Source organism: Uliginosibacterium sp. TH139 (assembly GCF_002855595.1).
GTDB lineage: Bacteria > Pseudomonadota > Gammaproteobacteria > Burkholderiales > Rhodocyclaceae > Uliginosibacterium > Uliginosibacterium aquaticum.
Map to the genome: position 1 here is coordinate 1 of NZ_PKRR01000009.1, position 55,423 is coordinate 55,423.

The 55,423-nt window shown below is 61.1% G+C and carries 59 protein-coding genes and 3 tRNA genes (1 of these 62 cut by a window edge); 20 read left to right on the forward strand and 42 right to left on the reverse strand.

Annotated features, from left to right (window positions below):
- Positions 1-117: 117 nt before the first annotated feature.
- The 5 genes from C0V76_RS16865 to C0V76_RS16885 form a co-directional block, all read right to left on the reverse strand.
- On the reverse strand, positions 118-597 hold the full coding sequence (locus tag C0V76_RS16865) for a peptidylprolyl isomerase (RefSeq protein ID WP_101944045.1): 480 nt from the start codon (positions 595-597) through the stop codon (positions 118-120).
- Positions 563-1,111: a peroxiredoxin gene (locus tag C0V76_RS16870; RefSeq protein ID WP_101944047.1), complete on the reverse strand. Its 549-nt coding sequence runs from the start codon at positions 1,109-1,111 to the stop codon at positions 563-565. The genes C0V76_RS16865 and C0V76_RS16870 overlap by 35 nt, the downstream gene beginning before the upstream one ends.
- A gap of 101 nt (positions 1,112-1,212) precedes the next feature.
- Complete coding sequence (locus C0V76_RS16875; protein ID WP_101944049.1) at positions 1,213-1,566, reverse strand: YkgJ family cysteine cluster protein; 354 nt, start codon at positions 1,564-1,566, stop codon at positions 1,213-1,215.
- Complete coding sequence (locus C0V76_RS16880; protein ID WP_101944195.1) at positions 1,563-2,234, reverse strand: tRNA (guanosine(46)-N(7))-methyltransferase TrmB; 672 nt, start codon at positions 2,232-2,234, stop codon at positions 1,563-1,565. Before C0V76_RS16880 ends, C0V76_RS16875 begins: the two co-directional genes overlap by 4 nt.
- Positions 2,231-3,184, reverse strand: a complete 954-nt coding sequence (locus tag C0V76_RS16885) for a tRNA-dihydrouridine synthase (RefSeq protein ID WP_216821785.1) — start codon at positions 3,182-3,184, stop codon at positions 2,231-2,233. The genes C0V76_RS16880 and C0V76_RS16885 overlap by 4 nt, the downstream gene beginning before the upstream one ends.
- Positions 3,185-3,270: 86 nt before the next feature.
- Between C0V76_RS16885 and C0V76_RS16890 the strand changes: the two genes are divergently transcribed.
- The gene (locus tag C0V76_RS16890) at positions 3,271-3,687 is read left to right on the forward strand and encodes a DUF1178 family protein (RefSeq protein ID WP_101944197.1); all 417 of its coding nucleotides are present in this window, start codon (positions 3,271-3,273) and stop codon (positions 3,685-3,687) included.
- Between the two features lie 269 nt (positions 3,688-3,956).
- Here the strand turns inward: C0V76_RS16890 and C0V76_RS16895 are convergent.
- The 5 genes from C0V76_RS16895 to uvrC form a co-directional block, all read right to left on the reverse strand.
- Positions 3,957-4,032 (reverse strand) — tRNA-Gly (locus C0V76_RS16895).
- 14 nt (positions 4,033-4,046) lie between these two features.
- Positions 4,047-4,120: transfer RNA gene (locus C0V76_RS16900), tRNA-Cys, on the reverse strand.
- A gap of 99 nt (positions 4,121-4,219) precedes the next feature.
- Positions 4,220-4,295: transfer RNA gene (locus tag C0V76_RS16905), tRNA-Gly, on the reverse strand.
- Between the two features lie 51 nt (positions 4,296-4,346).
- Entirely contained in the window at positions 4,347-4,913 is a 567-nt protein-coding gene (gene pgsA, locus C0V76_RS16910) for a CDP-diacylglycerol--glycerol-3-phosphate 3-phosphatidyltransferase (RefSeq protein WP_101944051.1), read from the reverse strand.
- Between the two features lie 10 nt (positions 4,914-4,923).
- The gene (uvrC, locus tag C0V76_RS16915; protein ID WP_254048292.1) at positions 4,924-6,663 is read right to left on the reverse strand and encodes an excinuclease ABC subunit UvrC; all 1,740 of its coding nucleotides are present in this window, start codon (positions 6,661-6,663) and stop codon (positions 4,924-4,926) included.
- A 276-nt stretch (positions 6,664-6,939) separates the two neighbouring features.
- Here uvrC and C0V76_RS16920 point away from each other — a divergent pair, with 276 nt between their 5' ends.
- Positions 6,940-7,998, forward strand: a complete 1,059-nt coding sequence (locus C0V76_RS16920; RefSeq protein ID WP_101944055.1) for a CAP domain-containing protein — start codon at positions 6,940-6,942, stop codon at positions 7,996-7,998.
- Positions 7,999-8,000: 2 nt separating this feature from the next.
- Here the strand turns inward: C0V76_RS16920 and nagZ are convergent, their stop codons facing one another.
- The 14 genes from nagZ to rpoE form a co-directional block, all read right to left on the reverse strand.
- Positions 8,001-9,041: a beta-N-acetylhexosaminidase gene (gene nagZ, locus C0V76_RS16925; protein WP_101944056.1), complete on the reverse strand. Its 1,041-nt coding sequence runs from the start codon at positions 9,039-9,041 to the stop codon at positions 8,001-8,003.
- Positions 9,038-9,418: a holo-ACP synthase gene (acpS, locus tag C0V76_RS16930; protein ID WP_101944058.1), complete on the reverse strand. Its 381-nt coding sequence runs from the start codon at positions 9,416-9,418 to the stop codon at positions 9,038-9,040. Before acpS ends, nagZ begins: the two co-directional genes overlap by 4 nt.
- Before the next feature lie 7 nt (positions 9,419-9,425).
- Positions 9,426-10,178, reverse strand: coding sequence for a pyridoxine 5'-phosphate synthase (locus C0V76_RS16935; RefSeq protein ID WP_101944060.1), 753 nt, complete (start codon positions 10,176-10,178; stop codon positions 9,426-9,428).
- Between the two features lie 25 nt (positions 10,179-10,203).
- On the reverse strand, positions 10,204-10,923 hold the full coding sequence (gene recO / locus C0V76_RS16940) for a DNA repair protein RecO (RefSeq protein WP_101944062.1): 720 nt from the start codon (positions 10,921-10,923) through the stop codon (positions 10,204-10,206).
- A gap of 15 nt (positions 10,924-10,938) precedes the next feature.
- Positions 10,939-11,829 (reverse strand): GTPase Era, encoded by an 891-nt coding sequence (gene era / locus C0V76_RS16945; RefSeq protein WP_101944063.1) that lies wholly within the window; start codon positions 11,827-11,829, stop codon positions 10,939-10,941.
- Positions 11,826-12,509: a ribonuclease III gene (gene rnc, locus C0V76_RS16950; RefSeq protein WP_254048284.1), complete on the reverse strand. Its 684-nt coding sequence runs from the start codon at positions 12,507-12,509 to the stop codon at positions 11,826-11,828. The genes era and rnc overlap by 4 nt, the downstream gene beginning before the upstream one ends.
- Positions 12,506-12,856 (reverse strand): DUF4845 domain-containing protein, encoded by a 351-nt coding sequence (locus tag C0V76_RS16955; protein ID WP_101944065.1) that lies wholly within the window; start codon positions 12,854-12,856, stop codon positions 12,506-12,508. Before C0V76_RS16955 ends, rnc begins: the two co-directional genes overlap by 4 nt.
- A gap of 18 nt (positions 12,857-12,874) precedes the next feature.
- The gene (lepB, locus tag C0V76_RS16960; RefSeq protein WP_101944067.1) at positions 12,875-13,693 is read right to left on the reverse strand and encodes a signal peptidase I; all 819 of its coding nucleotides are present in this window, start codon (positions 13,691-13,693) and stop codon (positions 12,875-12,877) included.
- A gap of 20 nt (positions 13,694-13,713) precedes the next feature.
- A complete protein-coding gene (gene lepA, locus C0V76_RS16965; RefSeq protein ID WP_101944069.1) occupies positions 13,714-15,507 on the reverse strand; it encodes a translation elongation factor 4 in 1,794 nt (597 codons plus the stop codon).
- Positions 15,508-15,610: 103 nt separating this feature from the next.
- Positions 15,611-17,011, reverse strand: coding sequence for a Do family serine endopeptidase (locus tag C0V76_RS16970; protein ID WP_101944071.1), 1,401 nt, complete (start codon positions 17,009-17,011; stop codon positions 15,611-15,613).
- Positions 17,008-17,424 (reverse strand): SoxR reducing system RseC family protein, encoded by a 417-nt coding sequence (locus C0V76_RS16975; protein ID WP_101944072.1) that lies wholly within the window; start codon positions 17,422-17,424, stop codon positions 17,008-17,010. The genes C0V76_RS16970 and C0V76_RS16975 overlap by 4 nt, the downstream gene beginning before the upstream one ends.
- Positions 17,425-17,442: 18 nt before the next feature.
- Complete coding sequence (locus tag C0V76_RS16980) at positions 17,443-18,393, reverse strand: MucB/RseB C-terminal domain-containing protein (RefSeq protein ID WP_101944074.1); 951 nt, start codon at positions 18,391-18,393, stop codon at positions 17,443-17,445.
- Positions 18,390-18,902, reverse strand: coding sequence for a sigma-E factor negative regulatory protein (locus C0V76_RS16985; RefSeq protein WP_101944076.1), 513 nt, complete (start codon positions 18,900-18,902; stop codon positions 18,390-18,392). The genes C0V76_RS16980 and C0V76_RS16985 overlap by 4 nt, the downstream gene beginning before the upstream one ends.
- Before the next feature lie 2 nt (positions 18,903-18,904).
- On the reverse strand, positions 18,905-19,504 hold the full coding sequence (rpoE, locus tag C0V76_RS16990; protein WP_101944077.1) for an RNA polymerase sigma factor RpoE: 600 nt from the start codon (positions 19,502-19,504) through the stop codon (positions 18,905-18,907).
- A 184-nt stretch (positions 19,505-19,688) separates the two neighbouring features.
- Between rpoE and nadB the strand changes: the two genes are divergently transcribed.
- Positions 19,689-21,302 (forward strand): L-aspartate oxidase, encoded by a 1,614-nt coding sequence (nadB, locus tag C0V76_RS16995; protein ID WP_101944079.1) that lies wholly within the window; start codon positions 19,689-19,691, stop codon positions 21,300-21,302.
- Here nadB and C0V76_RS17000 read toward each other — a convergent pair.
- From C0V76_RS17000 to C0V76_RS17040, 9 genes are all read right to left on the reverse strand, one after another.
- Positions 21,290-21,715: a protein YgfX gene (locus C0V76_RS17000; protein ID WP_101944080.1), complete on the reverse strand. Its 426-nt coding sequence runs from the start codon at positions 21,713-21,715 to the stop codon at positions 21,290-21,292. The two genes, nadB and C0V76_RS17000, sit on opposite strands and share 13 nt — an antisense overlap.
- Before the next feature lie 38 nt (positions 21,716-21,753).
- The gene (gene fabF / locus C0V76_RS17005) at positions 21,754-22,992 is read right to left on the reverse strand and encodes a beta-ketoacyl-ACP synthase II (RefSeq protein ID WP_101944083.1); all 1,239 of its coding nucleotides are present in this window, start codon (positions 22,990-22,992) and stop codon (positions 21,754-21,756) included.
- A gap of 34 nt (positions 22,993-23,026) precedes the next feature.
- Positions 23,027-23,266, reverse strand: a complete 240-nt coding sequence (gene acpP, locus C0V76_RS17010) for an acyl carrier protein (RefSeq protein WP_101944085.1) — start codon at positions 23,264-23,266, stop codon at positions 23,027-23,029.
- Positions 23,267-23,373: 107 nt separating this feature from the next.
- The gene (fabG, locus tag C0V76_RS17015; RefSeq protein ID WP_101944086.1) at positions 23,374-24,120 is read right to left on the reverse strand and encodes a 3-oxoacyl-ACP reductase FabG; all 747 of its coding nucleotides are present in this window, start codon (positions 24,118-24,120) and stop codon (positions 23,374-23,376) included.
- An 18-nt stretch (positions 24,121-24,138) separates the two neighbouring features.
- Positions 24,139-25,083 carry an ACP S-malonyltransferase gene (gene fabD / locus C0V76_RS17020; RefSeq protein ID WP_101944088.1) on the reverse strand — a complete coding sequence of 315 codons (945 nt, stop codon included), beginning with the start codon at positions 25,081-25,083 and terminating at the stop codon, positions 24,139-24,141.
- A 22-nt stretch (positions 25,084-25,105) separates the two neighbouring features.
- Positions 25,106-26,071, reverse strand: a complete 966-nt coding sequence (locus tag C0V76_RS17025) for a beta-ketoacyl-ACP synthase III (protein ID WP_101944090.1) — start codon at positions 26,069-26,071, stop codon at positions 25,106-25,108.
- The gene (gene plsX / locus C0V76_RS17030; protein WP_101944092.1) at positions 26,068-27,111 is read right to left on the reverse strand and encodes a phosphate acyltransferase PlsX; all 1,044 of its coding nucleotides are present in this window, start codon (positions 27,109-27,111) and stop codon (positions 26,068-26,070) included. The genes C0V76_RS17025 and plsX overlap by 4 nt, the downstream gene beginning before the upstream one ends.
- 189 nt (positions 27,112-27,300) lie before the next feature.
- Positions 27,301-27,480 (reverse strand): 50S ribosomal protein L32, encoded by a 180-nt coding sequence (gene rpmF, locus C0V76_RS17035; protein ID WP_101944093.1) that lies wholly within the window; start codon positions 27,478-27,480, stop codon positions 27,301-27,303.
- A 24-nt stretch (positions 27,481-27,504) separates the two neighbouring features.
- On the reverse strand, positions 27,505-28,023 hold the full coding sequence (locus tag C0V76_RS17040; RefSeq protein ID WP_101944095.1) for a DUF177 domain-containing protein: 519 nt from the start codon (positions 28,021-28,023) through the stop codon (positions 27,505-27,507).
- 71 nt (positions 28,024-28,094) lie between these two features.
- On the opposite strand from C0V76_RS17040, the gene C0V76_RS17045 reads away from it, so the two are divergent.
- On the forward strand, positions 28,095-28,679 hold the full coding sequence (locus C0V76_RS17045; protein WP_101944096.1) for a nucleoside triphosphate pyrophosphatase: 585 nt from the start codon (positions 28,095-28,097) through the stop codon (positions 28,677-28,679).
- Positions 28,676-29,401: an SAM-dependent methyltransferase gene (locus C0V76_RS17050; protein ID WP_101944098.1), complete on the forward strand. Its 726-nt coding sequence runs from the start codon at positions 28,676-28,678 to the stop codon at positions 29,399-29,401. The genes C0V76_RS17045 and C0V76_RS17050 overlap by 4 nt, the downstream gene beginning before the upstream one ends.
- On the opposite strand, the gene C0V76_RS17055 is transcribed toward C0V76_RS17050, so the two are convergent.
- Genes C0V76_RS17055 through C0V76_RS17070 form a run of 4 tightly spaced genes read right to left on the reverse strand, consistent with a single transcriptional unit; the run spans position 29,402 to position 32,326 of the window.
- A complete protein-coding gene (locus tag C0V76_RS17055) occupies positions 29,402-30,346 on the reverse strand; it encodes a S49 family peptidase (protein WP_101944099.1) in 945 nt (314 codons plus the stop codon). It lies immediately after the preceding gene.
- Entirely contained in the window at positions 30,339-30,698 is a 360-nt protein-coding gene (locus C0V76_RS17060; RefSeq protein ID WP_101944101.1) for a Rieske 2Fe-2S domain-containing protein, read from the reverse strand. The genes C0V76_RS17055 and C0V76_RS17060 overlap by 8 nt, the downstream gene beginning before the upstream one ends.
- The gene (locus C0V76_RS17065) at positions 30,677-31,336 is read right to left on the reverse strand and encodes an HAD-IIIA family hydrolase (RefSeq protein ID WP_101944102.1); all 660 of its coding nucleotides are present in this window, start codon (positions 31,334-31,336) and stop codon (positions 30,677-30,679) included. The genes C0V76_RS17060 and C0V76_RS17065 overlap by 22 nt, the downstream gene beginning before the upstream one ends.
- 3 nt (positions 31,337-31,339) lie before the next feature.
- Positions 31,340-32,326 (reverse strand): RluA family pseudouridine synthase, encoded by a 987-nt coding sequence (locus C0V76_RS17070; protein WP_101944104.1) that lies wholly within the window; start codon positions 32,324-32,326, stop codon positions 31,340-31,342.
- A 502-nt stretch (positions 32,327-32,828) separates the two neighbouring features.
- Here C0V76_RS17070 and C0V76_RS17075 point away from each other — a divergent pair.
- The 14 genes from C0V76_RS17075 to C0V76_RS17140 all read left to right on the forward strand — a co-directional run bounded on the left by C0V76_RS17075 (position 32,829) and on the right by C0V76_RS17140 (position 50,052).
- Positions 32,829-35,588, forward strand: a complete 2,760-nt coding sequence (locus C0V76_RS17075) for an Rne/Rng family ribonuclease (RefSeq protein WP_101944106.1) — start codon at positions 32,829-32,831, stop codon at positions 35,586-35,588.
- A gap of 194 nt (positions 35,589-35,782) precedes the next feature.
- Complete coding sequence (locus C0V76_RS17080; protein ID WP_254048286.1) at positions 35,783-37,591, forward strand: pilus (MSHA type) biogenesis protein MshL; 1,809 nt, start codon at positions 35,783-35,785, stop codon at positions 37,589-37,591.
- On the forward strand, positions 37,588-38,721 hold the full coding sequence (locus tag C0V76_RS17085) for a lipopolysaccharide assembly protein LapB (protein WP_101944109.1): 1,134 nt from the start codon (positions 37,588-37,590) through the stop codon (positions 38,719-38,721). Before C0V76_RS17080 ends, C0V76_RS17085 begins: the two co-directional genes overlap by 4 nt.
- Positions 38,722-38,729: 8 nt before the next feature.
- Positions 38,730-40,442, forward strand: coding sequence for a GspE/PulE family protein (locus C0V76_RS17090; protein WP_101944111.1), 1,713 nt, complete (start codon positions 38,730-38,732; stop codon positions 40,440-40,442).
- 14 nt (positions 40,443-40,456) lie between these two features.
- Entirely contained in the window at positions 40,457-41,659 is a 1,203-nt protein-coding gene (locus tag C0V76_RS17095) for a type II secretion system F family protein (RefSeq protein ID WP_101944113.1), read from the forward strand.
- 2 nt (positions 41,660-41,661) lie between these two features.
- Positions 41,662-43,158, forward strand: coding sequence for a hypothetical protein (locus C0V76_RS17100; protein ID WP_101944115.1), 1,497 nt, complete (start codon positions 41,662-41,664; stop codon positions 43,156-43,158).
- The gene (locus C0V76_RS17105) at positions 43,155-43,763 is read left to right on the forward strand and encodes a hypothetical protein (protein ID WP_101944117.1); all 609 of its coding nucleotides are present in this window, start codon (positions 43,155-43,157) and stop codon (positions 43,761-43,763) included. The genes C0V76_RS17100 and C0V76_RS17105 overlap by 4 nt, the downstream gene beginning before the upstream one ends.
- Complete coding sequence (locus C0V76_RS17110) at positions 43,760-44,176, forward strand: hypothetical protein (RefSeq protein WP_101944118.1); 417 nt, start codon at positions 43,760-43,762, stop codon at positions 44,174-44,176. Before C0V76_RS17105 ends, C0V76_RS17110 begins: the two co-directional genes overlap by 4 nt.
- Positions 44,173-45,471 (forward strand): hypothetical protein, encoded by a 1,299-nt coding sequence (locus C0V76_RS17115; protein ID WP_101944120.1) that lies wholly within the window; start codon positions 44,173-44,175, stop codon positions 45,469-45,471. Before C0V76_RS17110 ends, C0V76_RS17115 begins: the two co-directional genes overlap by 4 nt.
- Positions 45,468-46,193, forward strand: a complete 726-nt coding sequence (locus C0V76_RS17120) for a prepilin-type cleavage/methylation domain-containing protein (protein ID WP_143707453.1) — start codon at positions 45,468-45,470, stop codon at positions 46,191-46,193. Before C0V76_RS17115 ends, C0V76_RS17120 begins: the two co-directional genes overlap by 4 nt.
- 41 nt (positions 46,194-46,234) lie before the next feature.
- On the forward strand, positions 46,235-47,563 hold the full coding sequence (locus C0V76_RS17125) for an adenylate/guanylate cyclase domain-containing protein (RefSeq protein ID WP_101944123.1): 1,329 nt from the start codon (positions 46,235-46,237) through the stop codon (positions 47,561-47,563).
- 74 nt (positions 47,564-47,637) lie between these two features.
- Positions 47,638-48,837, forward strand: coding sequence for a formate-dependent phosphoribosylglycinamide formyltransferase (purT, locus tag C0V76_RS17130; RefSeq protein WP_101944124.1), 1,200 nt, complete (start codon positions 47,638-47,640; stop codon positions 48,835-48,837).
- A gap of 3 nt (positions 48,838-48,840) precedes the next feature.
- A complete protein-coding gene (locus C0V76_RS17135; RefSeq protein ID WP_101944126.1) occupies positions 48,841-49,344 on the forward strand; it encodes a GNAT family N-acetyltransferase in 504 nt (167 codons plus the stop codon).
- A gap of 18 nt (positions 49,345-49,362) precedes the next feature.
- Positions 49,363-50,052: a DUF4197 domain-containing protein gene (locus C0V76_RS17140; protein ID WP_101944127.1), complete on the forward strand. Its 690-nt coding sequence runs from the start codon at positions 49,363-49,365 to the stop codon at positions 50,050-50,052.
- 1 nt (position 50,053) lies between these two features.
- Here the strand turns inward: C0V76_RS17140 and C0V76_RS17145 are convergent, their stop codons facing one another.
- The 5 genes from C0V76_RS17145 to C0V76_RS17165 form a co-directional block, all read right to left on the reverse strand.
- The gene (locus C0V76_RS17145) at positions 50,054-50,998 is read right to left on the reverse strand and encodes an AEC family transporter (protein ID WP_101944128.1); all 945 of its coding nucleotides are present in this window, start codon (positions 50,996-50,998) and stop codon (positions 50,054-50,056) included.
- 46 nt (positions 50,999-51,044) lie between these two features.
- Positions 51,045-51,395, reverse strand: coding sequence for a VanZ family protein (locus C0V76_RS17150; protein WP_216821786.1), 351 nt, complete (start codon positions 51,393-51,395; stop codon positions 51,045-51,047).
- Between the two features lie 4 nt (positions 51,396-51,399).
- Positions 51,400-52,524 (reverse strand): D-alanyl-D-alanine carboxypeptidase family protein, encoded by a 1,125-nt coding sequence (locus C0V76_RS17155; RefSeq protein ID WP_101944129.1) that lies wholly within the window; start codon positions 52,522-52,524, stop codon positions 51,400-51,402.
- Positions 52,525-52,675: 151 nt separating this feature from the next.
- The gene (gene dctP, locus C0V76_RS17160; RefSeq protein WP_101944130.1) at positions 52,676-53,647 is read right to left on the reverse strand and encodes a TRAP transporter substrate-binding protein DctP; all 972 of its coding nucleotides are present in this window, start codon (positions 53,645-53,647) and stop codon (positions 52,676-52,678) included.
- A gap of 257 nt (positions 53,648-53,904) precedes the next feature.
- A complete protein-coding gene (locus tag C0V76_RS17165) occupies positions 53,905-55,074 on the reverse strand; it encodes a M20 aminoacylase family protein (RefSeq protein ID WP_101944131.1) in 1,170 nt (389 codons plus the stop codon).
- Between the two features lie 91 nt (positions 55,075-55,165).
- Here C0V76_RS17165 and C0V76_RS17170 point away from each other — a divergent pair, with 91 nt between their 5' ends.
- Positions 55,166-55,423, forward strand: the 5' portion of a protein-coding gene (locus C0V76_RS17170) for an energy transducer TonB (RefSeq protein ID WP_101944132.1). 429 nt of this gene lie beyond the right edge of the window; the window shows 258 of its 687 coding nt (coding positions 1-258); it begins with the start codon at positions 55,166-55,168; the stop codon falls past the right edge of the window.

Below are 55,423 nucleotides of genomic sequence, written 5' to 3' on the forward strand. Positions count from 1 at the left end.
TTGTCGCATTTAAGCAAAGAAACTGCCTACCCCACCTGGCCCCACCGCCAAACCCCACAAACCCCTAAACAAAAGGCCGCTTACGCGGCCTTTTGTTACAGCACGCTCGATCTGTGCTCAGTGATGATGGCCTTGTGGGCCATGAACATGCCCATGATCCAGCTCTTCGGCGCTTGCCTGACGAACTTCGCGCACTGTGACATCGAAGATGAGCGCCATACCCGCGAGCGGATGGTTGCCATCAACAACAACCTTCTTGTCAGCGATGTCGGTAATGCGGAAGAGCATGTCGTCTTCGCCATCGTCGCCAACTCGCTCAAAAGCCATGCCGACTTCAATATCAGCCGGAAAGAGTTCGCGATCTTCGATCAGGACCAGGCTTTCGTCATACTCACCAAAAGCATCGTCTGGCTGCAGCTTGATGTTGAGCTTCTCGCCCGTCTTCATGCCGTGCAGCTTCTCTTCCAGTAGCGGAAAAATGGCATCGTAACCGCCATGCAGATAAACCAGCGGGTTGGCACCGTCGTCGACGACATTGCCGTCGGGATCACGCACAGAGTAATCAAGCGTGACGACGGTGTTCTTGAGGATTTCCATTACTGCTCCTAGAAAGGGTTTTCAGCTGTGCGAGAAGCTTTTCCGTGTGATCTCGCACATCAACATTGTAATCCGCGTGCAGCACCATACCATCGCCGCCGATGATAAAAGTGGAGCGATGCACCGCTGGACGGATTACGCCATCCAGCTCGCGCTCTTGCCAGACATGATAAAGACGACAAACATCTCCCTCCGGATCAGATAGCAGTTCCATCGCAATGCCATGCTCGTCCCGAAAATCCGCGTGCGTCAAACACTCATCCAAACTCACCCCCACCACCATGGCGCCACACCGAGCAAAGTCATGATCGCGCTCGGAAAAGGATATCGCCTGCTTGAGGCTGGATGGCATTACATCACGGGGATAGAAGTGCAACACCACAATTTGGTGATGCTGCAGCGCGGCAGACAGGTCGAAGATCTCCATATCAGCATCTGGCAAACAAAAAAAAGGCGCTTGCTTGCCCGACACCAGAAGTTCATCGCTTGATGCCCAAGTACCAAGTTGGCCCATGTGTCACTCCCCGTTGCACAGTCTCTGTCTTTTCTGGATAGACCTGTGTGCAGCGAACAACAAGGAGACGACGGAAAGCCCTTATCCAAATTCACAAAGGGTTACAAAAGCCCCTCAGGCGCGGCAAGTGGCGGCAGGCCATGGCGCCGCCTGACACGCGAACACTCTGCGTTACCGATACCGAACAGGCCATGCGCAGCAAACTCGCGGCAGGGGTCGGGCCTTTGTTCGTAGATCCCACAATGGACCCTCTCGCCAATACGGCCAACCAGCGCCACACAGCGAGGGTTGGTGCGATCAGTACCGCGCATCCGGCAAGTAGTGGCCGTCTCTTCGTCTGCCAAAGCGTCTGGCACGCAACCACCTTCGGACAGCAACTGGCTGCGGTGAAAGCTCACGCGCAAGGATGCGCAGCAAGCGCCACAGCGCACACAAGGATCCAGATCAATACTCATTCAGTACCCAGGTCGATCGATAAACGATAAAGCGCCTGACCCGAGTCGCGATACTTGCGCTCGAAAAGCGTTAGAGGCTCTTCGACGTCAATCTGGTCCAGCAATGCCTCGCGATTCGTTACGATGCGCAAGGCCTGCGCCAATTCCTCAAGATAGATTGACCAGTTACTACGACTCTCAAGCACCCCGCCAAGCTCAACGATCGTCGGGAATATGGCGTGACCATGCCAACGCCGCGCGAGATGGCCGATTTTGGGCCAAGGGTTCGGGTAGAGGATGTAATGACGCGCGAGACGTATTTCAGACTGACGCAGCAAAGCCCAGAAATCAACGAGGTCGGCACGCACGAAGCACAGGTTGTCAGGCCAATCACCCGCACCGGGTTTTCCGCGCGCCAGGCGATCTTCACTCTGGTCTATACCAAGCACGAAATGGTCGGGGTAGCGGCGCGCCAGTTGGAGGCTGCTCCAGCCCACCCCACAACCCGCATCAAGAAGCAAAGGCCGCCCCCCGCCCCACGCAGTCATAGCCTGTTCAAAAGCTTCACGATTCCACGGCGCCACGGGTTTTTGAAACTCGTGTAAACAATGGCGTCGCACCAGTTCAGCCAAGTGCTCGTGAGGGGCAATTTGAGCACTGCGAATGTCACGTGAGTTTGCGTACATCAGCGCACTCCTGCAGCCCAAAGACAATCACGAACCTCAGCAACCTGCCGCAAGGGACGCACAGCCTGGTAGAGCAATTCGGCCTGGGGGTAATTACGGCGCAGCAGATTCAGCCATTGCTTGATACGTCCCGGCGCGTGGCGCTCCTCGACACGAGTCAGTACGGCACGCCAATAGTGCGCAAGCAATGGCTGAAGACGCTGCCAATCACCCGCCCCGGGTTCGGCGGGCATACGCCCCCGGATCCGCTCCGCAAGAAAGGGGTCTGACACCGCACCGCGCCCCAGCATCACATCTCTCAAACCACCTTCACTCATGCAGCGCAGGTAGTCTGCAACATTCCATATTTCGCCATTTGCCACTACCGGCACAGCAACCGCATCAGCGATACGCGCAATCCATGGCCAGTGTGCAGGGGGGCGGTAGCCATCCTGCTTGGTGCGGGCATGCACCACGAGCATCTGCGCCCCGCCTTCAGCCAGCGCCTGCGCGGCCTCAATGGCAGGCACCGTATCCCGCACCCCCAAGCGCATCTTGGCCGTCAAAGGGGTTCGCCCGGCAATCCCCAGAGCAACGCAGCGAGCTATCCGCTCCAGCAAATCCGGCTCCTCCAGGAGCACCGAGCCGCCACGATGGCGATTGACCGTCGGTGCAGGGCAACCAAAGTTCAAATCAATTCCAGCAGGACTCAAGTCTGCCAAACGCGCAGCAGACGCCCCCATTAGATCAGGATCAGAGCCCAGCAACTGAACGCGCACAGGGGTCCCTGCATGCGTCTGTGAAGCAGCATTCAACTCAGGTGCAATGCGGGTAAAAAAACGAGCCGGCGGCAACCCAGTGGAGATTCGGGCGAATTCGGTGACGCACCAATCATAGGCACTTGCACGAGTCAGCACATCGCGCATTGGCGCGTCGACCAAGCCTTCCATTGGAGCCAGCAGGATGCGGGGCATTACAGACAACCAGTACTCAGAAGGCGCAATTCTACGCTGGCGCCATGCTATGGTGCGCGCTTTCGCTGTGTGAGCAAGGTGCTGCCGTGATCGTTCTGGATCTGAAATGCGAAGAGAATCACCGCTTCGAAGGCTGGTTCGCTTCACCCGAAATTTTCGAGCAACAACTCACCAGACACATGGTGCATTGTCCCGTATGCGGCGATGGAAAAATCAGCCGGCTACCCTCGGTACCAAACATCGTGCGCCGCAGTAACGAATCTTCGCCAGCCGCCAAGCCCCCCGCCCAACTCTTGAACAAACTGGCCGCCGCCTTGCTCAAAGCGGCCAGCGACGCAGAAGATGTTGGCGAACACTTCGCGGACGAAGCACGCAAAATTCACTATGGAGACGCCGAAGGGCGCAACATCCGCGGCACAACATCTGCCCAGGAAGCTCTTGGCCTCCTGGAAGAAGGAATCAGTGTGCTGCCTCTACCTGCTGGGAAAGAGGATCTGCACTAAACAAGTCCTCAGTGCTAACCAAAGCATCCGGCAGGTAGTAGAGCGGACTCAGTGGCTCGAAAGCACTCAATGGCCACGCCCTGAATGCGCGCAGCCAATTCCCCAGCGCTTGTTTGCGCGATGCACTTCCAGACTTCATCGTTATTACCTCGCCTGTTCTCATTGCAGGGCAAGATTACGACTTCAGGATGACATCGCAGTGACCACGAGATGACTTTGGCGTGACAAAACACAAAGGGGAAAGGCTTTCGCCTTTCCCCTTCGATGTTTGGAGCGGGAAAAGAGTCTCGAACTCTCGACCTCAACCTTGGCAAGGTTGCGCTCTACCAACTGAGCTATTCCCGCAAAACTTTTAAACCTGGAGGCGCGAGCCGGAGTCGAACCGACCTACACGGATTTGCAATCCGGTGCATAACCGCTTTGCTATCGCGCCGTTAATTCGACACCAATTCGGCTTGCGCCACGCTCCGTTTTTAACCGGAACTGTTATCCAACTAAAAGGAAAGCCAGCTTCAGCCTACCTAAGAAATCTTGGAGCGGGAAAAGAGTCTCGAACTCTCGACCTCAACCTTGGCAAGGTTGCGCTCTACCAACTGAGCTATTCCCGCGTCACGAGCCATGCATTATAGGGGCCAAAAAAAAGATGTCAACACTTACTCTCACTTTTCGTTGAGAACCTGCATCGCACGACGCATGTAATACACCATGGACCACAAAGTCAGTACGACCGCCACGACCATCAGCACCGAACCCATGCGGCGAATAGGCAACCCCAGCAGGTCGTCGTAATAGAGCAGCATTGGAATGGCGATCATCTGTGCGGCCGTTTTAAGCTTGCCGATGAAGGACACAGCAACGCTCTTGGTCTTGCCCAGCTGTGCCATCCATTCGCGCAGGGCAGAGATGGTCAATTCACGACCGACAATGATGAAAGCCAGCACAGCATTGCAACGATCCAGCCACACCAACAAAACAAGGGCGGCACACACCATCAGCTTGTCAGCCACTGGATCCAAAAAGGCGCCGAAGGCGGAAGTCAGCCCCAACTTGCGCGCCAGCCAGCCGTCGAACCAGTCGGTCACAGCAGCCACCACGAACAGGGCACAGGCAAGCATGTTCTGATGATGCTGTGACAGCACGTCCGGCGGCAGGTAATACACCGCCAATACCAGCGGGATCATGAGGATGCGCGCCCAGGTGAGCGCGTTAGGAATATTGAAGTTCATGCCGGGGCTGTCAATGCAGCGCGTTATAAATTTGCTCGGCCATTTTACGATTGATCCCCTCTACGCGGCATAAATCTTCCACCGTAGCTTCGCGCACCCCAGCCAACCCGCCAAAAGTCTCGATCAATTTCTTGCGCCGTGTAGGCCCAACACCAGGAATATCCTCAAGCTGAGAAGTGAGGCGAGTCTTGCTGCGCTTGGCTCGCATGCCTGTGATGGCAAAGCGGTGGGCTTCATCACGTACGATCTGGATCAGATGCAGCGCCGGATGCTCGCCGCCCAGTGCGAGGCCGGGGCGGCCGTCCGGATAAATGAGTTGCTCCAGACCTGCCTTGCGTTCCTCACCCTTGGCAACCCCGACCATGGCAATGCTGGTCAGACCCAGCTCGGTGAGCACCTCCCAAGCAACACCGACCTGCCCCTTGCCTCCATCGATCAGAATCAGGTCGGGACGTACGCCCTCCCCCGCCGCCACTTTCTCGTAGCGTCGGGTGAGCGCCTGGCGCATTGCGGCATAGTCATCGCCGGGCGTGATGCCACTGATGTTGAAGCGACGGTATTCGGACTTCTTCATGCCCGCACCTTCCCACACGACACAGGAGGCCTGGGTAGCCTCCCCTTGGGTATGCGAGATATCGAAACACTCGATGCGCTGCGGGCGCTCGGATAACTCGAGGGCCGCCTGCAAGGCATCAAGCTGAGCCTCGGCGCGACCGGTTTCACGCAAGCGCGTCTCGATGGCAAGCCTGGCATTGGTGAGCGCCATTTCGGCCCATGCCTTTTCGGCCTGGAAGCGTGCTGTCGCAACAATCGGCGGTCGCTCCAGCACGTCTTCAAGCAATGCGCGGATCGCCTCTACATCTGCACCTTCGATCACCAGCTTGGTCGGTGCCGGATGCAGGCGGTAGTGCTGCTCAACGTAGGCCAGCAAGGCATCCGCTACGCCCAGCCCTTCACTGGCACTAGGGAATTGGGCCCGATCTCCCAGATGGCGGCCGCCCCGCACCATCGCAAGGTTTACACAAACCTGCCCTCCTGCGGCCTCCGCGACGAGGATGTCGACATCCTCGTCCTTGCCTGAATCGACGAACTGTTTGTGCAACACAGTTTGCAATGCCCGGATCTGATCGCGGAAGACTGCCGCCTGCTCGAAGGCAAATGCGTCAGAAGCCGCCTGCATGCGCGCAGTCAGACTATCAATGACATCGGAGTGGCGACCTTCAAGAAAGAGGGTCGCTAGCTTCACGTCGCGCGCGTAACTCTCTGCATCGATCACGCCCACGCAGGGTGCCGAACAGCGTTTGATCTGGTGCAGCAAGCAAGGACGAGAGCGATTGTTGAAAACGCTGTTTTCGCAAGTCCGCAGCAAGAACAGGCGCTGCAGCAATTGGATGCTCTCGCGTGCCGCCCAGCTTGAGGGAAAAGGGCCGAAGTAGCGCACACCCTTCTCGAAGGCGCCACGGTAATAAGCTAGGCGCGGTGAGGCGTCGCCGGTGATCGCAATATAGGGGTAGCTTTTGTCGTCGCGAAAAAGAATGTTGTAGCGCGGCTTGAGCGATTTGATGAGGTTGTTTTCGAGGATCAGCGCCTCGGCCTCGGAACGCACGGCAGTGGTATCCACGCGCACGATCTGCGCCACCATCAGGGCAATGCGCGGGCTCGGATGGTTCTTCTGAAAGTAGTTCGAAACGCGGCGCTTGAGATTCTTGGCCTTGCCGACGTAGAGCACTTCCTCATCAACGCCGATCATGCGGTAGACGCCAGGCGCCTCGGTCAGCGAACGCAGGAAGGGTTTGTAATCGAAACTCACGGCGGTTTCTCGCAAGGGGCAGGTCAGGCCCGGATACTACCGCAGGGCAGGCGGGATGGCCTCTCAAGCCTCCTCCCCAAGACAGAGCGCGCTACGAGCCAAGCAATTTCCGGCCGGCGGCACGGCACCGACCTGCGGGGCGGGCAAGCTCTGCCAGGCCGGTTAGGCTTGTGCCTAATCCGCGCAGCCCGAGCTGCGCCATTATCCGGAGTTCCCATGCATCGCCCTACCCGCCCGCCTTATACCTTGCTCCCCTGTGTGCTTTTCGTCCTGTCACTAGGGGCTTGCGGCGGAGGGGGCGGGGGAGACAGCAGTACAACATCAGGCCAAACGGGTAGCGGCACAAGCAGCGCAGTAAGCGCCTCACAGACAAGCAGTGCCCGCTCGACCAGCAGCTCGGGCAATGCCAATAGCTCCAGTGCGGGTTCTAGCAGCTCAAGCAGCGGCCTTTACCAGAGTGCTCCGCTGGTTTCGAGCTGCATCGCCGGTCAGCTGCAGGCTAGCGAAAAGAATTCGGTGCTGATCCGGCTGAACGAGATTCGAGCCCGCCACGGCTTACCCGCCGTGAGCTATGACAGCAGCGGTGACGCCGCGGCAGCGGCTGCAGCGCTCTACATGGTAGCGAACGAGACCCTCACCCATACCCCTTCAAGCAGCGGCAAGTGCTACAGCGAAGACGCTTACCGTCTCGCGAACACCAGTAATCTCTATACCAGTTGGGGATACAGCACGGTCACCACCCCCAGCGCAGACGCCATGGTGAGCTATCTGATCGATAGCGGCGTGAGCAGCCTGGGCCATCGCCGATGGTTGCTCTACCCCTTCTTCGCAGCCACCAGCTTCGGCCGCGTAGATTCCGCCCCCGCCGGAGGGACAGGGCGCATGGCCTCGGCGCTGCGTACCATCGGCGGGGAAGCCAGCAGTGTCAGCATGAGCAATGACTTCGTGGCCTATCCTTATGGCAGCTATCCAGCGAGCGAGTTTTCGACCAGCTGGTTTCTGTCCTTCTCGGCGATCGCCAGCAAGACCAACCGCGCCAATAACGGCGGCAGCCAAGTGAGTTTTGCTGGCGCCACAATCACGGTTACGGACGGCAACGGCCAATCACTCGGCATTACCGAGCAATCCGCCAACTACGAAGGATATGGTCTGCCCAATCACCTGCAATGGAAGGTGGTGGGGCTCGCCAATGGCGGCAGTTACACGGTCAGGATTGCCGGCGTCAACGTAAACGGGACGAGCCGCGACTACCAGTACGCCTTCCAGTTGCGGTGATGTCAGACCAATGCTTGCACCGATGTCCAGGCATCGGTAAAGCGCTTGTCGATCGACAATACTTCGACGGCCGGGTAGTGAGCGGGTTGCAAAGCCGCAATGCGCTCGGCGGACTCGGCACGCAAGTTCGGCTGCCAGCGCACCAGCAGATCGGCGGTAAGCTCCGGGCGGTTGCACACCAGCACCATGTCGCAGCCAGCGGCATGCGCAGCGTCAGCCCGCGAGACAATATCGCCAGCAAGCGTCGCGCCCTCCATCGTGAGGTCGTCTGAAAACACCACGCCCTGAAAACCGACACGCTGCCGCAATACATCCCGCAACCAGAAGGGCGAAAAGCCCGCCGGCTGCGGATCGATTCGCTCATAGACGACATGTGCCGGCATCACACCCGAGAGCACCTGCCTGAGTTCGCTGCGATAAGGCACGATATCGTCGGCCCAGATCGCATCGAACTCCCGCTTGTCGACGGGCATTGCGACGTGCGAGTCGGCTTCGGCAAAACCATGGCCTGGGAAATGTTTGCCGACACACCCCATCCCCGCTTCACGCATGCCCACCGCCAGCGCGTGTGCCAGCATCGCCGTGATCTGCGGATCACGATGAAACGCTCGATCTCCCACCACCGCACTGTGTCCATAATCCAGATCCAGCACTGGCGCGAAGGAAAGATCGATGCCATAAGCGAGCAGTTCGGCTGCCAACACATAGCCCACATCCTGCGCAGAGAGTAAGGCATCGCGCGGCGAGCGCGCATACAACTCCCCCAGTTTGCGCATCGCCGGCAAGCGGGTAAAGCCTTGGCGGAAGCGCTGCACGCGTCCGCCCTCATGATCCACGGCAATGATCAGGGCCGGGCTGCGCAAGGCATGGATCTCTGCACACAAGGTGGCGAGCTGGTCAGGATTCTCGAAGTTGCGTGAGAACAGGATCACGCCGCCAACCAGGGGGTGGGACAGCACTACGCGCTCTGCGTCGCTGAGGGCCGAACCGGCCACATCACACATCACGGGACCGAGGGGCTGCTGCAGGGGCTTGAGACTCATGTTCGGATTTCCAGAAGCGCAAAGGCGACTACGGTATCGCGCTCGTCGCTGATCGAAAGATGGGCAGAGAGCTTCAGCGCCGCAAGATGCGCGGCCAGCGCCTCGCCGAAGAGATAATGCGGCTTGCCGAGTTCATCATGCCCCACACCGATGGCACTCAATGTCGCAGGCGGGCGCAACCCCGTCCCCAAAGCCTTGGCCAGCGCCTCCTTGGCAGCGAAGCGCTTGGCCAGGAAACGCTCAGGCTCGCGTGCCAGAGCAAAATCTTCCAGCTCGTCCGGGTGCAGCAAGCGCTGCGCAAACCGCTCGCCATGGCGAGCCAAGGATTCGCGCATGCGGGCGATGGTGACGATATCCGTACCGATGCCGTAAATCACGCGAGCCTCAGCGCCGGGTATCCGCTTCGCGCATCAGACGCTTCATCTCGGCAACCGCCTCACGCAAGCCGACAAACACTGCGCGACTGACGATGGCATGACCGATATGCAATTCGCGCACTTCCGGCAACGCTGCAACGGGCTGCACATTGAAGTAGTTCAGCGCATGGCCAGCATTGAAGCGCATTCCCAGATCAACGATAGCGCGACCCGCCGCACGAATTTTGTCGAGCTCGGCCAGCACTGCCGGACTCTGTGCATCACGGCCCTTGTGGTGAAAAGCAGCGGCGTAGGGGCCAGTGTGAATTTCGCAGACCCGCGCACCGATACGCGCGGCCGCTTCGACCTGTGCCAGATCGGGGTCAATGAACACACTGGTCATGATGCCAGCATCAGCAAGGCGGGCGATGGCATCTTTCAGCTCAGCTTCTTGTGCCACGATATCCAGCCCGCCTTCAGTCGTAACCTCCTGCCGCCCCTCGGGCACCAGCATGGCCATCTCGGGCTTGATCTGGCAGGCGATGCCGACCATCTCGTCAGTCGCGGCCATCTCCAGATTGAGCTTGATATGGGTCAGCTCGCGCAGGCGCCGCACATCGTGATCCTGAATATGCCGGCGGTCTTCACGAAGATGCACGGTGATGCCATCCGCGCCACCGAGATGCGCCTCGACAGCAGCCCAGACCGGGTCCGGCTCATAAGTGCGGCGAGCCTGGCGGATGGTGGCGACGTGGTCGATATTGACGCCGAGTTCGATCATCTTCAGTTTCCTCAGTGCTACGTGTTCAGAGCGCCTGCAGTTCCATCAGGATACGGCGCGATTCGAGTGCCTGTCCGCCCAGATGGTACTGGATCAAGCGGCGCATGAGTCCCTTGGCATGGCTCAAGGTTTCCGGTGAGGAGAAATCCCCCGTAGCCATCGCCAGCAAGGCTCGCCCAGGCAGCAAGGGCAGGTCTCCCAGTTTCGCATCAGCCTCAACCGGGCCACGCTCGGTCAAAAAGATATATTCGACATGTTCGCGCAGCGCCTCACCGCTTTCGACATCGTGATCCAGCGTCGGCGCGTAACCCACTTCGCGCAACAGATTCAGTTCGAAACTTCGCAAAAGGGGCTCATGCGCTTCACCGCCAGCTAGGCGCGCCAAGGCTTCGGCATAGGCGTCGAAAAGCTCTGGGTGGGGGTCCTCACGCGCCAGCAACCGAAGCATGAGTTCATTGAGGTAGTAGCCGCAAAGCAAGCCGATGCCGCCCAGCAAGGCTTGACCACCCTGCCAGCTGGCGCTGTGAAGGGTCTTCACCTCACCCTTGCCGGACCAGGTGACCTCGAGCGGCTGGAAGGACATCAGCGCCCCTCGCAACATGGAGCCGGGCCGCCGCGCGCCCTTGGCCACCATCGGCACGCGACCATGCTCACGCGAGAACATCTCGACAATCAGGCTGGTCTCGCGCCAGGGATAGCTATGCAGGAGAAACGCAGTCTCGTGATCAACCCGGGCGCGGCTCATCGCACTGCAATCGGCTTAGTCGTAACCCAGCGACTTGAGCGCGCGCTCATCATCCGCCCAGCCACTCTTCACCTTGACCCAGGTTTCGAGATAGACCTTGCTGTCGAAGAGCTTTTCGAGCTCGACGCGCGCCTCGGACGAAATGCGCTTAAGGCGCTCCCCGCCCTTGCCGATCACGATGCCCTTGTGCCCGGCCTTGTCCACGATGATCGCAGCGAAGATGCGGCGCAGATTGCCCTCGACTTCGTACTTCTCGATCTCGACGGTCATACCATAAGGCAACTCTTCGCCGAGCAGGCGGAACAGCTTCTCACGCAGGAACTCTGCGGCAAGGAAACGCTCGCTGCGGTCGGTAATGTCGTCCTCGCCATACAGCGCTTCACCCTCAGGCAGGTATTTGCCGACGGTCATCAACAGCTCGGGCACGTTGCTGCCACGCTCGGCACTGATCGGCACGATTTCGGCAAACGGAAACTCGGCTGACATCTGCTGCATGAAAGGCAGGAGCTTGCCTTTATCTTCCTCGAGATCAACTTTGTTAATCACCAGCACAACCTTGGCATCCTGCGGCAACAGCTTCATGACCTTGCGGTCATCCGGCCCAAAACGACCAGACTCGATCAGGAACATCACCACATCCACCTCATTCAGCACCTGGCTGACCGTGCGATTCATGGTGGCGTTCAGTGCATTCTGATGATGGGTCTGGAAGCCGGGCGTATCAACGAAGATGAACTGCTGCACGCCCTCGGTCAGCACGCCGGTGATACGGTGACGCGTAGTCTGCGCCTTACGCGACACGATACTGATCTTCTGACCAACCAAACGGTTCAGAAGCGTGGATTTGCCAACATTGGGACGCCCGACGATGGCGACAAGACCGGTATGGGTGACTGCTTGATTCATTGTTTTTCCAGTTCCTGCAAGGCTGCACGGGCCGCCTGCTGTTCGGCGATGCGCCGGCTGCTGCCGATACCCTGAGTCAGCAAGCCCAAAGGCTCCACCACGCAGGAAATTTCAAATTCACGGGCATGCGCAAGGCCGCGCTCGGCCACCAACTCGTAGCGTGGCAAGCCCAGGCGACGAGCCTGCAGAATTTCCTGTAACGCTGTCTTGGGGTCTTTCAAGGACTTGGCTGGATCCAGCGCTACCAGCTTGTTTGCGTACAGTCGCTCGATCACGCCTTTGACCGCCTCGAAGCCACCATCAAGATAGACTGCTCCAAAGACAGCTTCCAGCGCATCCGCAAGAATCGATGGGCGCTGACGACCACCACTTTTGTGCTCGCCCTCTCCCAACAAGAGGCTGTCGCCCAGATTCAGATCCAGTGCGATCTCATGCAAGGCATCCTGCTTGACGAACTGCGCGCGCAAGCGCGACAGCTCGCCTTCACGCAAGGCCGGAAAACGCTCAAAGAGCAGCATCGAGACCACCATGTCCACAATACTGTCGCCGAGAAATTCGAGGCGCTCGTTATTGTCCGCCGCGTAGCTCGAATGCGTCAGCGCCTGCCGCAACAGCGCCGGCTGGCGGAATGCATGCCCTAGCGCCTGAATCAGGGCCTCACGCAAACTGAAATCGCTCAATTCGAGGAAACATCAAAGTCCAGATAGAGGCCAACATTAGCCACCAGCGGAACTTCACGACGGTAAGAAACCTGCAAGCTGACCTTGCCGTTGTTTTTATCCACAACGACAGTTTGAGGATCGACAGAACGAATGGCGTCCACTTCTGTAAACCGAGCGAACGCTGTACGAAAGTTGCTCGGAGGAGCCGCCGGATCAACGGTTGCAACCACTTTGTTAAAGGCTTTCTGAACTGCAAAGTACTCACTGAAAACTGGCACCAACTTCAAGCCAACGACTAGGCAAGCTGCAATCAAAGTGCCGACGATAGCCAAGGAAATCAGGGTCATGCCTTGCTGTTTTTTCATTTCACACCCTCCCGCAGATCAGTGAAAACTGCCTACCCGGCCAAAATCCACGCCCGAAGGCGGCAGGATCTGGTCGGCATGGAACCAGATGAAGAAAGCGCGGCCAACAATATTGGCATCCGGTACAAAGCCCCACACGCGTGAATCGGCGCTCTGGTCACGATTATCGCCCATCACGAAATAATGACCCGCCGGCACCCTGCAACTCACGCCCTGACGAGAGTGGGTGCAGTTTGCGGAATATTCATGCGGCACGAGCAACTGCTCCGGCACAAAGGGTTGAGCATCCCGGTTATTGAGCAGCATATGCTTGTTGCCGAGCACATCCTCCTCGAACTTCTGGAATACATCGAAGCTGCGCGGAATCAGGTAATCGCCTTGCGGTAGCACCGGCAAGGCCTGACCATTAATGCTGAGACGTTTGTCGATATATTCGATGCGATCCCCCGGCAGCCCGATCACGCGCTTGATGTAGTCCTGGCGCATGTCATGCGGGTAGCGAAAGACCATGACGTCACCCCGCTGAGGCTCACCGACCGCGATGATTTTCTTGTTCAGCACGGGCAACCGCACACCATAGGCGTACTTATTGACCAGGATGAAATCGCCCACCTGCAAGGTCGGAATCATCGAACCTGAGGGAATGCGAAAAGGCTCGATCCAGAAGGAACGCAGCATGAAGATCGGCAGGATCACCGGAAAGAAGCTGGCTCCGTACTCGACCCACCAAGGATCGGGCGATCCCTTGGGGCGTTGCTTGCGGGCCCTGAACACGTCGTAGCACCACAGGATGCCGGAGACGATGCTCAGGACAAAAAGAATGAGGGCGAAATCCACAGATACCTCGTTTCGGTTGACTAGCCTTCGTCGGTCCGCAGCACGGCGAGAAACGCCTCCTGCGGAATCTCGACGTTCCCCACCATCTTCATGCGCTTTTTGCCTTCTTTCTGCTTTTCGAGCAGCTTTTTCTTGCGTGTGATGTCGCCACCGTAACACTTGGCAAGTACGTTCTTGCGCATGGCCTTGATGGTTTCACGGGCAAGAATGTTCGAGCCGATCGCAGCCTGCACCGGCACGTCGAACATCTGGCGCGGGATCAGGCCGCGCAGGCGGGTCACCAGATCACGGCCACGATAGGTAGCGTTGGCACGGTGCACGATTACCGACAGGGCGTCGACCTTCTCGCTGGACACCAGCACGTCGAGCTTCACCACATCGGCCGCACGATACTCCTTGAAGTCGTAATCGAGCGAGGCATAACCACGCGACACAGACTTGAGCTTGTCGAAGAAATCCATCACCACTTCAGCCATCGGCATGTCATACACCAGTTTCACCTGGCGGCCGTGGTAGTGCATGTCGACCTGGCTACCACGCTTCTGGTTGCACAGGGTCATTACAGGACCGAGATAGTCCTGCGGCACGAATATGGTGGCGGTAATGATCGGTTCGCGCACTTCCTGCATCTTGTTCGACTCGGGCAGCTTGGCCGGATTCTCGACCTTGATCACCGCGTTGTCGTTCATCAGCACCTCATACACAACGGTCGGTGCGGTGGTGATCAAATCCATGTCGAACTCGCGTTCCAGGCGCTCCTGCACGATCTCCATGTGCAACAGGCCCAAGAAACCGCAACGAAAACCAAAACCCAGTGCCTGCGAAACTTCCGGCTCGTACTGCAGCGAGGCGTCGTTGAGCTTGAGCTTCTCCAGCGAATCGCGCAGCTGATCATATTCACTGGACTCCACCGGATACAGCCCGGCGAACACCTGCGGCTTGATTTCCTTGAAGCCCTCCAGCGGCTCGGCCGCCGGGCGGTTCACGACCGTGATCGTATCGCCCACTTTGGCCGACTTGAGTTCTTTGATCCCTGCGATCACGAAGCCCACCTCCCCTGCGCGCAAGGCCTCCCGCGACAAGGACTTGGGGCTGAACACACCAACTTGCTCGCACAGATGCTGCGCGCCTGTGCTCATGAACAAGAGCTTGTCCTTGGGCCGCATCTCACCATCGACCACACGCACCAGCATCACCACGCCGACGTAGTTGTCGAACCATGAATCGATGATCAGCGCCTTCAGCGGGCCATCCGGATTGCCGCGCGGCGGCGGCACCTTGGCCACCACCATTTCGAGGATATCTTCCACGCCCATGCCAGTCTTGGCCGAACAAGGAATCGCCTCGGTCGCATCGATGCCGATCACATCCTCGACTTCCTGCCGCGCGCCATCCGGATTGGCCGAAGGCAGATCCATCTTGTTGAGCACTGGCAACACCTCTACGCCCAATTCGATGGCGGTGTAGCAGTTGGCCACCGTCTGCGCCTCCACCCCCTGGGTGGCATCCACCACTAGCAGCGCGCCTTCACAGGCGGACAGGGAGCGACTCACTTCATAGGAAAAGTCCACATGCCCCGGCGTGTCGATCAGGTTCAGGTTATAAACCTGCCCATCACGTGCCTTGTACTGAAGTGACGCGGTCTGCGCCTTGATCGTGATACCGCGCTCGCGCTCCAGATCCATCGAGTCCAGCACCTGTGCTTCCATCTCGCGATCGGAGAGACCGCCACAGGTTTGAATGAGGCGATCCGCCAGCGTTGATTTGCCGTGGTCGATGTGAGCGATGATCGAGAAATTGCGGATGTGCTGCATGCCGTTTCGAAACAGGTGTGGATGACGCAAAAGAGGGTGCCTCGGCACCCTCAGCAAAATATTGAAAAAGCAGGCGATTATAGCCGATGCGGGGTGCGCCTTCCTACCGTGCCGGCAGCTTCATGCCGACATAGCTGCGGCTCTCGCCGCGCAACACCAACAGGGTCAGGGCGGAACCCCGCGGCAGTCCTTGCAACAGGCGATTGAAATGATCTGCTGACTTGAGTGATTGCTGCTGACCGCCCGTCGTCACAGCCAGCACCACATCGCCTGGCCTCAGCTCGGCACGCGCCGCTGCACCATTTGCCTCCACGATGCTGGCGCCCTGCTCCAGCGCCAGCTCTCGCTTCTGGCTACGGCTCAAGTCCTGCAGCACGAGCCCCAAAGGATTGCTCCCACGAGGCGCAGGCTCAACAATACGCGGCGGGGTATCTTGCTTTTCTTCCGGAAACGCACCTACCACAAGCTGCACACGGCGCATGCGGTTATCGCGCCAGAACTCCAGCTCCACCGTTCTTCCTGGGCGGACCGCCCCCACGATGCGCGGCAATTCATGGGAGTTCTGCACCTCGCGGCCATCACAACGCAGGATCACGTCCCCGCTGCGCAAACCGGCCTGCGCTGCAGGCCCGTCCGGCTCAACCTGACTCACCAGAGCCCCGGTCGCCGTACGCAAACCAAAACTGCTGGCAATGTCCTGACTCAATTCCTGCACCAGCACGCCGATGCGCCCGCGCTGCACATGGCCACGCTCGCGCAACTGGGCCTGCACATCCATCGCCACATCAATCGGAATCGCGAAGGACACCCCCATAAACCCGCCGGTACGGCTGTAGATCTGAGAGTTGATACCTACCACTTCGCCTTTCAGATTGAACAGCGGGCCGCCAGAATTTCCCGGGTTGATCGCCACATCGGTCTGAATGAAGGGCACGATGCTGTCATCCGGCAGGCTGCGTCCTTTGGCGCTGACAATCCCCGCCGTCACCGAGCTGTCAAAACCGAAGGGCGAACCGATTGCCAGCACCCAGTCCCCCACACGCAGCCTGGAAGGGTCGCCCAAGCGAGCTTGTGGCAAGCGACTGGCATCCACCTTGAGCAGGGCGATATCTGTGCGCCGGTCAGTGCCCACCACGCGCGCCGGATACTCGCGCCGATCATTCATGCGGACCAGGATCTCACTAGCCTCTTCCACTACATGCGCATTGGTCAGAATATAGCCCGCGCTATCGATCACGAAACCGGAACCAACAGCCTGATCATCCTCTTCCGACTCTTCAGGCTCAGACGGCGGAGGCAGCCAGCGCCGCAACCACTCAGGCATCCGACCCGGAGTATCACTACGCAGAGCAGGCGCCTTAACCGACGCTGCCTGGCGGGTTGCACTGATATTCACCACCACCGGAGCCTGACGCTCGACCAGTCCGGCAAACTCCGGCAACTCCCGCGCCTGAATAGACAAGGAAAAACACAGGGCCAGTGCGACCGTGCAGCGCAAGATCAAGACAGCACTCCGGCAATCCTCGGACGTCGGGCATGACTCAGGCCCAGGCAGCGCGCCAAGCCGAACCCCAGTGCGAGCCCGACCAAGCCACCCAACGCACTGCCTACATCTCCCCCTAGCAACAGCATGCCCACAAATGCACCGCCAAGCACACCCGCAAGCGGCAAGCCGTAGCCCAGACCTGCGGCGCGCAGGGCCGACCCCTCTGGCACTTCGATCAACACACGCTGCCCGGGCTGCGCCCCAAGCGGATTGCCAACCCGGTATTCGCTGCAGCGCGCCGCTTCGGCGCCACCACAACCGCCCGGTTCATGGCAGCGCCCGCAGCCGCTGGAGCGCTGCACCTGCACCACGGCATCACGCTCTTCACACCGAACCACAACCCCTTCAGCCTGCACGGCCAACCCTTTCATTTCCACTCGCTCGAGCGTTCATTTACGGCGTTCAACGCCTTCGGCAATCAACTTCAGGGTTTGAGCCGGCACTTCGCCCAATACCGTGACCTGCTGATCGCCCAGCATCCGCCGATAGCTGCCAATCGGTCCCGCTGGCGGGGCCGGATTCTGCGCCCGCCCCTGGACTTGCGGCTCGATGAAAACCGAGACGTTGGCAAAGCCATCTGAAAAAGCCGCATGCACAGCCACCGCATCATCCTTGTGCAGCTTTCGATGCATCAGCGCCACCTGCTTGAAGCCAGCCGGCAACCTGCGAAACAACCAGGGAATATCCTCTGGCCGCACGTCCTCGCCAGCCGCGTTGATCACACGCCAGCCAGTCGTTTTGACGGACTGTGGCTTAAGCTTCTCATGCTCGATATGCGCATCCGGATTCATCTCGGTAAACGCGAACTGCTCAACCACACCAGCCGAGCCCGCGAGCATGCGCGACTTGAGCAGCAAGCCTGTCGCCATGTCGATCCACAACTGGTGGCCATAACGCAACTCATCACGCGGCTCCAGGTACAGAATCTGGGCCTCACGCCCCGCCACCCGACCAGGCTCACCCACCCGCAAGGTATAGACCTCCCCCAAGGCAGCCGGGCGCGACACCAGTCGGCCAGGCTGCCTGGCCTGGATGGCGCGGTCCAACACCAGTATCTTGTCGGCAGGCAGGAAGCACTGCACATTTTCATTGTGCCGCAAGACCTCACGCGGCGTGCCATCCAAGGTTTCAAGGCGCTCGTGCTCGCCGGAACCATCCACCAACCGCACAATACGTGAGGTCTCGGTGCGGCCCTGCGTCTGATATACAAAAACGCCAGTAAAACTCAGATTGCGCGAAGCCTGATTCATGCGCTGCAACCAGCCCAGCGCATCCTCAGCCAGGGCAGGCGTACTCGCGAGAAGGCCGACACACAGAACCAGAGCCAGACGTCGAGTCATCGTGCCGAACCTGCCTGCTCATCGCTCACGGTACGGATGTACTGCGCCACCCCGGCCATCGGCGCCCCGATAGCAGAAGCCTGGTGGGCCATGTAGTAAGCCCGATCGTCGGCCAGCGCCATCTGGGCAGCAGGCGTCTGCACCGGCTGCGGCGCCTGAGCCATCACCGGCGCCTGCACTGGCGACCACAGGCTCAAACCCATCCAGGCCGCCACGGCCAGCCCCGCAACTGCGGCAGCCATCGGCATCCAGCGCATCTCAGCCGTTTGCGGTGCCTTCACATGGCGACGTGGCGCCAGTACGACCGGCTCATTCTCCAGTGCATGCATCACCCTGTCAGTCAGTAGCGAACTAACTGCGGCCTGATCACGCAGCACATCTCCGATCAACCAGTACAACTCGCACTGCTCACGCGACGCACCCGGCCGGATCACCGCCTCCAGCGTCTGCACAGCCTCTCCCGGCGCGGCCTCACCGTCCACCCAAGCGGATAATTGCTCGTTCATCATGCTCACCACCTCTTGTCCGGCGCTACGTCCAGCATCGGTCTCAATCGTTCTGCAATCGCCTCGCGGGCCCTGAAAATGCGTGAGCGGACGGTACCGATCGGGCAATTCATCAAGGTCGCAATTTCCTCGTAACTCAACCCTTCGATCTCGCGCAGCACGATCGCCGTGCGCAAATCCTCAGGTAGCGCATCCATCGCAGCATTCACCGTCTCGCCGATCTGGCGAGTTTGCATCAAACGCTCCGGGGTATCGTTGTCGCGCAACAATTCTCCAGAGTCGTACTGCTCTGCCTCTTCCGCTTCAATATCGGTACTCGTGGGAGCTCGGCGCCCCTGCGAAACCAGATAGTTCTTGGCGGTATTCACGCCGATGCGATACAGCCAAGTGTAGAACGCGCTTTCGCCCCGGAAGTTTGGCAAGGCACGATAAGCCTTGATAAATGCTTCCTGCGCCACATCCTCAACCTCGGCGGGATCACGGATCATGCGTGAAAGCAAGCGGCCGAGCTTGCGCTGATACTTGGAGACAAGCAGGCCAAAAGCCTGCTTGTCTCCACGCTGCACGCGCTCAACCAGTTGCTGATCAATCTCTCTGTCGCTCATCTGCGTTCGGGCAGGGCCCGTTCATGCGGGAATTATCGCGCCCGAGTATAGCCGATGGATTGCGACCCATTGCCGCTGTGACCGGACACTGCACGCAAAGTTCAGTCACATCGCACTTGGCCGGATTGCGCCCTGCCGCTAGCATTACCAGCTTCGCATCGTGCACCCGCACCGGGAGCTCCTCTTGAAACGCTTCGACGTCCTCATTCTTGGCAGCGGTCTTGCTGGCCAATCCTTGGCACTGCGCCTCGCCGACCATCTGCAGGTCGCGCTGGTCAGCAAACGCCACATCGAGGACGGCGCCAGCGCCTGGGCTCAAGGTGGCATCGCAGCGGTCATCGACCCTTCGGATTCCACTGCGGCGCACTACGAAGACACCCAGATCGCCGGCGCCCAGCTTTGCGACCCTGCCGCCACGCACTTCGTCGTCGAGCACGGTGCCGCGGCCATCCAGTGGCTGCGCGAGCAGGGCGTGCCCTTCACGCCAGATTCGGATACCGCCTGGGGCATGCATCTAACCCGCGAAGGTGGTCACAGCCATCGCCGCATCGTGCACGTTGCCGACGCAACCGGTGCGGCAGTGCAGGAAACCCTGATCGACCGGGTCAAACGCCACCCGAACATCCAAATCATGGAAAACCACGTCGCCGTCGACCTGATCGTCGGCCACAAACTGAGGCAACCCGAAGCCGGCTGCCTGGGCGCCTACCTGCTGAATAACGACTCTGGTCACGTTGAAGCTTGCGCCGCCGGACATACCGTGCTGGCAACCGGTGGCGCCGGCAAGGTCTATCTCTACACGACCAACCCAGACACCTCAACTGGTGATGGCATTGCCATGGCCTGGCGTGCAGGCTGCCGCATCAGCAACATGGAGTTCATCCAGTTCCACCCAACCTGCCTGTACCACCCGCAGGCCAAGTCCTTCCTGATCTCTGAAGCCGTCCGCGGTGAAGGCGGTCTACTGCGCCTGCCGGACGGTACGCGCTTCATGCCGAAACATGATCCGCGTGGCGAACTTGCCCCACGTGATGTGGTTGCCCGCGCCATCGACTTCGAAATGAAGAAGCGCGGTATCGACAGCGTCTTTCTCGACATCTCGCACAAGAGTCCAGAATTTTTGCAGGAGCACTTCCCAACCATTTCGGCGCGCTGCCTAGAGCTGGGCATCGACATCAGCAAACAGCCCATCCCGGTCGTACCCGCCGCACACTACACCTGTGGCGGCGTGCAGATTGACCTGCGCGCCCGCACCGACCTGCCCGGCCTCTATGCGATTGGAGAAACCGCCTGCTCAGGTTTGCACGGCGCCAACCGCCTGGCCAGCAATTCATTGCTTGAATGCGTAGTCTTCGGCGAATCGGCTGCGCGAGATATTCTCGCCAACCGACGCAGCGCTCCCAACAGCCTGCCGGCCTGGGATGAAAGCCGCGTCTCGGACGCTGACGAAGAGGTCGTGATCTCCCACAACTGGGACGAGCTGCGCCGCTTCATGTGGGACTACGTCGGCATTGTGCGCACCAACAAGCGTCTCGAACGCGCCCAGCATCGCATCAAATTACTGATGCGGGAAATCGATGACTACTACAGCAACTTCCGCATCGGCAACGATCTGATCGAACTGCGCAATCTGGTCACAACCGCTGACCTGATCGTGCGCAGTGCCCTGCGCCGCAAGGAGTCCCGCGGTCTGCATTTCTCCAAGGACTATCCGCAACTGGCAGCGCAGGCACGACCAACCGTGCTCTCCAATCCACGCTGGCCCAGCGGCCTGAAACGCTGGAGTCAGGAAGGCTGAACGTCTTTCGGGCGCCAGCGCAGATAGCTGCGCAGCGCCCGCCAATCCTCCGCCGCGAGCCCGTCGCGGGTCAGCGCAGCACGCTCGCAACGCCCGCTCTCCAGCTCACGCCACACCAGCACAATCAGCCAGCCCAGATCGCGCGAATCCGCCAGCACGTCGACCTGCAAGCGCAAGTTGCCATCACTCCACCAGCAGGCATCGGCGCCCACCTCCAGAGTGCAAGATGCCAAACGACGCTGACTGCGCAGCTGCCACAGCGCGGACAGCGCCGCGCCCAGCGCCACGCCCAAGGCCAGCGTGCGCGGCACCTCAGGCGCCAGCACACACAACAAGGGCAACACATGGGACACGACTGTCGCCACACGCAACAGCAGCGCGCGGCGAAGTGGCAAGAAAAAAGGCGCTGACATCCGTCAAGCGCCTTCTTGCATACAGCAACGGCAGATCATCAAATCTTGCGGAATACCAGCGTGCTGTTGGTGCCGCCAAAACCAAAGGAGTTCGACATGGCGACATCGATCGGCATAGGACGCGCCACGTTCGGCACATAGTCCAGATCACAAGCGGGATCCGGATCATTCAGATTGATCGTTGGCGGCGCAACCTGATTCTGGATCGCCAGCACCGAGAACACCGCCTCAATCCCCGCTGCAGCACCAAGCAGGTGGCCCGTCATGGACTTGGTCGAACTCATCGCAATCTTGCTGACATGAGCACCAAAGCAGCGTTTGGCAGCCATGGTTTCAGCGATATCGCCCAAGGGCGTAGAAGTACCGTGAGCATTCACGTAGTTAACTTCGTCGGCAGCAATCTTGGCATTGCGCAGGGCGTTAGCCATGCTGCGCGCAGCACCTTCGCCACCTTCAGCAGGCGCCGTGATGTGGTAAGCATCCGAGCTCATGCCGTAACCCGCCAGCTCAGCATAAATCTTTGCGCCACGCGCCTTGGCGTGTTCGTACTCTTCGAGCACCAGCACGCCAGCGCCCTCACCCAGCACGAAACCATCGCGGCCGGAGTCCCACGGACGGCTCGCCGTCTGCGGATCATCATTGCGCGTCGACAAGGCCTTGGCCGAGCAGAACCCCCCCATCCCCAGCAGGGATACAGTGGACTCCGCACCACCCGCGATCATGATGTCGGCATCGCCATACTCGATCAGGCGAGCGGCTTCACCCAGTGAGTGGTTGCCGGTGGCACAGGCACTCACAGTGGCAAAGTTCGGCCCCTGAAAACCGTAGTTGATCGACAACACGCCAGAAACCATGTTGATGATCGAACCCGGCACGAAAAACGGAGAAATCTTGCGTGCACCGCCTGCGGCGATCGCGTGCATGGTGTCTTCAATCAGCGGCAGACCGCCAATCCCGGAACCGATACACACACCGATGCGCTCCGCATTGGCAGGCTTCTCAGTGATACCGGCATCCTTGATGGCATCCATGGCCGCCGCCAGACCGTAGTGGATGAAAGTATCGAAACGGCGCGCTTCTTTCGGAGAAAGATAGTTCGCCACATCAAAACCCTTCACCTCACCAGCGATCTGGGTGGTCAGGCTGCTGGCATCGAACCGCGTAACGCGGTCAATGCCGGAGCGACCATTGATGATGCTGTCCCAAGCGGAAGCAACGGTATTGCCGACCGGCGAAATGATGCCGAGCCCAGTTACTACAACTCTGCGACGCGTCAAAGGTCACTCCTTACTGCAAATGTACGAAAAGCGATCAGGCCTTCAGGTGGGCGCTGACGTAGTCAATCGCTTGCTGAACGTTGGTAATCTTCTCGGCTTCTTCATCGGGAATTTCGCACTCGAATTCCTCTTCCAGCGCCATGACCAGCTCGACGGTGTCGAGAGAGTCAGCACCCAGATCGTCGACGAACGAAGAGTCGTTCTTGATGTCGGCTTCGTTAGCGCCCAGTTGCTCTGCAACGATCTTGCGCACGCGCTGCTCGATGTTTTCCATGAATGGCTCCTTCTTTTTCAAGCGGATAAGTAAGAAAAAACCCGAGCATTCTAACAGAATCCGGCCACAACTTCAGCCAACTCCGCCCTTCGGGTTCGTATGGCCTGTCAGGCCATGTACATCCCGCCGTTGACGTGGATTGTGGCCCCCGTCACATAGCTCGCGGCCGGCGAGGCCAGAAAGCTGACTACGGCAGAAATCTCTTCGGGCCGCCCAAGGCGGCCCACAGCGATCTGGGACTGCAGCATATCGCGCTGCGCATCCGGAAGATCGCGGGTCATATCGGTATCGATGAAGCCGGGCGCCACACAGTTCACGGTGATGTTGCGGCTACCCAGCTCACGCGCCAGCGCACGCGTCATGCCAGCCACGCCGGCCTTGGCGGCCGCGTAGTTAGCCTGCCCGGCATTACCGGAAGCGCCCACCACAGAGGTGATGTTGATGATGCGTCCATTGCGTGCCTTCATCATGCCACGCATGACAAGGCGCGACATGCGGAACACCGCCTTGAGGTTGGTATCCATCACGGCATCCCACTCCTCGTCCTTCATGCGCATGGCAATGTTGTCGCGGGTGATGCCGGCGTTATTCACCAGCACAGCGATCGTGCCGAATTCTTTCTCAATTCCTGCCACTGCCGCCTCACAGGCAGCGGCATCCGTGACGTTCAGGGCAATCCCCTTACCCTTCACGCCAGCTTCCTGCAGCGCTGCATCGATCGCGGCTGCGCCATCAGCCGAGGTGGCCGTACCGATGACGGTTGCCCCAAGCTTACCCAGATCCAGCGCAATGGCACGACCAATGCCACGCGTAGCGCCGGTAACAAGTACAACCTGATCTGCGAGAGAGTTCATTCCTGAGTTCCCTTGATGTTATTGGTATTGCGGCAGCACGCGCACCAGCGCCTCTGCATCGGTCACAGCCTCAACCGCCAGTTCGCCGTTGATGCGCTTGACCAGCCCGGCCAGCACCTTGCCCGGGCCGAACTCCAGCACCGCCGAGATACCGCGCGGCGCCATGGCCTCCACGCTCTCAATCCAGCGCACCGGGCTATAGGCCTGACGCACCAGCGCGTCACGGATGGTTTCAGCCGAGGTTTCGACCTTCACATCCACGTTATTGAGCACTGCAATCTTCGGCTCGGACAGCGCCACACTCGCCAAACGTTCGGCCAGACGATCTGCAGCAGGCTTCATCAACGCGCTATGGAAAGGCGCGCTCACCGGCAAGGCCACAGCCCGCTTGGCGCCACGCGCCTTGCAGGCCTCCATGGCACGCTCCACCGCCCCGGCGTGGCCGGCAATCACGATCTGCACCGGCGAATTCAAATTCGCAGCCGACACCGATTCGCCCTGAGCGGCTTCTGCACAAGCTTCGGCAACCAGCTCAGGCGAAAGATTCAGGATGGCGGCCATGCCGCCCATGCCTGCAGGCACAGCGGCCTGCATCGCCTCAGCACGAAAGCGCACCAGCTTCACGGCATCGCGAAAATCCAGCACTTCGGCCGCCACCAGCGCGGCGTATTCGCCAAGACTGTGGCCAGCCACCAGCGCCGGGCGAGCGCCGCCGGCTTCCAGCCAGGCGCGCCACACGGCAATGCCAGCCGTCAGCATGACCGGCTGGGTATTCACGGTTTGCGACAGCACCTCTGCCGGGCCGTCCGCAACCATTTGCCAAAGATCCTGGCCCAGAGCCTCGGAGGCTTCGGCAAAGGTGTTGCGCACCACGGCCGACTCGGCAAAGGAGGCCATCATGCCCACCGACTGCGAGCCCTGCCCCGGAAAAACAACCGCCAGTTGATTCAGCGTCTTACTCATTCGACAACCTCGTGTTGAACAATCAGAAACGCAGCAGAACCGCGCCCCAGGTAAAGCCACCGCCAACGCCTTCGAGCAGCACCGTATGACCCGGCTGGATGCGGCCGTCACGCACGGCCACATCCAGCGCCAGCGGCACTGAAGCCGCTGAAGTATTGCCATGCTTATCCACCGTAACAACCACGCGCTCGGGCGGAATTCCAAGCTTCTTGGCCGTAGCTTGCATGATGCGGATATTGGCCTGATGCGGGATCAACCAGTCCAGCTTCTCCAGCGGCAGAGCAGCCTGCTCGGCCACCTCATGCGCGACCTCGGACAAGACCTTGACGGCATATTTGAAGACGGCCTGACCATCCATGCGAATGAAGGGGCTGCCCACAACCTGCCCACTCATCATCTGCGCATTCACAGACAGAATGCCGGTCTGCGAACCGTCAGCATGCATGGCCGAGGCAAGCAAGCCCGGTGTTTCATCAGCCACCAGCACCACCGCACCGGCGCCATCACCAAACAACACACACGTCGTACGGTCAGACCAATCCAGAATGCGCGAAAGCTTTTCAGCCCCCACCACCAGAACGCGACGATGCGAACCGGAGCGGATGAACTTGTCAGCCACGGTTAGCGCAAATACGAAACCACTGCACACCGCCTGCACATCAAAGGCAGCACAGCCAGAGGGAATGCCCAGTTCGTTCTGCAACAAGCAGGCTGTACTCGGAAAAACCATTTCCGGCGTGGTCGTAGCCACGATCACCAGATCAATGTCGGCCGGCTTGAGGCCCGCAGCATCCAGCGCTCGGCGGGCAGCCTCGGCAGCCATGCCATGCGTCGTCACCCCCTCGCCAGCCAGATGGCGTGCACGGATACCGGTGCGATCACTGACCCACTCATCCGAGGTGTCGATACCGCGTGCCACCAGGTCATCATTGGTGACCGGTGCGCCCGGAACAAAGCCGCCGGTGCCGGCAATACGAGAAAAAGTCATGCTGCAGAACCCTCCTGCGTGGACTCCAGAGAGGCGGCAGTGTAACCGCTCATCCGCGCGGAGATGCGTTCAACCAACTGATTGCGCGCCGCTTCGGCCGCACGGCGTAGCGCCCATACATAAGCTGTCTGGTTGGCAGAGCCGTGACTTTTCACCACCACACCGCGCAGCCCGAGCAAGGCTGCGCCATTGAAACGACCCGGATCAAAACGCTTCTTGAAGCGCTTGAGCACCGGCATCGCAATCAGGGCCAGCAGCTTGGTCAGAAGGTTGCGCTTGAATTCCTGACTCAGGAAGTTGGTGATCATCCGCGCCACACCTTCCGAGGACTTCAGCGCCACATTGCCGACAAAACCATCACACACCACGACATCCGTGGTGCCTTTGAAAATGTCATCCCCCTCCACGTTGCCGTAGAAGTTCAAATCGGAAGCGCGCAGCAACTCGGCAGCTTTCTTAACCACCTCATTACCCTTGATATCTTCCTCACCGATGTTGAGCAGACCAACAGTAGGACTAGGCTTGTGCTCCACCGCCTCCAGCAGCAACGATCCCATGATCGCAAACTGCAGCAGGTGATCGGCAGAACAGTCGACATTGGCCCCAAGATCCAGCATGTAGGTCTGGCCCTTCATCGACGGAATGATGGTGGCGATCGCCGGCCGGTCAATACCCGGCAAGGTTTTCAGCACAAACCGCGAAATCGCCATCAGCGCTCCGGTATTTCCTGCAGAAACCGCAGCAGCGGCCTCGCCGGATTTCACCAGATTGATCGCCACACGCATCGATGAGTCCTTCTTGACACGCATCGCAACCGCTGGAGCCTCGTCCATTTCGACGACTTCGGAGGCTTCCTGCACCACGACACGCTCGCCGAATTCGGCCACAGCCTTGCGGAAAGCGTCATCAAACACAGCAGGCAAGCCAACCAGAATGACGCGCGCCTGCGCGTCCTCCCGCAGGAACTGGAAGGCGGCGGGCAAGGTCACGGACGGGCCGTGATCGCCGCCCATGCAATCAATCGCAAGGGTGATGGGCATCACAAAACGGAATCAACAGGCGAAACAAGGCAGCCGCCATCCAAATCAAATCGGAAAGCGAAACTGCCTTGCTGCAGGAACGCGAACAACCTGGAGGGTCGAACGCCACGCGAATAGAGCACGCAAGTGCTGCGAGCCGCGCCGAGCATGCCGAGGCACGCGCGGCAGAAGACTCATGCGCAGAGCGAATTACTCGCCCTTAGCCTTGGCAACCTTCTTGCCGCGGTAGAAGCCGGACGGCGAGATGTGGTGACGCAGGTGAGCCTCACCGGTCGTCGGCTCCACGGCCAGGGCCGGGGCGGTCAGAAAATCGTGCGCACGATGCATGCCGCGCTTGGAAGGCGACTTCTTGTTCTGTTGAACGGCCATTTCTTGCTCCTTAAAGCTCTTAAATCAATCATCAGTTTTCGCGCCACCCGAAGCCCTGAAGCCCCTGAGCGCCGCAAACGGCGATGCGTCATCGCCATTTCCCTTTGCCACCGGCACACTGCAATCTTCATGCGTTGGCGCCAGCGGCAGGGCCAACAGCAACTCTTCCTCTACCGCAGCCAGCACATCGAAATCGCGCCAAGCATGCACCGGGTCGAAATCATCTTCTTCCAGCTCATCATCCGGCAGCGGCTCACCTCGCGGCACCAGCAAGAGACGGGTATCCACCTCTACCGTACAGCGCACGTCTCCAAGACAGCGCTGGCACTGCATGAGCAGCTCAGCACTGGCTTCAACTGCCATATAGGACTTGCCTTCAAGTCGATAACCTCGCAGCGCATAGCTGACAGGCTGAACTTCTTCCGTCTTTCTCAGCACATCCTGCACACGAGGCAGGTTGCGTGCATCCAACTCACCGCGAAGCGCGTCTTCGCGTCGAGCGAACTCGAATGGATCCGGAATGAGCTTTGGCTGGTGCGACATAAACCGTCAATGCTATTATTTTTGGCTGTTCCTGTCAAAGACTAATCCGGCCACGCAGACCGGCGCCACTCATGCATACCCCCCGCCTCATCCTGGCCTCCACCTCGGTCTACCGCCGCGAGCTGCTGGAGCGCCTCGGCCTTTCTTTTGAAACCACCCGCCCGGAAGTGGATGAAGCACCGCTCAATGGAGAAAGCCCGGTCGCCACCGCCGAGCGGCTTGCCGTAGAAAAGGCGCGCGCGGTCGCAGGGCGCTTTCCAGACGCACTGATCATAGGCTCAGACCAGGTCGCCCATCGCGGCAATGAGCGCTTCGACAAACCCGGCACAGCCGAGCGCGCCATCGCCCAATTGCGCAGCATGAGCGGCGACACCATCACCTTCCACACTGCCGTCTGTTTATTCAATAGCCGCACCGGCTATAGCCAGCTAGAGGGAGTGCCTGTCACAGCTCGCTTCCGCAAACTGACTGAAGCGGAAATTCGTCGCTACGTGGAGCGGGAGCAGCCACTGGACTGCGCCGGCAGCGCCAAGTCCGAAGGCCTGGGCATCAGCCTCCTCGACCACATGCGCGGCGATGACCCGACAGCCCTGATCGGCCTCCCACTGATTGCGCTTTCCCGCATGCTGCGCGCCGAAGGAATCCAGATCCCATGAGCCAGAGCAACACCCCCGGCCTGCTGCATCTGCTGCCAGTCGGACTGGGTCCAGGCAAATCCAGCAAGACCCACCCCCCTCACGTCCTCGCCACGCTGGATGTGCTCGATTATTTCATCGCCGAGCGCGCCAAGACTGCACGTTCCGAACTCAAGCGCCTGGGCTACAGCCGCGCCATCCAGAGCGCCGAGATCCATGAACTCCCCGAGCAGCTGGATACGCGCAGCATCGACACTTTGCTCGCGCCGATCCGCGCCGGACGCGACGGCGGCCTGATGTCAGAAGCCGGCTGCCCTGCCGTAGCCGACCCCGGGGCGCTGATCGTGCGCCGCGCCCACACGCTGGGTATTCGAGTGATCCCGCAAGTCGGCCCATCCTCGCTGCTGCTGGCACTGATGGCCTCCGGCCTCAATGGCCAGGGCTTCGCATTTCACGGCTATCTGCCACAAAAGCCGGACGAACGCCGCAACGCTATCCAGACACTGGAGCGCGAATCCGCAAAGCTCGCACGCACCCAGTTTTTCATCGAAACGCCCTACCGTAATCTCGCCATGTTCGCCAGCCTGCTCGAAACCTGCCGCGAAGACACCCTGATATGTGTAGCGCGCAGCCTGACCACTGCCAGCGAATGGGTCATGACGCGCCGAGTGGGTGACTGGAAGAAGAACGGGCCGCCTGATCTGGACCGGCAGCCCGTAGTTTTCCTGCTACTGGCGAGCTGATCAGCGCCAGCCGAAACGCTCCAGCGTACCCATAGCGCCGCCGGCGAGATCGGCACCGAAGCGTTTTGCGATGCGCTCGGCTACGTTTTCGCCGCGCGTGTAATCCTTGATCTTCTCGGCCTTGATTTCATCGCGCGCCACCGAATCGAGCGAGCCTAAGCCATCGGCCAGTCCAAGCTCGATACTTTTCGCGCCACTCCAGAACAAGCCCGAGAACATCTCCGGCGACTCTTTCAGACGCTTGCCACGCCCTGCGCGCACCACGTCGATGAACTGCTGATGCACCTCTGCCAGCATGCCCTTGGCAAACTCGACATGCTTCGGATTCTGCGGCGAAAAGGGATCAAGAAAAGCCTTGTTCTCACCCGCCGTAATGCTGCGCCGCTCGACCCCCAGCTTCTCCATCGTGCCGGTGAAACCGAAGCCATCCATGCGCACACCGATCGAACCAACGATGCTGGCCTTATCCACAAAGATCTTGTCCGCAGCCACAGCGATGTAATAACCGCCCGAGGCGCAGACATCCTCGACCACAGCATGCACCGGCTTATCCGGATGGAGCTTGCGCAGGCGATGAATCTCGTCATTGATAAGTCCAGCCTGCACCGGACTGCCGCCAGGGCTATTGATCAACAGCAGCACGCCCTTGGCCTGCTTGGCCTCAAAAGCCGCACGAAGAGCAGGCAAGACCGACTCAGCATCAACTTTCTCACCCGCAGCAATCGTACCCTCGATCCGCACCAGCGCCGTATGCTCGGCGCCATCCACCAAGCTTTCGCTGCTGTTACGCGCACCGATCAGCACCCAGATCAGGGTGCCGACATAAATGAACCCCAAAGCCCGGAAAAAGATGCTCCAGCGTCGCCGCCGACGGGCCTCACGCAGACTCTCGAACGCCAACTTCTCGATGACGTTACGCTCCCAACCCGGCTGCTGCTCACTCATCGCCCGCTCCATCCATAAGAAAGACCTGCCCATTCTCTTCGCGTACCCGCAGCGCCTGCAAGCTCCGGCCGACGCAGGGGCCGGCCACACACAAGCCACTATCCGGCGCATACAGGGCGCCATGGGTGGCGCAAATCAGGTATTCACCCGAATCGTCCAGCATACGCCCCGGATTCCAGTCCAATTCCACCGGAATGTGGGCACAACTGTTTACATAGGCAAAAGTTTGGCCGCGCCAGCGCTGCACAAACGCAGGGAGCCGCACGCCCTCCAGCTCCAACTCGAAACGCAGCGCATCACCCCCATCAGGCAAGTCCGCTGCCGCGCAGATCAACCGTGGCACGCCAGCCACTCACGCAGTTCGGCCATCGAATCCAGCAAGGCGCGCGGCGCCTCAGCCACAAGCTGATCGCGGGGATGAGCACCGTAGCTCATCGCCAGTGCGTGCGTGCCGGCATTCTTCGCCATCAGCAGATCGTGCGTGGTGTCACCAATCATCAGCACGCGATCCGCCTCCACCAGCAGCTCATCCATGAGCTCCAGCAACATACCCGGATGCGGTTTGGAAAAGCTCTCGTCAGCACAGCGCGTGGCATCAAAGAAGGCGCCCAGGCCACTACTCGCCAGCACCCGGCTGAGCCCACGACGCGCCTTGCCTGTTGCCACCGCCAGCTGATACCCCTCGCTACGCAGCCACTCGAGCAACTCGCGCGCACCGTCAAAAAGAACCAGATCATGATCACGCAACAGGAAGTGATGACGATAGCGCTCAGCTAGGCGCTGACACCCCTCGTCATCCAAGCCCGGCACCACCGCCTGCACGGCACCAAGCAGCGAGAGACCAATCACATGCGAAGCCTGCTCACGCGACGGGATAGGCAGCTCCAGATCGGCACACGCAGCCTGGATGGAATCGACAATGGTCGCAGTGGAGTCCATCAGCGTGCCATCCCAGTCAAACACGATCAGATCGAAATTGCGTTGCTTCATGCTTCAGCCGAAATCCTTATTCTGGGTTGCGTCAACATGACGCACAAACGCTGCCAGCTCGAGCGGCAGCGGGGCCTTCAATTCCAGCATCTCGCCGGACACCGGATGACGAAAACGCAGCAGTGCTGCATGCAGGAACATGCGCTCCAGCCCCTCGCATGCCAGCGCCTTGTTGAGCGGGAAGTCACCATATTTGTCATCGCCCAGCAGAGGAAAGCCGGCGTGTTGCAGATGCACCCGGATCTGGTGGGTGCGACCGGTCTTGAGCTCCACTTCGAGCAGACTGTATTTCTGCCAACGCTGCACGAGGCGCACGATGCTATGGGACGGCTTGCCGTCCTCACGCACCATCACGCGGCGCTCGCCATCAGCCGTCAAATATTTATACAAGGGGGCCTTGAGATGCTGCAGCGGATTCAGCCAGCGCCCGGACACCATCGTAAGGTAGCGCTTCTCCAGCTCACCGCTCCGCATACCATCCTGCACCGCATTGAGCGCCGTACGCTTCTTGCCCACGATCAGTAGGCCGGAGGTTTCACGATCCAGGCGGTGAGCCAGCTCAAGAAACTTTGCCTGAGGCCGCTGCTGGCGCAGAAGCTCGATCAGGCCGAAACTCAGGCCGCTGCCGCCATGCACGGCCAGCCCGGCCGGCTTGTCGATCACCAGCAGGGCATCGTCCTCAAACACCACTCGGAATTCATGTCGCGCCGCAGCAGCCAGTGGCGCCGGCGCTGCCCTTTCCGCTACCCGAATGGGCGGAATACGCACCTCATCGCCCACCTGCAGGCGATAGGTCTGACTGATTCGGCCGGCATTCACACGCACCTCGCCACTACGCAAAACCCGGTAGATATGGCTTCGGGGCACGCCCTTGCATTCGCGTAGAAGGAAATTGTCGATGCGCTGACCGGCATCCTCCTCGCCCACCGTCACCCTACGCACGGCCGGGTTACCGCTTGCTGCACCGCCGCTGTCTTTGCCTAAAGTCATGGGTTTCAGTTATATTGCTTTCGTTTTCGCGGGCTTTGCCCCGTGGGTCGTCCGTGTTGCACGGCTTGCCCGACCAGTCTGCTTCGCCCCTCCGGCTTGTTTGCAGCGCCCCAGGCTATAAATGCCTCGCGCGCTCCGGCCGATAGTGGTTGGCGCCGTTGAGTATTCCGGCGCGCAGATGCGGTCAGGTCGAGCTGAGCCGGCCACCCGCCCATCTGCGCGACAGGCGCCGCGAGGACATGATCGACCGAATAAAACGGTCGATGGTATCCCAAACCATTTGATTGATCGACCCATTTTGCGCGCGAACGCGAACCAGACTGGAACACTTTGAGCTCCGCACCAGCGACTCAGGGTGTCGTAAGGCAGACCCGATTCACTCCTTGCACAAGAACACATGAAGAGCAGTTTGTTGTTCCCTACAAGTTGAGTTAGCTGTTTCTTCCGCAAGGAAGAAACGATGGTTTGCCCTGCCCGCTTTAGCGCGCGGGAGAAGAAATAAATGAAGCGAATGCTTTTCAATGCAACGCAGGCCGAGGAACTCCGCGTTGCGATTGTTGATGGTCAGAAACTGATCGACCTCGACATCGAATCGGCCGCCAAGGAACAACGCAAGAGCAATATCTACAAGGGCGTGATCACCCGCATCGAGCCCAGTCTCGAAGCTGCCTTCGTCGATTATGGCGAAGAGCGTCACGGCTTTCTGCCGTTCAAGGAGGTGTCGCGCTCCTATTTCCGCGAAGGCGCGGACCGCAATGCCTCCATCAAGGAAGCTCTGCGCGAAGGCCAGGAAATCATCATCCAGGTCGAGAAGGAAGAGCGTGGCAACAAGGGCGCAGCCCTGACCACCTACGTCTCGCTGGCCGGCCGCTACTTGGTGCTGATGCCCAACAACCCGCGTGGTGGTGGCGTTTCGCGCCGCGTCGAAGGTGACGAGCGCGCCGAGCTGCGCGAAGTCATGGACGCACTCGAAGTGCCTGGCGGCATGAGCCTGATCGCCCGTACCGCCGCCATCGGTCGCAACGCCGAAGAGCTGCAGTGGGATCTGAATTACCTGCTGCAACTATGGAGCGCCATCGACGGCGCCGTGAAGGACATGGACGGAGCCGGCCTGATCTATCAGGAAGGCAGCCTCGTGATCCGCGCGATCCGCGATTACTTCCAACCGGACATCGGCGAGATCCTGATCGATACCGACGAGATTTATGAGCAGGCCCGCGCCTTCATGGGCACGGTCATGCCGTCCAACGTCAATCGCGTCAAGCGTTATCACGACGACGTGCCGCTGTTCTCGCGCTTCCAGATCGAACACCAGATCGAATCGGCCTACGGTCGCCAGGTGAACCTGCCCTCGGGCGGCGCCATCGTGATCGACCACACCGAAGCCCTTGTGTCGGTCGACGTGAACTCGGGTCGGGCCACACGTGGTTCGGACATCGAAGACACCGCGCTGCGCACCAATCTTGAAGCTGCCGACGAAGTAGCCCGTCAGTTGCGCCTGCGCGACCTCGGCGGCCTGATCGTGATCGACTTCATCGACATGGAAAACCCGCGCAACCAGCGCGAGGTCGAGAACCGCCTACGCGACGCGCTGCGCTTCGACCGTGCCCGCGTGCAGACCGGCAAGATCAGCCGTTTCGGCCTGCTCGAGCTGTCGCGTCAGCGCCTGCGCCCGGCCCTGGCCGAGACCAGCTACATCACCTGCCCGCGCTGCACCGGCACCGGCCACATCCGCTCGACCGAATCGGCTGCGCTGCACATCCTGCGCATCCTCGAAGAAGAGTCGATGAAGGAAAATACCGGCGCCCTGCATACCCAGGTTCCGGTCGATGTCGCCACCTTCCTGCTCAATGAGAAGCGCGTCGACATCGCCAAGATCGAGCTGCGCCACAAGGTAAACCTGCTGATCATCCCGAATCGTCACCTAGAAACGCCAGCCCACGAAATCGTGCGCCTGCGCCACGACCAGCTGAATCAGGAAGATAGCCACCTGCCCAGCTACAAGATGGCCTCCATGCCTGCGGACGCCACCTACACGCCGCCTTCGGCCAACACCGAAGGCAAGCCGCAGCGCCAGGAAGCCGCCATCAAGGGAATCACCCCTGATCAGCCCGCTCCAGTCAGCAGCGAACCGCGTCCGGCCGCCACCAAAGTCGCAGAGAAGACCGAAGGCAAGGGATTCTTCCGCCGAATTCTTGACTGGCTCAACGGCGATGCCGAAGTGCCGGCTGCACCCGCACCCGCACCCAAGGGCCGTAACGAGCGCCGTGGCGACAGCCGCCGCCGTGACGAAACCCGCGGCGAACGCAACAGTGAGCGCAAACCGCGTGGCGAAGGTGCTCAGGCGGCGCGCGGCAAGAGCCGTGACGAGCAGCAAGGCGAACGCAAGGAAGGCCAACGCAGCCGGAATGAGCCGCGTGGCGAGCGTCAGGACAAGGAACGCAGTCGCAACGAACGTGGCGAGCGTACCGAGCGTCAGGACAAGGAGCGCAGCGAAGCCGTGCCGAAGCAGCCCCGTGAAGCCGGCGAACAGCGCGGCGAGCGCAATGAGCCGCGTCGCGAGCGCAGCCAGGAACGCCGCGAGCGCCAGCAACAGCAGCGTGAGGCAGCCCAGAGCGTCAGCACCGAAACAGTGGTTGCCGCAACTGCCGTCAGCGCGGAAGTGACTGCGATTGAATCGGCCGCTCCGGAAGCCCAGTCTGCCGAGCAACGCGAAGGCCGCAACCGTCGCAACCGTCGTGGCCGTGGCCGCGGTGAGCGCCGCAACGACAGCGAAGTAGCCGAAGTTCAGGTTGAAGGCAACGAGCAACAAGTTCAAACCGAAGAAGTGCTCACCGCACCGATCGCCAGCCAGGTAGTAGTCGCAGAAGTTGCTGCCGAAGTGGTGGCTGCGCCTGCCGCCCCGGTCGTGATCGAAGCGCCTACCCTGGCAGCCGAGCCGCAGCCTACTACCGTCGCTATCGCCGAACCCGCTCCGGCCGCAACGCCTGCTGCCATCGCTGTGGAAAAGCCCCAACCGGAGCCGGTCATCGAAGTGCCCGTCACCCCGGTTACCGCGCCCGTCCGGCCAGCAGCTCCGCAAATCGACTTGAAGGCCCTGCTGGCTGCAGAAGCCGCCGAGCTGCAGATGGTGGAAACCGCAGCCGACAGCCCCCGCCCTGCCCCAGTGCAGGAGGAGCAGCCGGTCGTGGCACCGCGCCGTCGCAAGCCACGCCAAGTAGCCGCTGACGAACCCCTGCAACAGGTCGAAACCCGGGACTAAACCGGTCGCTCAATCTGCATCAGGAACTGAAGAGGCCCCCGGAAACGGGGGCCTCTTCACATTCAGCTGCGTCCAAATCGCCGCCTCCTGGCCAAAGAGGCTCATATACCTGCAAGGCACCCGAACGGCCCGCGGTCCGTGGCATGAATTGCGCTAAGATTCGGAGCCAAGTCGACAATATGGGAAAACCTCGCGTGACATACCCTGCCCGCGCTACGGCCCTGCTACTGAGCGCCCTGCTGGGCGCCTGCACTTCCACGCCGAGCGTCAAGCTGGAAACAGCGCCACACCTCTCCAGCGAAGCACAAAAAAATCGCCCTGCCGGCGATGTTCCTCCGCCCGCAGTGCGTAGCTTTGCGCTACCGACCCCGAAACCGGCAAAGAAACAAGAAACTTACTCGGTGGTGGTCAACAACGTGCGCGCCCAGGACTTGCTGTTTGCACTGGCGCGCGACGCCAGGGTGAACATCGACATCCATCCCGGGATCGAAGGCACAGTCACACTCAACGCGCTTGACCAGACCCTGCCGCAGATTCTCACCCGCATCTCGCGCCAGATCGATATGCGTTACGAACTGGACGGCCAGAATCTGGCGGTGCTGCCGGACTCGCCTTTCCTGCGCAATTACAAGATCGACTATGTGAATCTCTCGCGCGAGACCAACAGCACGGTCTCGGTAGCCTCCCAAATCGGCTCGGCCACCAGCATCGGCAGCTCGGACGACAGCACCTCCGCACAAAACAGTGGAAATGGCAGCGGTTCCTATGCGCGTATCCAGAACATTTCGAAGAATCGATTCTGGGAATCACTGATCCAGAACGTGAAGGATCTGCTGCGCGAAACAGACAAGCTGCTACCGGAAGGCACCATGGAGCGCAGCATCCAGGTGGACACCCAGGGCAGCACGACACGACGTGAGGTCACCAGCACCACCAAGCCAACCGGCAATCTCGCGCGGACCGCGGGCGATACCAATACGGTCACCGCCGCCACGGAGCGAGTGGTCACCTTCCGCGAAGCCGCATCCGTCATCGCCAACGTTGAGACAGGGGTTCTCACCGTGCGCGCGACATCACGCCAGCAGGAGAAGGTTCAGGAGTTCCTCGACAAGGTCATGAACAGCGCCAAGCGCCAAGTGCTGATCGAAGCCACCATCGCCGAAGTGCAACTGACCCAGAACTACCAGCAAGGCGTCGACTGGAGCGCCCTCAACGTCTTCGACACCGGGCTAAAAGTCGTGCAGCAAGCGGTCGGCGTCTTTACCGGCGTCAATACAACGCCCACCATGGAGCTGGGCTACACCTCGTCTGGCGGTAACTTCACCAGCGCGGTGAAACTGTTGGAGACCTTCGGTACGGTCAAGGTGCTCTCCAGCCCCAAGCTCTCTGTGCTCAACAACCAGACAGCGGTCATGAAGGTCGTGGATGACAGCATCTACTGGACCTACAAGAGCGAAACCACCGATACCACCGCCACCTCCACCGGCCGCACCACCATTACCTCCACCCTGCACTCGGTACCTGTGGGACTGGTGCTGACCATCACCCCGCTGGTGGGCGATGACGACTCGGTGACCCTAAACATCCGCCCGAGCATGTCGCGCGTGATCGGTGAAAAAACCGACCCTACGCTTCAGCTGATCAACAGCTCGATCACGGTCACCAACACCATCCCACTGATCCGCTCACGCGAATTCGATTCAGTGATGCGCATCAACAACGGCAATATCGCCGTTATGGGTGGCCTGATGGAAGACGCACTCAACAACGATGACTCCAGCGTACCGGGCCTGGCAAACATTCCAGCAGTGGGTAATATTTTCCAGAACCGCAACGACACCTTCAAGAAAACCGAGCTGGTGATTTTCGTACGCCCCACAATCATCCGCAGCGCCAGTCTCGAAGGAGATTATCGCAATCTGGCCGCAAGCCAGCCGAACGAGCGCTTCTTCAATCAGGAGGCAGGTCCGCGATTGCTGACCCTGCCGGAGTCGGGCAAGTGAGTCTGCTGATCGACGCCCTCCGCCAAGCCGAAAACGCTCAGCGCAATGCTGGCGAGCGTCAGCCGGACTCTTCTGCCGAACTGCGCCTGGAAGAGCTGCCCGCCGCCCCCCTCAGCGTCAGCAGACCGATTCCGCCACGCCCGACCGGCACGCCCTCCGCCAGTGCCAGCGCGCCGCCACGCGAAGCCATCAAAGATCTGTTTGAACTCAAGCAGCCCAGACCCAATCATGTGCCGCTGATTCTGGCTGGCGGCGGCCTACTGGCGCTTGCCATCGGTGCGCTCTATCTGTGGTGGGCCACCAGCCAACCCGGCGGCATCCAGGCCGGCCCTGGTCTGAACGCCGCCCAGCCTGCAATGATTACCCCAGTTTCAAGCGCCGCTACGTCAGCCCCGCAGCCCCCACGTGAAACGCCGCCGGCCCGGGACGAATCCAGCCCGCCAGCTCCGATGGCAGTAACCAACCCACTGCCCGGCTCGCCTGCGGCACAGATGCCGACGCTGGAGCCTGGCTCGATCCGCCGTACCACACCACCAGCGCAAGCCTCCAACAGCCCGCTGCAGGAGGCGCACGAGGCCTACGAGCAAGGCCGTCTCACCGAGGCCTACCAGCGCTTCGGCGAAATCCTGCGTCAGGAGCCGCGCAACCTCGGCGCCCTCAATGCCCAGGCCTTGATCGCCCTGCGTGCCGGGCAGCGCAATGAGGCCGAACGCCTGCTACGCCAGGCGCTGCAGGCCGACCCCAAGGATGCCCAGGCACGTAGCCAGCTGGCCCTGCTCTATGCCGAAGGTGATCCGGTAACGGCCGAAAGCCGCCTACGCAGCCTGGTCGCCGAACAAGCAGAGTCTGCTCCTGCGCTGTTTGCACTGGGCAGCCTGTACGCACGTCAAGCGCGCTGGGTGGAAGCCCAGCAAGCCTTTTTCCAGGCCCACACGCTGGACGAGCGCAATGCTGACACGCTCTACAACCTCGCGGTCGCTCTTGATCACCTCGAACAACCGCGCCTGGCCGCCCGCTACTACGAACAGGCCGCCAATGCCGGTCGCCCCGGCATGATCGCCTTCGACCCAGCCGTGGCCCGCCAGCGTGCCCGCAGCCTGAGCGACACGGCTCAGCTTGCCACCCCCTGAGCTCCCGCATGACGACTCCGCTTCACCATCAACCGCTGGGCCAGCTGCTGATCTCGCATGGCGTGATCACCGATGATCAGCTGCGCATCGCCCTGCACGAGCAGAATCGTTCGAACCTCGCACTCGGCAAGCTGCTGGTGCAACTGGGTTTCGTCTCCGAAGCCGCACTGCGCGATGCTTTGTCCGAATCTCTCGGCAAGCAAGGGGTAGATCTTGGTCGGGCGATTGCCGACCCTGATGCGCTGGCACTGGTCCCGGAAGATCTGGCCAAACGCCACCGCCTGCTGCCGCTGCGCTGGGATCCAGAAGCCCGTCAGCTGACTATCGCGATCGCAGACGTGGATGACATCGTCGCGCTCGACAAACTGCGCGCCCTGCTGCCCGAAGAAGCACGCATCGAAACCCTGCTGGCCGGCGAGAACGAGATCGCGCATGCCATCGATCAGTACTACGGCTTCGAGCTCTCGATCGATGGCATCCTCACCGAAATCGAGACCGGCGAGATCGACTACCGCTCGCTGGCTGCCAGCGACCAGTACGACCAGCCGATCGTGCGCCTGATCGACGCGTTGATGTCGGATGCAGTCAAACGGGACGCTTCCGACATTCACTTCGAGCCAGAAGCCAGCTTCCTGCGTGTGCGTTATCGCATCGACGGCATCCTGCGCCAGATACGCGTACTGCATAAGTCCTACTGGTCAGCGATGGCTGTACGCATCAAGGTCATGTCCGGGCTGAACATTGCCGAGACACGCGCGCCGCAGGATGGCCGTATCTCACTCAATGTGCGCGGCCGGCCAGTGGATTTTCGCGTCTCGGCGCAGCCCACGATCCACGGTGAGAACATCGTGCTGCGCATCCTCGATCGCCAGAAGGGCATCGTACCGCTGGATCGCCTGGGACTCGGAGATCCACAGCTGGACATGCTCAAACTGATGATCGCCCGCCCGGAAGGCATCATCCTGTTTACCGGCCCCACCGGCAGCGGCAAGACCACTACCCTGTACTCGATCCTGAATCACATCAACTCCGAGGGCATCAACATCATGACCCTCGAAGACCCGGTCGAATACCCGATGGCTATGATCCGTCAGACATCGGTATCGGAAACCAGCAAGCTGGATTTTGCCAATGGCATCCGCTCGATGATGCGTCAGGATCCGGACGTCATTCTGGTCGGCGAAATCCGCGACGAGGACACCGCCGAAATGGCTTTTCGCGCCGCCATGACCGGCCACCAGGTGTATTCCACTCTGCACACCAATTCGGCCATCGGAGCGATTCCACGCCTCTTTGACATCGGCATCCTGCCGGACATCATGGCCGGCAATATCATCGGCGTGGTAGCCCAGCGACTGGTGCGCAAGCTTTGCCTGCATTGCCGCCGCGCACGTACGCCGGAGCCTTACGAACTGAAGCTTCTCGGCGCAATGGAGCGTCCGGTGCACAGCCTGTTTGAAGCCGTTGGCTGCCCGCACTGCGATTACCAGGGCTATCGCGGGCGCATGGCGGTGATGGAATTGATGCGCATGGACGCGGATATCGACGAGCTCATCGCCCGCCGTGCCACCTTCCGTGAAATCCGCAATGCAGCGCGTGCCAAGGGCTTCCGTACGCTGGCCGAGGATGGCATCCGCCGCGTGCTCGAAGGTCTCACCACGCTCGAAGAACTCGCCCGGGTGGTCGACCTCACCGAGCGCATGTTCAGCGCCGAGCACTGAGACAGGCGAACTGCATGGCCCTCTACGCCTACAAAGCCATGAACCCCAGTGGGCGTCTGGTGCAGGGTCAGATCGAAGCCCTGAATCTGGTCGACCTCGAGATGCGCCTCAAGCGCATGGAGCTGGATCTGATCAACGGCTCGCCAGCGCGCCACAGCCTGGCCAGCGGGCTCGGACGCATGCCGGTACGCGAGCGCAGTCTGTTCTGTTTTCACCTCGAGCAGCTCACCCGCGCCGGGGTGCCGCTGATCGAAGCCCTGATTGATCTGCGCGACTCCACAGACCATCCGCGCATGCGCGCCGTGATCGCCAATCTCGTCGAAAGCATCGAAGGCGGCCGCAGCCTCTCGCAGGCGCTCTCCGAACAAGGCAATGTCTTCGATCCGGTGTTCTGCTCGCTGGTCCGCGCCGGTGAAACCAGCGGCAATCTGCCAGACGTACTGCGCGAACTCAACGAAGCGCTCAAACGCGAGGACGAGCTCTCCTCCTATGTGAAGAAGCTCACCATCTACCCCGGTTTCGTGCTCTCGGTCACTCTGCTGGCGGTGTTCGTATCCATGGTTTATGTCGTACCGGAGCTCGCCAAGCTGTTCCGTTCCACCGGCGTTGCCCTGCCCCTGCAGACCCGTTTGCTGATGGGCACCTCACGCATCGTCAGCAACTGGTGGCCGCTGATCCTCGCCACCCTGGCGAGCCTGGTGGTGATCCTTAGCTCCCTGATACGCACCCGCCCGGATGCAGCCCGCCGCTGGGATGCCTTCAAGCTCGGCCTGCCCATCGTCGGCAACGTCTATCGCAAGATCATTCTCTCGCGCTTTGCCAACCTGTTTGCCATGATGTATGCATCAGGCATTTCCATCATCGACACCATCCGGGTAGCGCAGGACGTGGTCGGCAATCGCGTCTTGCGCGACGCGCTGGAGCGGGTAGAACAACTCATCGCCGAAGGGCAGAATGTCACCATGGCTTTCGCCGCCACCGGCATCTTCCCACCCTTGGTCGTGAGGATGCTGCGGGTAGGCGAGCACACCGGCTCGCTTGATCAGGCCCTGCGGAACGTGAGCTACTTCTACGAGCGCGATGTGCGTGAATCGATTGCCAATCTGCAGGCCATGCTTGAACCCTTGCTGATCCTGTTGCTGGGCGGGCTGATGATGTGGGTTGCCCTCTCGGTGCTGGGTCCGATCTACGATGTCATCACCAAGATGAAGTTCTAAGCATGCTCACCCGCTACCTCCACTATCTCGATCAGGAAGGCCTCACCAGCTACCGTAGCGCTGGCGGACGTCTGGCCTTCGTCGCCCGCCATGCAACGGGCGCCGAGGGCGTAGCGACCTTCTCGCAGTGGCTGCAGACGGCAGACAAGACCACCCACACCCTGCTTGCCAATCTGGCCGACGAAGGCTTCCAGAACGACAGCATTCCCTATGTCGCCGGGAGCGATCGCAAGGCACTCATCACCCGCAAGCTGGCCCAGCAATTCCATGCTTCCCCCTATGTCACCAGCCTCTCGCTGGGACGCGAACGGGAGGGCCGGCGCGACGAGCGCATCCTCTATACCGGCATCACCCGCCCGGGCGCGCTCGATCCGTGGCTGGCCGAGCTCCAAGGCCGCGAAGCGGCGCTGAACGCCCTTTACACTCCCCCGCTGCTGACTCAGGCCCTGCTCGGCCTCCTGCGCCCAGAAGTACCGCAAGGCCTGATCGTCAGCTTCTGCCGGGCCGGTATCCGCCAAACCTATTTCGAGCAAGGCAGCCTGCGCTTCTCGCGCCTCTCGCCGGCTCCGGAGGGGGACTTTTCCACCTGGGGCGAAGCCTGTCTGCGCGAAACCCAGAAAACCCTGCAATACCTCAGCGGCCAGCGCTGGATCACCCGTAACACCCGGCTGCCGGTATGGCTGCTGCTTGCCCGCCAGGACTTCGCTCCGCTGCTGGCGGCCGTCGAGCAGGCGGCCCAGCTCGAATTCCATCTCGTCAATCTGAACACCCTGTGCCAGGCCATCGGCCATCGCGAACAGCTCACCACTTCCGACAGCCAGCCGTTGCTGATGCGCCTCGCCCTGCGCGAAAGCCGCGCCCCCCAGCTGGCGCCGGACGCCAGCCGCCGCATCCATCGCTTCCGCCAAGCCCGTCAGCTGATCTTCGCACTCGGAGTGCTGGCCGGCCTCGCACTCGGGCTCAGCGCACTCAAGCACTACATGGACGGGCGCGAACTACAGCAGCAGCGCAGCCAGCTCCTCGCCGAGATCCAGAGCGAAAACCTCCGCTACCAGCAACTGCTTGCCAGCCTGCCGGCACAGCCCGCACCACTCGATAGCCTGCGTAGCGTGGTCGAAGCCGAAGCTCGTCTGCACACCCGAGCAATCCCGCCGCAAGCCGCACTGCTCCCACTCTCGAAAAGCCTTGAACGCTTTCCGGACATCGAATTGCTGCAACTCGAGTGGGATGCGGGAGATGCCGCCAGCACCACAAGCCCGGCCCGCCTGGTGCTGAACATCAATGCGGCTCTTCCTGTAGCGGCCGCATCCGACCCACGCGCCGCACTGCAGCGCATCCAGGCCTTCTTTGCCGATCTGCGCCCGCGCGTCAACGAACTCGTACTGCAAGAGCAGCCTTTTGACGCGGAATCAGACAAGACCCTGCGCAGTGATGCCGAAACCCTGCGCAAACGCCCCGAGTTCAAACTGCGTCTGGCCATCAGGAAGGAGCAGCCATGAACGCCGAACTGCAGCGCCTCGCCCTGCGTCATCTGGGCGGCAGCCTCCTAGTCGCCCTCATCTGCATCACCCTCGGCGCCACCTTGTTGTGGGCGGCCCGGCATAGCCAGGCCAATGCTCGCGCCAGCCACGCCAGCACCCGCGACGAAGCGCGCCAGCTGCATGAGCGTTATCTCGCAACCCGCCGCGATGAAGCCTTGCTGCGCGAAACCATCGCACGCTTTGAAACCCTGCGCCAACAAGGTCTGATCGGCCCGGAGAACCGTCTCGAGTGGGCCAATGGCGTACGCTCAGCAGCCCTCGCCCTGCGTCTACCGCCACCGGAATTCACCCTCGCACCCCGTCGCAGCCTGGGCAAGATTGACGCCGCCGGCCTCTTCAACCTGCAGGCCAGCCAGATGAAGCTGAGCCTCGAATTACTCCACGAAGGTGATCTGTTGGCCCTTCTCGAGCGCCTCGCCGCCCGGCCGGACGTACTCCTCCACCCGCAGCGCTGCTTGCTCGTGCGCAACAACAACCGTACGGGAGGGGATGGAGGCGGTCTGCACGCCGAATGCGCGCTAGACTGGATAAGCATCACACCGCCAGCCACCGTAGAACCATGACCCGCGTCCGCCCCCTCCTGCTCTCAGCCTTGCTTGCCAGCCTTGCCCTGTTCGGAACCAGGCCCGCCGACGCGCAGCCGGTAGCCACAGCGGAAAGCACTACGCAGGAGAACGGGATCGGGCGCCTCTTCCACAGCCGCCAGCAACGCGCCATCCTGGATGAATTGCGCCGTCGCAATGCCCGCATTGGCGAAGAGCAGGAGTCAGACAGCATCACCTTGCAAGGCATCGTACGCCGCAGCGGGGGCCAGAGCACGGTATGGATCAACGGCCGCGCCCATCACGATCGCGCTCCGGTCGCCGCGCTCGGCGAGCGCTCGGCCAGCGTCTTCGTGGGCGAAGGGAAGACGCGGGAACTGAAGGTTGGTGAGCGCATCCAGCTCGTTCCGGCACCGGAGCAGATCCGGCCATGAAACAACAGCGTGGCTACATCCTGCTTGCCATGCTCGCCCTGCTGCTCGCGCTTGGCGCAGCCTGGACGGTCAGTGCCGTCAATTCCCCCTTGCAGGACTTTGCCCAACGCAGCACTAGTGATCTGCGCAGCCGTCAGCTCGAAGCGCTTGAAGAAGCCCGCATGCGTCTGATTGACCGGGCGGTGTTCGGCGGAAAAAGTCAGGCAGCCAACCCTGGCGCCATGCCCTGCCCGGACACCGACAACAACGGCATCGGTGCAGATGGCACACCCGCGCTAGGCGGCTGGGGGAGCCTGCTCTGCAGCCCCAGCGAAGCCCAGACGGCAGGTCGCTTCCCTTATAGGGATCTACCCGTTCTGAACAGCAGCCGCAGTGAAACCGCGGCCAAAGACGCGAACGATGAGTGCGTCTGGTACGCCATCAGCCCGGTATTCCGCTCGATGAATGTGACCGAGCGACTTAAAGACACCGGTGACAAAGCCCCTATCAACCCCGACACCAAATCCGTCATACAGGTCAATGGAAAACCGGTCATGGCCCTGCTGATAGCCCCGGGCGCACCCTTACTGACGCAGGCGGGCTCGCGCAGCACCGCTACGCCATGCTCCAGCGGCAAGACAAAAGCCTTTCTGGACAGCCTTGACGACATTAGCAATGCTGCCGGCAAGGATAGCGGCAGTATTTCCTACTATGCCGACTCGGCCAGCGTCACCGCCCTCAATACCAGCACCGGCAAATGCATGCCGCGTAGTGCCATCACGGACAGCAGCAAAATCGGTGGAGAGTGCAGCAATGATGTGATCCTTCCCGTGACACGTGCAGACATCATGAAACCGCTGCTGCGCGAAGTTTTGGAGCGACTAGCCAATGAGACCGGCACAGATACAAGTCCAGCCCCCACTCAGATCGGTAGTTGCAGTGCTAGCAGCACAAAATCCATCGACAAGATCATCCCGGCAAGCAGCTCTGGCACACTGGCCACGCTGCGCAGCAAGAACCCGGCATGTTTTGACTTCACTGCCTTCGGCGGCATGACGCTCACTGAAACAAAAATCAAGAATGGTGTCAGCACGACCACGCTTGCCGAAGTCGATAGCGGCAGTGGCTGTTACGACAGCGACTCAACCCAAACACCACTCTGGCTCTGCGCCAACGACTGGTACCGCTTCATCAACTATGACAGCACCGGCAGCGCCCCGAAGCTCTCGATCAAGCTTGATGCAAGTGATCCTGCCAGCTACCGCTGCAGCATCTCCCTGAACAGTGACTCCCCCCGAAAGGCGCTCTGCCAATGACGTCAGCCCGTTCAGCTGCAGGTTTCTCGCTAGCGGAAATGGCCATCACGCTGCTGATCATCACCCTGCTTTCGGCCGGTGCACTGCTGACGCTGCGCATCCAAACCGAACACGGCCGCTTTGCCCAGACCCAGGCAGCCCTGCTCGAAGCCAAACAGGCTCTGCTGGCCTACGCGGCAGCCCAGGGAGCCCTGCCCTGCCCGGCAGATCCAGCCCAGATGGGAGGCACGAGCTTCGGCGCGGCCCGTAGCACTTGCAGCGGCGATCTACGCCGTGGCCTGCTGCCCTGGCGCACCCTGGGTGTTCAGGGGCTGGACGCGTGGGATCAGTACCTGAGCTACGAAGTCTCAAACAACTTCACCGTGACGCCGGGCAAGACCAGCGTGGGCAATATCACGGTTGTGCTCGACAGCAACGACCCCGCCACCGATGCGGTGGCCTTTGCCCTGTGGTCGCACGGCGCCAACGGCAATGGCGCCATCAGCGTGCAGAACACCCTGCGCAGCACACCCACCGATGCCAACGAGATCAGCAACCGCTCGGCCGGCTTCAGCACCCCGCTGCGCGTGGTACTGCGAACCCAGTCAGACAGTTTTGACGATCAGGGGCTCTACGTGTCGCGCTACGTCGTACTCAAGCAGCTGATGGACGCCGGTTTCAGCCTCAGCGACAGCACTTCGAGCAGCGCCAGCAGTGCGGCCAACTCCAGCGCATCACCCTGAGCACGACTGGTCACAGACAAGTCTGCGAGAATAGCGCCCTGATGAGTTCTGCCAGCCTCCTCCACCGCCTTCGCACCGCCGGTATCGACCCGGGGGATAGCGACGAGCTGCGCCTGCAGAAGGGGTTGCTGGCGCTGGTGAGCGGCCTGGTCAGTCTGGCGTCCGGCCTGTGGCTCCTGATTTACTGGCTGCTCGGCCCGCAACTCCCTTCCAGCCTGCCTTTCGGCCTGCAACTGGTGATCGCGGCCAACATGCTGATCTATGCACGCTGGAGCAATTTCGAAGTTTTCCGCACCGTTCTGCTCAGCGTGCTGCTGTTCTTCCCCTTCATGGCCCAATGGGCCCTGGGTGACTCTGTCGCCGCCTCCGGCCTGATTCTGTGGGGCGTGCTGGCGCCAGTCTGCGCCCTGCTCTGCGTGGGTGCGCGTGAGTCGCTGCCATGGTTTGCCGCTTACGTCATTTTCACCCTGCTCACCGGCGCTGCAGATTATGTATTGGCAGATCTTGGGGGGCCCGCCAGCGGTGTTCCACGCAAGGTCTCGGTACTGTTTTTTGCGCTCAACTTCGCCACGCTCTCCAGCATGGTTTATCTGTGCCTGCGCTTTGCGATCACCGAGCGCCGCAAGACTCAGGGCCAACTCGAAGAGGCCCATGCTCGCTTGGCCGTGGAACAGGCCCGCTCCGAGCGCCTGCTGCTGAATATCCTGCCGGCGCCAATCGCGCTGCGCCTGAAGAACTCGGAAGAGACGATTGCCGACGGCTGCGCCGAAGTGTCGGTGATGTTTGCCGACATCGTGAATTTCACCGAGCTCGCCGCCGGCCTGCCGCCGGACGAAGTGTTCAAGGTGCTCAACCACGTTTTCAGCAAGTTCGACGAACTGGCCGAGGCGCGAGGCCTCGAAAAGATCAAGACCATCGGCGACGCTTACATGGTGGCCGGCGGGCTGAACGCCAGCCTCGCCGATCCCTGCGGAGCGATTGCCGATATGGCGCTGGACATGCGTGACTGGCTGGCCGAAGACTCCGCCGTGCAGGGTCGCAATCTGCAGATCCGGGTCGGCATCGGCACCGGCCCGGTAGTGGCCGGAGTGGTTGGGCGCAAGAAGTTCATCTACGATCTGTGGGGCGACACGGTGAATCTCGCCAGCCGCATCACGGGCGAGAGTCACCCGAGCATGATCCAGTGCGATTCCACCACCTTCGCCCGCCTCAAGTACCGCTTCATCTTCGAAGACCCGGTCACCCTGCGCCTCAAAGGCAAGGGCATGGTCAGCGTATGGCGCCTGCTCGGTCGCGGCAGCGAGAAGGGAAAATCGCCCCGCACATCGCGCTTTGAAACCCTCGATATCGACGTCAGCGGCGTAGATTGAGGCAGACCTGCCTCGCTGTCGGCCGCGCAGGTAAAATCCCGCCTTCCCTTTCCCCTCTCCGAGTTCCAAGTACCATGCATATCGGCACGCCCCTCTCCCCCTCCGCCACTCGTGTCATGCTTCTCGGCTCGGGTGAGCTAGGCAAGGAAATCATCATCGCCCTGCAGCGTTTCGGCTGCGAGGTGATCGCCGTGGATCGCTACCCGCACGCCCCCGGCCACCAGGTGGCCCACCGCTGGCACAGCATCGACATGACCGATGCCCAGGCCCTGCGCGCACTGGTGGAACTCGAACGCCCGCACATCATCGTGCCAGAGATCGAAGCCATCGCTACCGACGAGCTGGCACGCATCGAAGCAGATGGCCTCGCGGTGGTGGTGCCCACCGCACGCGCCACCCAGCTCACCATGAACCGTGAAGGCATCCGACGCCTGGCGGCCGAGGAACTTCAGCTCGCCACCTCGCCCTACGCCTTCGCCGATACGATCGATGCGTTGCGCGCCGCGATCCGCCAGGTCGGCTATCCCTGCGTGGTGAAGCCGGTGATGTCCTCCTCCGGCAAGGGTCAGTCCGTAATCCGCAGCGAAGCGGATGTAGACGCGGCCTGGGAATATGCAGCCACCGGCGGGCGAGTGAAGGGCGGACGGGTGATCGTTGAAGGCTTCATCGATTTCGATTACGAGATCACGCTCCTCACCGTGCGCGCCAGCAATGCCAGGGGTGAAATCGAGACCAGCTACTGCGCACCGGTCGGCCATGTGCAGGTACGGGGCGATTATGTCGAGAGCTGGCAGCCGCAAGCCATGCTGCCCGTTGCTCTGCACCGCTCGCGCGAGATCGCTGACAAGGTCACCACCGCGCTGGGCGGCCGTGGCCTCTTCGGCGTGGAGCTGTTCGTGAAGGGAGAGCAGGTGTGGTTCTCCGAAGTCAGTCCGCGCCCGCATGACACGGGTCTGGTCACGCTGGCCTCACAACGCTTCTCCGAGTTCGAGTTGCATGCCCGCGCCATCCTTGGCCTGCCGGTGGACACCAGCCTGCGCCGCCCGGCCGCCAGCGCCGTGATCTACGGCAACATGGACGCCACCGGGATCGTCTTCGAAGATATCGACGCGGCCCTGCAGGTGCCGGAATCGGATCTACGCCTGTTCGGCAAGCCCGAAGCCTTCGAGCGCCGCCGCATGGGGGTGGCCGTGGCCAGCGCCGATGATGTTGAAACAGCACGCGCACGCGCCACCGCCTGTGCCAACAAGGTCAAGCCCTGCGCGGCAGGCTGAAGCATGCTGCAGATCCGGCCGGAAACTGCGGCAGATGTCGACGCCATTGGCCGGATCACGCAGCAGGCCTTCAATGGCCTGCCCCACAGCCAGCAGACCGAGCACTTGCTGATTGCCGCCCTGCGCACAGCTGGTGCGCTGAGCGTCTCGCTGGTTGCTGAAGAGCGCGGCGAAATCATTGGTCACATCGGCTTCTCAAAAGTGTTGATCGGCGGCGAAGAGCACGCCTGGTTCGGCCTCGCTCCGCTGTCGGTAGCACCTGCCCGCCAGCGCAGCGGCATCGGCCAGGCGCTGATCGCGGCGGGTCTGGCCCACCTCGACGCACTCGGGGCCCAGGGCTGTGTCGTGCTCGGCGACCCGGCTTATTACCGACGCTTCGGTTTTCGCCCACAGCCAGGCCTGGTCCTTGCCGACGTACCGGCCGACTACTTCATGACTCACACTACCTGCGTGCCCTGCCCCCAGGGCAGTGTCAGCTTCCACCCTACTTTTGCCCTCTGCGGCTAAGCTCTCCGGAGAACCTCCATGCGCTTCAAACACCTCGTCTGCAGCCTTCTGCTTGCCGCCACAAGCAGCCTCACCCATGCCAGCCTGCTGGACGCCTTCTCCGACAAGGACGCCACAGGCGGCATGCGCGAAGCGCTGGCCCAGGGCGCAAGCATGGCCGTGAAACAGCTCGGGCGCGAAGATGGCTTCCTCGGCAACCCCAAGGTGCGCATCGAACTGCCCGCCAACCTGCAGAAAGCCGAGACTGCGCTGCGCATGATGGGCCAGGGCCAGACCATCGATGAACTCGAGACCAGCATGAACCGTGCGGCCGAGCAAGCCGTACCGGAAGCGCAGGCATTGCTGCTCGCCGCCGTGAAGCAGATGAGCGTGCAGGACGTGAAGAACGTCCTCAGCGGTGGTGAAGACTCTGCCACACGCTACTTCCGCGAGAAGACCAGTGCCGAACTCGGCAAGCGTTTCCAGCCCATCGTCAGCCGGATCACCGGCAAGCTGGCAATCACCCAGCAATACAACTCACTGGCGGGCAAGGCCGCCGGCTTCGGCCTGCTCAAGCCGGAAGATGCCAGCGTGGAGCAGTACGTGACAAAGAAGGCCCTCGATGGCCTCTACCTGATGATTGCTGAACAGGAACGTGCCATTCGCGAGAACCCCGCCCAGGCCGCTGGCTCACTGGCGAAGAAGATCTTCGGAGCGCTGGGGAACTGACTCAGCCCAGCGCCTCGATCACGGTCAGCACCACCGGCGTAGTAACTGCCGCCAGCAAGGTGGACAGCACCATGCCGGCCGCCGTAGGTGCCTCGAAAACCTTGAACTGGCGGGACATCAGATAGACGTTCACGCCCATCGCCATCGACGAGAGCAACACCACCACCTGCGTTTCCATTTTCGGCAGGCCCAGCCCCCAGGCCAGCAGGCCCACCACCAGCGGCAGCACGATGAGCTTCATCAGGCAGACCGTGAGGCTTTGCGTCAGGCCTTCGCGCACGCTGTATTCGGCCAGGCCCATGCCCAGCACCACCAGTGCCATAGGCGTGGCAGCAGCGCCGACCATGGCCAGCGGCTGGGCCACGAGATGCGGCAGCGGCAGGCCGGTGAGGCCATACAGGGTGCCGGAGACGATCGCCGCGACAATCGGATTGGTGATCACGCTGCGCGCCGTCTTGGCAAAACCGCGCACGGAGAATTCGCCGTGCTGCGCCCATTCGATCGACACCGTGACCAGGGTCCACAGGGTCAGCGCATTGAATACCAGCACCAGTGCCACGCTGGGTAGCGCCGCGTCCCCCAGTGTGGCCTTGGCCAGTGGCAGGCCCAGCATCACGTTGTTGGAGAAAATGCAGCCGAGCGCAAAGATCGAACCGGAGACTCCGTCCAGATGAAAAATCCGGGCCGCCATGACACGCCCGAGCACAAAGACGATCAGCGCACCGCCAAAGAAGGCAATCAGCAGACGTGCATCCACCGCCGGCAATTTGGAGAAGTCGCTCATCGTGTGGAACAGCAATGCCGGCAGGGCCAGGCCAAACACGAAACGGGTCAGCGCATCGGCCACGCTGCGCGGCCAGCCCCCCCAGCGCACGATGGCGTAGCCGGCGAAGATCAGCACAAAGAGAGGAGACGCGGCGGCAAGACGATCGAGGAAGAGCTGCATGGGAGCGACCAGAGAGGCGAACCTGATTTTACGCCGTCAGCAGCGCTCAGGCCCGGGTGCGTCTTCCCCACAGGCGTAGCAGCGCCAGCCCCAGCAAGGCACCAACGAGATCCGCCAGCCAGTCATCCAGGCCAGCAAAGCGCCCGGGCAGTCCCGCCTGATGGAATTCGTCTGCTGCACCGATACCCAGAGCGATCAACAGCGCCAACCACGCGGGCAGGCCCAGGCCGCCCCGCAGCAGCAGGGCCAGCACGGCGAACAGGGTGAGATGGGCCAGCTTGTCCCACGGCGCCGGAATCAGGCCGGCGGCCTCGGGCTGGGCTCCACCGGCAAACAGCGCCAGCAGCATCAGACCAAGAACCAGCGCAGCCAGCACCTGGCGCGGGGAAACTTTCACTGGATCAGGCAAACCACAGGCGGATGCTGTCGATCAGGCGGCGCCACCAGCTGCCCTGCTCCACGGCCTGCAAGGCGGTAAGTGGATATTCGGCAAGAGCCTGGCCATCGAGCATGAGGCGCACGCTGCCAATCTGCTGCCCAGCAGCCACCGGAGCGATCAGGCGTTTTTCGAGCGTGATTTCCTGCTTGATCTCGGCAGCCTTGCCGCGTGGCAGGGAGATGTAGCGGTCAGCCGCAAAACCGGCCAGCACATGCTGGTTCGCCCCCTTGAAGACTTCCACCGTGCCAAGCGACTGACCGATGCTGAAGAGTTTGGGGGTATCAAAGTTCAGCAAGGCCCAGTCAAGCAGCTTGGCCGACTCACGCGCACGCTCTTCCATACCGGTGGTGCCGGTAACGACCGAGATCACCCGGCGTCCGCCACGCTTGCTGGAGGCCACCAGGTTGTAGCCGGCCGAGGTTGTGTGACCGGTCTTGAGGCCATCAACATCCGGATCGCGGTAGAGCAGGAGATTGCGGTTGTCCTGCTTGATCTTGTTGTAGAAGAACTGCTTGATCGAATAGATCGGATAGAACTCTGGGAAATCGTGAATGATGGCTTCGGAGAGCTTCACCAGATCGGCCGCAGTGGTGTACTGGTTGGCCGCGGTGAGGCCATTACTGTCCATGTAATGGGTGTTGAGCAGGCCAAGGCGCTGCGCCTCGCGGTTCATCATGGCAACGAAAGCCTCTTCGCTGCCGGCAATCGCTTCGGCCAGCACCACGCAAGCATCGTTGCCGGACTGCACGATCATGCCCTTGAGCAGATCATCCACGCTCACCGGCACCTTGATGTCGACGAACATCCGCGAGCCCTCCTGCTTCCACGCCTTGATCGACGGCGTGAGCAGCTGATCGAGCTTCAGGCGCCCTTCCTTGACGGCCTTGAAGCTGAGGTAGGCCGTCATCAGCTTGGTCAGCGAGGCCGGCTCAATGCGCATGTCAGCCTGATTGCCACCCAGCATCTGGCCACTTTGCATGTCGTAGATGGCATAGCTGCGCGCGGCAACTTCAGGCGGCTGCGGCAGAGCGGCGAAACTGGCAAGAGGAAGGCTAAGGCTGGCTGCGAGCAGCAGACGACGGAACATGGGTTCTCCGGAAAACAGGAATGAATTGAGGGGCGGGCCCGGGGCGCCGCGATTTTACTCCCGGTGGGATAGCCTGAGCCGTGAGGAGTTCCGCGTCGCAGCAATAAAAAAAAGCCGGCGCAAGGCCGGCTTTTCACGGAAGAGGCAGAACTCAGATGCGGGTCGTCATCAGCTTCACGAGCAGATCGCGCGTCGCCGGATTGTCCATGTAAGGGCGATAGACCACTGCCACACGCGAGAGCAGCACGCTGCTGTCGCCGTATTCGACGAACTTCACGCCTTCCTTTTCAAGGCGGGTACGGGCCTTGGCCAGACGCTGGTTCCAGATGTCGCGATCGAACTTGGCCGACTCCTGCCCGGCTGCGCGCACAGCCTCGCGCTGGGCGGCCGGGAGACGATCCCACCACACCTTGGACACCACCAGAGCCTCGAACTGAACGATGTGGTTATTGTTCAGGTAGAAGTAACGGGCACGCTTGTAGTGGCCTTCGGATTCGTACTGCAGCAGATCGTTTTCGGCGGCATCGATCTTGCGCTCGTCAAAAGCACTGTTGACCTCCTTGTACTCCAGCTGCAGCGGGGTGCCACCCAGAGAGCTGACCAGATTGGTCAGATCCTTACGTGCCGGCACACGGATCTTCACCTGTTTCAGCGCAGCAGGAGAGTCGAGCTTTTCACGCGAGTAGATGGCACGGCTGCCACCGTCGTACCAGCCGAGAAGCACCATGCCGTTGGCGGCCAGACGCTTTTCCATATCCTGCCCCAGCTCACCCTCGAGCAGGCTGAACATCTGGCGCGAATTCTTCAGGATGAAGGGCAGGCGCATCACTTCAGCCATCGGGGCCACCCGGCCCACCGCACCGCCGCTCAGCACAGCCACGCCGACGTCACCCTTGCGCACCGACTCAAGCAGCTTGGCCTGATCCTTACCCGCCGAGATCGGCAGGATTTGCGGCGCGGGCTGGCCAGTAATGGTCTGCACGCTGTCGAGGAAGCGCTGCAGCGCAACCGTGCTGGGATGATCCTCGACCTGCGGCGACCAGGCGCCAGGCGCGGCTGCGGCAAAGGCGCTGCTCAACAGCAGAGTGCAGGCAAGGGACAAACGGGCGATCGATTTGGACATCTGGCAATCCTTCCACGGCAAAGCTGTGACTTAGTGCGCGAAGTATGCCAAACACTAGGGGTTAACCCCAAGCCCTTTTCCGATGAACGGACGCCGCCCTTGATCCCGAACAAATCCTTTTCAAACAATCACTTGGGTATTAACCCAAGCGTTTGCAGACTGCTTCAAGCAGCCTGCAAAGCCTTGCCCGTGGCGGCATTCCGGGCATTCGCTCGGAATAAATGCAAAATCGGTAAAGATTCGTTACGACGCCTGTCTCAAGAGGCCAGCAGATGGTGAGCCAACTGCACCCAATAGCTGGCGCCGAGGGGCAAATTGTCATCGTTGAAGTCGTAATGCGGGTTGTGCAGGGTGCAGCCGCCCTCACCCGGGCCATTGCCGAGCCATACGTAGCAACCGGGGCGGTGCTCGAGGAAGCAGGAAAAATCCTCTGCCCCCATGCTCGGGCGCAGCCCCCAGTCCACATTGTCCGCTCCGACCAGAGCGGTTGCCGCCGCCCGGCAATGCTCCGCTTCAAACGGAGTATTCACGGTCGGCGGATAGCCCCCCTCGTTGAGCTTGGCCTCGATTTTCACGCCATACGCAGCGGCAATCCCGTCACACAGGCGCTGCAAGTGCTGCCAGGTGGCCTCGCGCACCTCGCGCCGCAGGGCCCGGGTTGTGCCACACAGGCGGGCCTGGTGCGGAATCACGTTGTAGGCATCCCCCGCTTGAAAGCGTGTCACTGACACCACTGCGCCATCAAGCGGATCGGTGTTACGTGCTACCACGGTCTGCAGCGCCCCCACCAATGCCGCGCCCGCCACCAGAGGATCTGCCGCCAGATTAGGCATCGCGGCATGACCACCATGGCCGGTAATCAGAATGTCGAAACGATCTGCACTGGCCATCACCGGCCCCGGCGTGATGCCAAAGCGGCCGACCGGCATGCCGGGCCAGTTGTGCAGGCCATAGATGGATTGCACCGGAAAACGCTCGAAGAACCCGTCAGCAATCATTGCGCTGGCACCGCCACGCCCTTCCTCTGCCGGCTGGAACACGAAGACCAGGCAGCCATCGAAATTGCGATGCTGGGCAAGGTACTCCGCCGCGCCGAGCAGCATGGCGGTATGCCCGTCATGGCCACAGGCATGCATGCAGCCGGTGTGCTGCGAGCGGTGGGCGAAAAGATTGGCTTCGGCGATCGGCAGCGCATCCATGTCAGCACGCAGACCGATGCAGCGCTCGGACGTGCCAGCACGCAAAACGCCGACCACGCCGGTCTGGCCCACGCCGCGATGCACTTCGAGGCCCCAGCGCTCAAGCAGGCTGGCCACCAGATCGGCAGTGCGGGTTTCTTCAAAGCCCAGTTCGGGATGGGCGTGGAGATCACGCCGGATCTCGATCAGCGCGGCATGGCGTGCGGCGATTTCAGGAAGGATCTGCATGTTGGGGCGTCCTGGCTTCTGTCTTCAGCCGCAGGGAATTGCGCTGCGGCATGGATTTGTAGTGCCCCGAATCTTACACTCGCGGCTCGCTATGAAGCCCGCGCCCACCCCTTCCGCCCTGCCCTCACGGCCCCCGTCCGGGCGCCTGCGCTGGTCTTTTGCCTGGCTCATGGCCTGCCTGCTCACCAGCGGCATGCTTGTCCTGCTGGCCGGGATGAATAGCCCGCAAGTACTCCGCAAGGCGGCGGACGCACTGCAGGTAAGCTTGCTCACGGAGCCGGCACCACCTTCCTCCGCCCGACAGCCTCTGGCCACGCCCGCCGCGGCCTCCGCCGGACAGACACCCGCC

What these genes read in the sequence shown, in the direction of transcription:
- C0V76_RS16865 (WP_101944045.1), bottom strand. Translation starts at nt 597, where the DNA reads ATGGAAATCCTCAAGAACACCGTCGTCACGCTTGATTACTCTGTGCGT.
- C0V76_RS16870 (WP_101944047.1), bottom strand. Translation starts at nt 1,111, where the DNA reads ATGGGCCAACTTGGTACTTGGGCATCAAGCGATGAACTTCTGGTGTCG.
- C0V76_RS16875 (WP_101944049.1), bottom strand. Translation starts at nt 1,566, where the DNA reads ATGAGTATTGATCTGGATCCTTGTGTGCGCTGTGGCGCTTGCTGCGCA.
- C0V76_RS16885 (WP_216821785.1), bottom strand. Translation starts at nt 3,184, where the DNA reads ATGCCCCGCATCCTGCTGGCTCCAATGGAAGGCTTGGTCGACGCGCCA.
- pgsA (WP_101944051.1), bottom strand. Translation starts at nt 4,913, where the DNA reads ATGAACTTCAATATTCCTAACGCGCTCACCTGGGCGCGCATCCTCATG.
- uvrC (WP_254048292.1), bottom strand. Translation starts at nt 6,663, where the DNA reads ATGATCGGCGTTGATGAGGAAGTGCTCTACGTCGGCAAGGCCAAGAAT.
- C0V76_RS16920 (WP_101944055.1), top strand. Translation starts at nt 6,940, where the DNA reads ATGCATCGCCCTACCCGCCCGCCTTATACCTTGCTCCCCTGTGTGCTT.
- nagZ (WP_101944056.1), bottom strand. Translation starts at nt 9,041, where the DNA reads ATGAGTCTCAAGCCCCTGCAGCAGCCCCTCGGTCCCGTGATGTGTGAT.
- C0V76_RS16935 (WP_101944060.1), bottom strand. Translation starts at nt 10,178, where the DNA reads ATGATCGAACTCGGCGTCAATATCGACCACGTCGCCACCATCCGCCAG.
- recO (WP_101944062.1), bottom strand. Translation starts at nt 10,923, where the DNA reads ATGAGCCGCGCCCGGGTTGATCACGAGACTGCGTTTCTCCTGCATAGC.
- era (WP_101944063.1), bottom strand. Translation starts at nt 11,829, where the DNA reads ATGAATCAAGCAGTCACCCATACCGGTCTTGTCGCCATCGTCGGGCGT.
- C0V76_RS16955 (WP_101944065.1), bottom strand. Translation starts at nt 12,856, where the DNA reads ATGAAAAAACAGCAAGGCATGACCCTGATTTCCTTGGCTATCGTCGGC.
- lepA (WP_101944069.1), bottom strand. Translation starts at nt 15,507, where the DNA reads ATGCAGCACATCCGCAATTTCTCGATCATCGCTCACATCGACCACGGC.
- C0V76_RS16975 (WP_101944072.1), bottom strand. Translation starts at nt 17,424, where the DNA reads ATGAAAGGGTTGGCCGTGCAGGCTGAAGGGGTTGTGGTTCGGTGTGAA.
- C0V76_RS16980 (WP_101944074.1), bottom strand. Translation starts at nt 18,393, where the DNA reads ATGACTCGACGTCTGGCTCTGGTTCTGTGTGTCGGCCTTCTCGCGAGT.
- C0V76_RS16985 (WP_101944076.1), bottom strand. Translation starts at nt 18,902, where the DNA reads ATGATGAACGAGCAATTATCCGCTTGGGTGGACGGTGAGGCCGCGCCG.
- rpoE (WP_101944077.1), bottom strand. Translation starts at nt 19,504, where the DNA reads ATGAGCGACAGAGAGATTGATCAGCAACTGGTTGAGCGCGTGCAGCGT.
- C0V76_RS17000 (WP_101944080.1), bottom strand. Translation starts at nt 21,715, where the DNA reads ATGTCAGCGCCTTTTTTCTTGCCACTTCGCCGCGCGCTGCTGTTGCGT.
- acpP (WP_101944085.1), bottom strand. Translation starts at nt 23,266, where the DNA reads ATGGAAAACATCGAGCAGCGCGTGCGCAAGATCGTTGCAGAGCAACTG.
- fabG (WP_101944086.1), bottom strand. Translation starts at nt 24,120, where the DNA reads ATGAACTCTCTCGCAGATCAGGTTGTACTTGTTACCGGCGCTACGCGT.
- fabD (WP_101944088.1), bottom strand. Translation starts at nt 25,083, where the DNA reads ATGAGTAAGACGCTGAATCAACTGGCGGTTGTTTTTCCGGGGCAGGGC.
- C0V76_RS17025 (WP_101944090.1), bottom strand. Translation starts at nt 26,071, where the DNA reads ATGACTTTTTCTCGTATTGCCGGCACCGGCGGCTTTGTTCCGGGCGCA.
- plsX (WP_101944092.1), bottom strand. Translation starts at nt 27,111, where the DNA reads ATGCCCATCACCCTTGCGATTGATTGCATGGGCGGCGATCACGGCCCG.
- rpmF (WP_101944093.1), bottom strand. Translation starts at nt 27,480, where the DNA reads ATGGCCGTTCAACAGAACAAGAAGTCGCCTTCCAAGCGCGGCATGCAT.
- C0V76_RS17040 (WP_101944095.1), bottom strand. Translation starts at nt 28,023, where the DNA reads ATGTCGCACCAGCCAAAGCTCATTCCGGATCCATTCGAGTTCGCTCGA.
- C0V76_RS17045 (WP_101944096.1), top strand. Translation starts at nt 28,095, where the DNA reads ATGCATACCCCCCGCCTCATCCTGGCCTCCACCTCGGTCTACCGCCGC.
- C0V76_RS17050 (WP_101944098.1), top strand. Translation starts at nt 28,676, where the DNA reads ATGAGCCAGAGCAACACCCCCGGCCTGCTGCATCTGCTGCCAGTCGGA.
- C0V76_RS17055 (WP_101944099.1), bottom strand. Translation starts at nt 30,346, where the DNA reads ATGAGTGAGCAGCAGCCGGGTTGGGAGCGTAACGTCATCGAGAAGTTG.
- C0V76_RS17065 (WP_101944102.1), bottom strand. Translation starts at nt 31,336, where the DNA reads ATGAAGCAACGCAATTTCGATCTGATCGTGTTTGACTGGGATGGCACG.
- C0V76_RS17070 (WP_101944104.1), bottom strand. Translation starts at nt 32,326, where the DNA reads ATGACTTTAGGCAAAGACAGCGGCGGTGCAGCAAGCGGTAACCCGGCC.
- C0V76_RS17075 (WP_101944106.1), top strand. Translation starts at nt 32,829, where the DNA reads ATGAAGCGAATGCTTTTCAATGCAACGCAGGCCGAGGAACTCCGCGTT.
- C0V76_RS17090 (WP_101944111.1), top strand. Translation starts at nt 38,730, where the DNA reads ATGACGACTCCGCTTCACCATCAACCGCTGGGCCAGCTGCTGATCTCG.
- C0V76_RS17095 (WP_101944113.1), top strand. Translation starts at nt 40,457, where the DNA reads ATGGCCCTCTACGCCTACAAAGCCATGAACCCCAGTGGGCGTCTGGTG.
- C0V76_RS17100 (WP_101944115.1), top strand. Translation starts at nt 41,662, where the DNA reads ATGCTCACCCGCTACCTCCACTATCTCGATCAGGAAGGCCTCACCAGC.
- C0V76_RS17105 (WP_101944117.1), top strand. Translation starts at nt 43,155, where the DNA reads ATGAACGCCGAACTGCAGCGCCTCGCCCTGCGTCATCTGGGCGGCAGC.
- C0V76_RS17110 (WP_101944118.1), top strand. Translation starts at nt 43,760, where the DNA reads ATGACCCGCGTCCGCCCCCTCCTGCTCTCAGCCTTGCTTGCCAGCCTT.
- C0V76_RS17115 (WP_101944120.1), top strand. Translation starts at nt 44,173, where the DNA reads ATGAAACAACAGCGTGGCTACATCCTGCTTGCCATGCTCGCCCTGCTG.
- C0V76_RS17120 (WP_143707453.1), top strand. Translation starts at nt 45,468, where the DNA reads ATGACGTCAGCCCGTTCAGCTGCAGGTTTCTCGCTAGCGGAAATGGCC.
- C0V76_RS17125 (WP_101944123.1), top strand. Translation starts at nt 46,235, where the DNA reads ATGAGTTCTGCCAGCCTCCTCCACCGCCTTCGCACCGCCGGTATCGAC.
- purT (WP_101944124.1), top strand. Translation starts at nt 47,638, where the DNA reads ATGCATATCGGCACGCCCCTCTCCCCCTCCGCCACTCGTGTCATGCTT.
- C0V76_RS17135 (WP_101944126.1), top strand. Translation starts at nt 48,841, where the DNA reads ATGCTGCAGATCCGGCCGGAAACTGCGGCAGATGTCGACGCCATTGGC.
- C0V76_RS17140 (WP_101944127.1), top strand. Translation starts at nt 49,363, where the DNA reads ATGCGCTTCAAACACCTCGTCTGCAGCCTTCTGCTTGCCGCCACAAGC.
- C0V76_RS17145 (WP_101944128.1), bottom strand. Translation starts at nt 50,998, where the DNA reads ATGCAGCTCTTCCTCGATCGTCTTGCCGCCGCGTCTCCTCTCTTTGTG.
- C0V76_RS17155 (WP_101944129.1), bottom strand. Translation starts at nt 52,524, where the DNA reads ATGTTCCGTCGTCTGCTGCTCGCAGCCAGCCTTAGCCTTCCTCTTGCC.
- dctP (WP_101944130.1), bottom strand. Translation starts at nt 53,647, where the DNA reads ATGTCCAAATCGATCGCCCGTTTGTCCCTTGCCTGCACTCTGCTGTTG.
- C0V76_RS17165 (WP_101944131.1), bottom strand. Translation starts at nt 55,074, where the DNA reads ATGCAGATCCTTCCTGAAATCGCCGCACGCCATGCCGCGCTGATCGAG.